The organism is Ideonella aquatica (assembly GCF_018069755.1).
Lineage (GTDB): Bacteria > Pseudomonadota > Gammaproteobacteria > Burkholderiales > Burkholderiaceae_C > Ideonella > Ideonella aquatica.
Genome location: NZ_JAGQDE010000003.1, coordinates 388605 through 439574 on the forward strand (window position 1 = coordinate 388605; position 50970 = coordinate 439574).

Annotated in this window: 49 protein-coding genes, 1 tRNA gene and 1 other annotated feature (1 of these 51 cut by a window edge); of the genes, 28 read left to right on the forward strand and 22 right to left on the reverse strand. The window is 69.2% G+C overall.

What is annotated here, in order from left to right:
• Both KAK06_RS06160 and KAK06_RS06165 read left to right on the forward strand, forming a co-directional pair.
• Positions 1 to 1714: the 3' portion of a PAS domain S-box protein gene (locus KAK06_RS06160; RefSeq protein WP_210801041.1), read on the forward strand. It extends 1211 nt beyond the left edge of the window; the window shows 1714 of its 2925 coding nt (coding positions 1212-2925); its start codon lies beyond the left edge, outside the window; it ends in the stop codon at positions 1712 to 1714.
• A 55-nt stretch (positions 1715 to 1769) separates the two neighbouring features.
• Complete coding sequence (locus KAK06_RS06165) at positions 1770 to 2405, forward strand: response regulator (protein WP_210801042.1); 636 nt, start codon at positions 1770 to 1772, stop codon at positions 2403 to 2405.
• Positions 2406 to 2425: 20 nt separating this feature from the next.
• Here the strand turns inward: KAK06_RS06165 and KAK06_RS06170 are convergent, their stop codons facing one another.
• Positions 2426 to 4006, reverse strand: a complete 1581-nt coding sequence (locus KAK06_RS06170; protein ID WP_210801043.1) for a sensor histidine kinase — start codon at positions 4004 to 4006, stop codon at positions 2426 to 2428.
• A gap of 200 nt (positions 4007 to 4206) precedes the next feature.
• On the opposite strand from KAK06_RS06170, the gene KAK06_RS06175 reads away from it, so the two are divergent.
• From KAK06_RS06175 to KAK06_RS06195, 5 genes are all read left to right on the forward strand, one after another.
• A complete protein-coding gene (locus tag KAK06_RS06175) occupies positions 4207 to 4566 on the forward strand; it encodes an Hpt domain-containing protein (protein WP_210801044.1) in 360 nt (119 codons plus the stop codon).
• Positions 4563 to 6782: a putative bifunctional diguanylate cyclase/phosphodiesterase gene (locus tag KAK06_RS06180; RefSeq protein ID WP_310741051.1), complete on the forward strand. Its 2220-nt coding sequence runs from the start codon at positions 4563 to 4565 to the stop codon at positions 6780 to 6782. Before KAK06_RS06175 ends, KAK06_RS06180 begins: the two co-directional genes overlap by 4 nt.
• Positions 6783 to 6811: 29 nt before the next feature.
• Complete coding sequence (locus KAK06_RS06185) at positions 6812 to 8605, forward strand: GGDEF domain-containing protein (RefSeq protein WP_210801045.1); 1794 nt, start codon at positions 6812 to 6814, stop codon at positions 8603 to 8605.
• 105 nt (positions 8606 to 8710) lie between these two features.
• On the forward strand, positions 8711 to 9436 hold the full coding sequence (locus KAK06_RS06190; RefSeq protein ID WP_210801046.1) for a M48 family metalloprotease: 726 nt from the start codon (positions 8711 to 8713) through the stop codon (positions 9434 to 9436).
• A 231-nt stretch (positions 9437 to 9667) separates the two neighbouring features.
• On the forward strand, positions 9668 to 11584 hold the full coding sequence (locus KAK06_RS06195) for a methyl-accepting chemotaxis protein (RefSeq protein ID WP_210801047.1): 1917 nt from the start codon (positions 9668 to 9670) through the stop codon (positions 11582 to 11584).
• Between the two features lie 10 nt (positions 11585 to 11594).
• Here KAK06_RS06195 and KAK06_RS06200 read toward each other — a convergent pair.
• The 4 genes from KAK06_RS06200 to KAK06_RS06215 all read right to left on the reverse strand — a co-directional run bounded on the left by KAK06_RS06200 (position 11595) and on the right by KAK06_RS06215 (position 14614).
• Positions 11595 to 11684 (reverse strand) — tRNA-Ser (locus tag KAK06_RS06200).
• A 244-nt stretch (positions 11685 to 11928) separates the two neighbouring features.
• Positions 11929 to 12507: a type II secretion system protein gene (locus KAK06_RS24510; RefSeq protein ID WP_210801048.1), complete on the reverse strand. Its 579-nt coding sequence runs from the start codon at positions 12505 to 12507 to the stop codon at positions 11929 to 11931.
• Positions 12482 to 13708 (reverse strand): GGDEF domain-containing protein, encoded by a 1227-nt coding sequence (locus KAK06_RS24515; protein ID WP_210801049.1) that lies wholly within the window; start codon positions 13706 to 13708, stop codon positions 12482 to 12484. The genes KAK06_RS24510 and KAK06_RS24515 overlap by 26 nt, the downstream gene beginning before the upstream one ends.
• Before the next feature lie 84 nt (positions 13709 to 13792).
• Positions 13793 to 14614 (reverse strand): symmetrical bis(5'-nucleosyl)-tetraphosphatase, encoded by an 822-nt coding sequence (locus tag KAK06_RS06215; RefSeq protein WP_210801050.1) that lies wholly within the window; start codon positions 14612 to 14614, stop codon positions 13793 to 13795.
• 72 nt (positions 14615 to 14686) lie between these two features.
• Between KAK06_RS06215 and KAK06_RS06220 the strand changes: the two genes are divergently transcribed.
• The gene (locus tag KAK06_RS06220) at positions 14687 to 15997 is read left to right on the forward strand and encodes a hemolysin family protein (RefSeq protein ID WP_210801051.1); all 1311 of its coding nucleotides are present in this window, start codon (positions 14687 to 14689) and stop codon (positions 15995 to 15997) included.
• On the forward strand, positions 15994 to 16752 hold the full coding sequence (locus KAK06_RS06225) for a SapC family protein (RefSeq protein WP_210801052.1): 759 nt from the start codon (positions 15994 to 15996) through the stop codon (positions 16750 to 16752). The genes KAK06_RS06220 and KAK06_RS06225 overlap by 4 nt, the downstream gene beginning before the upstream one ends.
• A 48-nt stretch (positions 16753 to 16800) precedes the next feature.
• Here KAK06_RS06225 and KAK06_RS06230 read toward each other — a convergent pair whose 3' ends face one another.
• Complete coding sequence (locus KAK06_RS06230; RefSeq protein WP_210801053.1) at positions 16801 to 18345, reverse strand: methyl-accepting chemotaxis protein; 1545 nt, start codon at positions 18343 to 18345, stop codon at positions 16801 to 16803.
• A gap of 103 nt (positions 18346 to 18448) precedes the next feature.
• On the reverse strand, positions 18449 to 19237 hold the full coding sequence (locus KAK06_RS06235) for an IclR family transcriptional regulator (RefSeq protein ID WP_210801054.1): 789 nt from the start codon (positions 19235 to 19237) through the stop codon (positions 18449 to 18451).
• 122 nt (positions 19238 to 19359) lie between these two features.
• On the opposite strand from KAK06_RS06235, the gene KAK06_RS06240 reads away from it, so the two are divergent.
• Together KAK06_RS06240 and fahA are read left to right on the forward strand one after the other, a co-directional pair.
• Entirely contained in the window at positions 19360 to 20325 is a 966-nt protein-coding gene (locus KAK06_RS06240) for an MBL fold metallo-hydrolase (RefSeq protein ID WP_210801055.1), read from the forward strand.
• Between the two features lie 5 nt (positions 20326 to 20330).
• A complete protein-coding gene (fahA, locus tag KAK06_RS06245; protein WP_210801056.1) occupies positions 20331 to 21638 on the forward strand; it encodes a fumarylacetoacetase in 1308 nt (435 codons plus the stop codon).
• 19 nt (positions 21639 to 21657) lie between these two features.
• On the opposite strand, the gene KAK06_RS06250 is transcribed toward fahA, so the two are convergent.
• Complete coding sequence (locus KAK06_RS06250) at positions 21658 to 22548, reverse strand: LysR family transcriptional regulator (protein WP_210801057.1); 891 nt, start codon at positions 22546 to 22548, stop codon at positions 21658 to 21660.
• A gap of 129 nt (positions 22549 to 22677) precedes the next feature.
• On the opposite strand from KAK06_RS06250, the gene KAK06_RS06255 reads away from it, so the two are divergent.
• From KAK06_RS06255 to KAK06_RS06270, 4 genes are all read left to right on the forward strand, one after another.
• The gene (locus KAK06_RS06255) at positions 22678 to 23646 is read left to right on the forward strand and encodes a Bug family tripartite tricarboxylate transporter substrate binding protein (protein ID WP_210801058.1); all 969 of its coding nucleotides are present in this window, start codon (positions 22678 to 22680) and stop codon (positions 23644 to 23646) included.
• Between the two features lie 59 nt (positions 23647 to 23705).
• On the forward strand, positions 23706 to 24404 hold the full coding sequence (locus KAK06_RS06260; protein ID WP_210801059.1) for an RraA family protein: 699 nt from the start codon (positions 23706 to 23708) through the stop codon (positions 24402 to 24404).
• Complete coding sequence (locus KAK06_RS06265; RefSeq protein ID WP_210801060.1) at positions 24401 to 25333, forward strand: NAD(P)-dependent oxidoreductase; 933 nt, start codon at positions 24401 to 24403, stop codon at positions 25331 to 25333. Before KAK06_RS06260 ends, KAK06_RS06265 begins: the two co-directional genes overlap by 4 nt.
• A gap of 79 nt (positions 25334 to 25412) precedes the next feature.
• Entirely contained in the window at positions 25413 to 25739 is a 327-nt protein-coding gene (locus tag KAK06_RS06270) for a hypothetical protein (RefSeq protein WP_210801061.1), read from the forward strand.
• On the opposite strand, the gene KAK06_RS06275 is transcribed toward KAK06_RS06270, so the two are convergent.
• Entirely contained in the window at positions 25740 to 26570 is an 831-nt protein-coding gene (locus tag KAK06_RS06275; protein WP_210801062.1) for a DUF429 domain-containing protein, read from the reverse strand.
• 52 nt (positions 26571 to 26622) lie between these two features.
• Here KAK06_RS06275 and KAK06_RS06280 point away from each other — a divergent pair, with 52 nt between their 5' ends.
• Both KAK06_RS06280 and KAK06_RS06285 read left to right on the forward strand, forming a co-directional pair.
• Positions 26623 to 27702: a DUF748 domain-containing protein gene (locus KAK06_RS06280; protein ID WP_210801063.1), complete on the forward strand. Its 1080-nt coding sequence runs from the start codon at positions 26623 to 26625 to the stop codon at positions 27700 to 27702.
• An 83-nt stretch (positions 27703 to 27785) separates the two neighbouring features.
• The gene (locus KAK06_RS06285; RefSeq protein WP_375140876.1) at positions 27786 to 30122 is read left to right on the forward strand and encodes a YgiQ family radical SAM protein; all 2337 of its coding nucleotides are present in this window, start codon (positions 27786 to 27788) and stop codon (positions 30120 to 30122) included.
• On the opposite strand, the gene KAK06_RS06290 is transcribed toward KAK06_RS06285, so the two are convergent.
• From KAK06_RS06290 to KAK06_RS06300, 3 genes are read right to left on the reverse strand one after another with little or no spacing between them, the layout of a single operon-like run.
• Entirely contained in the window at positions 30095 to 30601 is a 507-nt protein-coding gene (locus KAK06_RS06290) for a GNAT family N-acetyltransferase (RefSeq protein WP_210801064.1), read from the reverse strand. The genes KAK06_RS06285 and KAK06_RS06290 overlap by 28 nt on opposite strands.
• Positions 30598 to 31551: a S1/P1 nuclease gene (locus tag KAK06_RS06295; protein ID WP_210801065.1), complete on the reverse strand. Its 954-nt coding sequence runs from the start codon at positions 31549 to 31551 to the stop codon at positions 30598 to 30600. Before KAK06_RS06295 ends, KAK06_RS06290 begins: the two co-directional genes overlap by 4 nt.
• A 2-nt stretch (positions 31552 to 31553) precedes the next feature.
• Positions 31554 to 32435, reverse strand: a complete 882-nt coding sequence (locus KAK06_RS06300; protein WP_210801066.1) for an EamA family transporter — start codon at positions 32433 to 32435, stop codon at positions 31554 to 31556.
• A 67-nt stretch (positions 32436 to 32502) separates the two neighbouring features.
• Here KAK06_RS06300 and KAK06_RS06305 point away from each other — a divergent pair, with 67 nt between their 5' ends.
• Complete coding sequence (locus tag KAK06_RS06305; RefSeq protein WP_210801067.1) at positions 32503 to 32760, forward strand: VF530 family protein; 258 nt, start codon at positions 32503 to 32505, stop codon at positions 32758 to 32760.
• 2 nt (positions 32761 to 32762) lie between these two features.
• On the opposite strand, the gene KAK06_RS06310 is transcribed toward KAK06_RS06305, so the two are convergent.
• Positions 32763 to 33245 carry a hypothetical protein gene (locus tag KAK06_RS06310; RefSeq protein WP_210801068.1) on the reverse strand — a complete coding sequence of 161 codons (483 nt, stop codon included), beginning with the start codon at positions 33243 to 33245 and terminating at the stop codon, positions 32763 to 32765.
• Between the two features lie 38 nt (positions 33246 to 33283).
• Here KAK06_RS06310 and KAK06_RS06315 point away from each other — a divergent pair, with 38 nt between their 5' ends.
• Genes KAK06_RS06315 through KAK06_RS06325 form a run of 3 tightly spaced genes read left to right on the forward strand, consistent with a single transcriptional unit; the run spans position 33284 to position 35266 of the window.
• Positions 33284 to 34333, forward strand: a complete 1050-nt coding sequence (locus tag KAK06_RS06315; protein ID WP_210801069.1) for an asparaginase — start codon at positions 33284 to 33286, stop codon at positions 34331 to 34333.
• Positions 34334 to 34346: 13 nt separating this feature from the next.
• Positions 34347 to 34775, forward strand: coding sequence for a GNAT family N-acetyltransferase (locus KAK06_RS06320; RefSeq protein ID WP_210801070.1), 429 nt, complete (start codon positions 34347 to 34349; stop codon positions 34773 to 34775).
• A gap of 53 nt (positions 34776 to 34828) precedes the next feature.
• Entirely contained in the window at positions 34829 to 35266 is a 438-nt protein-coding gene (locus tag KAK06_RS06325; RefSeq protein WP_210801071.1) for a hypothetical protein, read from the forward strand.
• A 241-nt stretch (positions 35267 to 35507) separates the two neighbouring features.
• Here KAK06_RS06325 and KAK06_RS06330 read toward each other — a convergent pair whose 3' ends face one another.
• The 6 genes from KAK06_RS06330 to KAK06_RS06355 are packed head-to-tail and all read right to left on the reverse strand — an operon-like array spanning position 35508 to position 41625.
• Positions 35508 to 36170, reverse strand: coding sequence for a GntR family transcriptional regulator (locus KAK06_RS06330; RefSeq protein WP_210801072.1), 663 nt, complete (start codon positions 36168 to 36170; stop codon positions 35508 to 35510).
• Positions 36170 to 36949 (reverse strand): SDR family NAD(P)-dependent oxidoreductase, encoded by a 780-nt coding sequence (locus tag KAK06_RS06335; protein WP_210801073.1) that lies wholly within the window; start codon positions 36947 to 36949, stop codon positions 36170 to 36172. The genes KAK06_RS06330 and KAK06_RS06335 overlap by 1 nt, the downstream gene beginning before the upstream one ends.
• Positions 36946 to 37743, reverse strand: a complete 798-nt coding sequence (locus tag KAK06_RS06340) for an SDR family NAD(P)-dependent oxidoreductase (protein ID WP_210801074.1) — start codon at positions 37741 to 37743, stop codon at positions 36946 to 36948. The genes KAK06_RS06335 and KAK06_RS06340 overlap by 4 nt, the downstream gene beginning before the upstream one ends.
• Entirely contained in the window at positions 37736 to 39121 is a 1386-nt protein-coding gene (locus KAK06_RS06345) for an aspartate aminotransferase family protein (protein WP_210801075.1), read from the reverse strand. The genes KAK06_RS06340 and KAK06_RS06345 overlap by 8 nt, the downstream gene beginning before the upstream one ends.
• Positions 39122 to 39142: 21 nt before the next feature.
• On the reverse strand, positions 39143 to 40477 hold the full coding sequence (locus KAK06_RS06350; protein WP_210801076.1) for a glutamine synthetase family protein: 1335 nt from the start codon (positions 40475 to 40477) through the stop codon (positions 39143 to 39145).
• A gap of 47 nt (positions 40478 to 40524) precedes the next feature.
• Complete coding sequence (locus KAK06_RS06355; RefSeq protein WP_445663763.1) at positions 40525 to 41625, reverse strand: integron integrase; 1101 nt, start codon at positions 41623 to 41625, stop codon at positions 40525 to 40527.
• Positions 41626 to 42441: 816 nt separating this feature from the next.
• On the opposite strand from KAK06_RS06355, the gene KAK06_RS06360 reads away from it, so the two are divergent.
• A complete protein-coding gene (locus KAK06_RS06360) occupies positions 42442 to 42801 on the forward strand; it encodes a hypothetical protein (protein WP_210801077.1) in 360 nt (119 codons plus the stop codon).
• A gap of 110 nt (positions 42802 to 42911) precedes the next feature.
• Here the strand turns inward: KAK06_RS06360 and KAK06_RS06365 are convergent, their stop codons facing one another.
• On the reverse strand, positions 42912 to 44258 hold the full coding sequence (locus KAK06_RS06365; protein ID WP_210801109.1) for an IS110 family RNA-guided transposase: 1347 nt from the start codon (positions 44256 to 44258) through the stop codon (positions 42912 to 42914).
• Between the two features lie 420 nt (positions 44259 to 44678).
• Here KAK06_RS06365 and KAK06_RS06370 point away from each other — a divergent pair, with 420 nt between their 5' ends.
• Complete coding sequence (locus KAK06_RS06370; RefSeq protein WP_210801078.1) at positions 44679 to 44981, forward strand: hypothetical protein; 303 nt, start codon at positions 44679 to 44681, stop codon at positions 44979 to 44981.
• Positions 44982 to 45145: 164 nt separating this feature from the next.
• Positions 45146 to 45445 carry a hypothetical protein gene (locus KAK06_RS06375; RefSeq protein WP_210801079.1) on the forward strand — a complete coding sequence of 100 codons (300 nt, stop codon included), beginning with the start codon at positions 45146 to 45148 and terminating at the stop codon, positions 45443 to 45445.
• Between the two features lie 117 nt (positions 45446 to 45562).
• Here KAK06_RS06375 and KAK06_RS06380 read toward each other — a convergent pair whose 3' ends face one another.
• Positions 45563 to 46909, reverse strand: a complete 1347-nt coding sequence (locus KAK06_RS06380) for an IS110 family RNA-guided transposase (protein WP_210801109.1) — start codon at positions 46907 to 46909, stop codon at positions 45563 to 45565.
• A 424-nt stretch (positions 46910 to 47333) separates the two neighbouring features.
• Here KAK06_RS06380 and KAK06_RS06385 point away from each other — a divergent pair, with 424 nt between their 5' ends.
• Positions 47334 to 47774 (forward strand): GNAT family N-acetyltransferase, encoded by a 441-nt coding sequence (locus tag KAK06_RS06385; RefSeq protein ID WP_210801080.1) that lies wholly within the window; start codon positions 47334 to 47336, stop codon positions 47772 to 47774.
• A 1-nt stretch (position 47775) separates the two neighbouring features.
• On the opposite strand, the gene KAK06_RS06390 is transcribed toward KAK06_RS06385, so the two are convergent.
• Positions 47776 to 49001, reverse strand: a protein-coding gene (locus KAK06_RS06390) for an IS3 family transposase (protein ID WP_375140877.1) whose coding sequence is annotated in 2 segments (ribosomal slippage) — positions 47776 to 48713 and positions 48713 to 49001 — 1227 coding nt in all. Because the reading frame shifts where the segments join, the coding sequence is not laid out codon by codon here.
• Positions 48607 to 48723: a sequence feature (AL1L pseudoknot), on the reverse strand. Its footprint overlaps the gene before it by 117 nt.
• Before the next feature lie 325 nt (positions 49002 to 49326).
• Between KAK06_RS06390 and KAK06_RS06395 the strand changes: the two genes are divergently transcribed.
• The 3 genes from KAK06_RS06395 (at position 49327) to KAK06_RS06405 (ending at position 50720) form a co-directional block, all read left to right on the forward strand.
• A complete protein-coding gene (locus KAK06_RS06395) occupies positions 49327 to 49572 on the forward strand; it encodes a hypothetical protein (RefSeq protein ID WP_210801082.1) in 246 nt (81 codons plus the stop codon).
• 276 nt (positions 49573 to 49848) lie between these two features.
• Positions 49849 to 50127 (forward strand): hypothetical protein, encoded by a 279-nt coding sequence (locus tag KAK06_RS06400; protein ID WP_210801083.1) that lies wholly within the window; start codon positions 49849 to 49851, stop codon positions 50125 to 50127.
• A gap of 368 nt (positions 50128 to 50495) precedes the next feature.
• Complete coding sequence (locus tag KAK06_RS06405; RefSeq protein ID WP_210801084.1) at positions 50496 to 50720, forward strand: hypothetical protein; 225 nt, start codon at positions 50496 to 50498, stop codon at positions 50718 to 50720.
• The last annotated feature ends 250 nt before the right edge of the window (positions 50721 to 50970 follow it).

Consider the following 50970-nt stretch of genomic DNA (forward strand, 5'->3'; position numbering starts at 1 on the left):
CATCGTCTACCAGCGCGACGGCCGCATCGAGCGCGCCAACCAGGCCATGGAAGAGCTCAGCGGCCACGACCAGGCCAGCCTGCAGGGCCTGCCGCTGTCCGAGCTCTTCGCCGACGAGGCCAGCTACCTGGCGCACAGCGCCAGCGAGCGGCGCGACCTGGCGGCCTCGGGCCGCCACAGCGCCGAGCGCCAGCTGCGTCGGCGCGACGGCCGCAGCCTGTGGGTGCTGTCCAGCCAGCGCTTGGTGGACACCGCCAACCCGCGCGCCGGCAGCATCTGCTCCTTTGTCAGTGTGGATGAGCGCCGCCGCGCCCGCGAGCAGGTGCTGCAGCAGGCCGACCGCACGCGCGCCATCCTCGATTCCGTGCTGGTGGGCATCGTCAGCGTCGATGACCGCGGCATCGAGTGGATGAACCGTTCGGCCCGGCGCATGTTCGGCGGCGAGTTGGCCGATTTCGTGGGCCAGCAGATCGGCACCGTGGCCACGGCCGAGCCCGATCACCCGCTGCGCCGCACCGACTGGCTGACCACGCTGGAAGAAGGCCAGGCCGAGACCTTCGACTGCCGCCTGAAGGCGCGCGACGGCCGCGAGTTCTGGGTGGTGGGCAATGTGGTGGTGACCGGCCGCGAGTCGCAGCAGCGCCAGCTGACCTTTGCGCTGATGGACATCGACAGCCGGCGCGAGGCCGAGGTGCAGATCGCCCGCGCCCGCGCCAGCCTGCAGCGCATCATCGAGACCGCGCCGCTGGCGATTGCGCTGTTCGAGGCCGACAGCCACAAGGTGGTGCAGCTCAACCAGATGATGGCCGAGTTCGCCGGTCAGCCGCTGGCGCGCATGCAGGACCAGCCGCCGCTGCGCTGGCTGCCGGCCGATCTGGCCGAGCCGCTGGTGGCCGACCTGGACCGCGCCGCACGCACCCACGCCAGTGTGCACCGCGAGCTGCTGCTGCCCGCCGCCCCCGGCCAGGCGCCGCGGGTCTGGGATGTGCGTATCGTGGCGCTGGACGCCCGCGGCGAGGTGCCCGAGCAGTTGCTGCTGGTGGCCGGCGACGTCACCGAGCAGCGCGCCGCCGACCAGGCGCGGCTGGAGGCGGCCATTGCCCAGCGCGAGATGCTGGTCAAGGAAGTCCATCACCGCATCAAGAACAACCTGCAGGGCGTGGCCGGCCTGCTGCAGCAAAACGCGCAGCGCCATCCCGAGGCGGCCGCCGCGATCGCCGAGGCGGTCAGCCAGGTCCATGCGATCGCCCAGGTCCACGGCCTGCAGGTGGGCATCAGCGGGCCGCTGCGGGTGCGCAATGTGGTGGAGGCCATCTGCAGCTCGGTGCAGCGCATGTTTGGCCGGCCGATCAGCGTGGCCATCGACGGCGCCGCGCCGCACCGCTTTGCGCTCAGCGAGGCCGATTCCATCCCGATCGCCCTGACCGTCAATGAGCTGCTGACCAACGCCATCAAGCACAGCGGCGTGGGCGGCGCGCTGGGCTGCCAGGTGCGTTTCGGCGAGCAGGAGGTGTCGATCGCGGTGGTCAACGATGGCCGCCTGCCCGAGGGCTTCCAGCTCTCGGCGGTGCCCACCGGCATCTCCGGTCTGGGCCTGGTGCGTGCGCTGCTGCCGCGCAAGGGCGCCGCCATGGCGCTGGAGCAACAGGGCAGCTGCGTGGTGGCCACGCTGCGCCTGCAGCCGCCGGCGGTGTCGCTGCTGGCGCCGCTGTGAACGGACCCACGGGCGGCGCGGTTTGGGCGAGAATCCGCAGATGGCAGCAGAGGTGATGCAGGGTAGCAAAGGCAAGGTGCTGGTGGTCGACGACGACCGCCTGGTGCTGGCCACCGTGACCCACGGCCTGTCCCAGGCCGGCTTCGAGGTGATCGACGCCGACAACGGCGACGACGCCATCCTGCTGGCCCGCGAACACCGCCCCGACCTGGCCCTGCTCGACATCCGCATGGAGGGCAAGACCGGCTTCGATGTGGCCGACTACCTGCGCGAGTCGCTGGGCACGCCCTTCATGTTCCTGTCGGCCTTTGCCGACAGCGCCACCGTGCAGCGGGTGCGTGAACTGGGCGCGGTGGCCTACCTGGTCAAACCGCTGGACGTGGCGCAGATCGTGCCGACGGTCGAGGCGGCGGTGTCCAATGTGCGCAAGGGCACGGTCCCCCGGCCCTCACTGGTCACCAGCCCGGCCGCGCCGGTGTTGGCGCCCGCCGTGCCGCCGGCCGCGCCGCGCGAGCTGCTGTCCGATCCGCTGCCGCTGGCGGTGGGGGTGCTGATGCACCGTTACTCGATCACCCGCCATCAGGCCCTGGAGCGCCTGCAGCGCCTGGCCGATGCCGACGGCCGTCCGCTGGCCATGCACGCGGCCGCCCTGGTTGACGCGGCAGAACTGCTGGCCCGGCACGCCGACTGAGCGGCCGCCCGCGCCGCTGCTCAAGCCCCGAGGGTGAAGTAGAAGCGTGCGCCCCGGCCCACTTCCGACTCGGCCCAGATGTCCCCGCCATGGCGGCGCAGGATGCGCTTGACCGAGGCCAGACCCACGCCGGTGCCCTGAAAGTCCTTGGGGCTGTGCAGGCGCTGGAAGACGCCGAACAGGCGGTCGGCAAAGCGCATGTCGAAGCCGGCGCCGTGGTCGGCCACCACATAGACCGCCTGGCCATCGCGCGATTCGCGGCGGAACTCGATGTGGGTGGCCGGTGCCTGGCTGCTGTACTTCCAGGCATTGCCGATCAGGTTGTCCATCGCGATGCGCAGCAGGGTGGGGTCGCCGTCGACGACGATGCCCGACTCGATCTGTAGCTCGGTGACGCGCTCGGGATGCTCGCGCTTGAGGTCGTCGAGGATGTAGGTGACCAGCTGCGACAAATCGACCGGCCGACGCTGCAGCGGCTGCGACTGCAGGCGTGACAGCGCCAGCAGGGCGTCGATCATGGCGTTCATGCGGGCAGCGGCGGCCAGCACGCGGTCGAGGTGGTCGTTGCCGATGCGGTCGAGGAAGCGGCCGTAGTCCTCCTTCAGGATGCGCGCGAAGCCGTCCACCACGCGGATTGGTGCCCGCAGGTCGTGCGAGACCGAGTAGGTGAAGGACTCGTGTTCGGCGGCGCTGACCGTGGCTTCGCGGGGCCGCGCCGCGCCGCGCAGCAGCATCACCTGGCCGTGCTCGAAGCCGTGCACGTCCAGCGTCCAGTCGCCGGCGGCGCAGGACTCGCCGGCATCCAGCTGTGCAGCGGCATCGGCCAGCGGGGCGGGCAGCGCCTGGCGCACGCTGGGCCAATCGCGGCCGCGGGCGGCAGCCGGCTCCAGCTGCAGCAGCTTGGCAGCCTCGTCGCTGAGTGCCTCGACCGCCCAGCCCTGGGTGCCTTCGCGCAGCACCAGAGCGGCCACACCCAGGCCGGGCAGCAGGTGGGCCAGCGCGGCTTGGTCAAAGGCCCGCTGTTCCAGCTGCGACAGCGGCCGAGCGCAACCCAGGTAACCGGCAAAGCAGCCGTCGGCGCCATAGCGCGGCACGGCACGCAGTGACCAGGGCTCGGCATGCTCGCCATCCTGGCGCATGACGCGCACGTCCAGCAGGGCGGCGTGGCTGTCCAGACGCGCCTCCAGCGCGCCGGCATGCTCCAGCCGGAAGCGCTGGCCCAGCGTCTGGCCGGCCGGCAGGGTTTCAGCCCAGTCGGCCGAGGGCGCTTCGGGTGGCGGGCGCCACAGCGTCAGATGGTGGCTGGGGTCGGTTTCCCAGTACCAGGCGTCGATCAACTGTTCGGTGCGCTGCAGCGCCTGGCGTTGTTCGCTCAGTTGACGCTCGGCATGCTGGCGGCCCCACAGCAGGCCAGCCAGGCCGCAGGCGGCGCCAAAGGCCAGCATCGGCAGCCAGGCCCAGGGTCCGGCGGGGTCGCCCAGGTGCGCCTCCACGCCACCCCAGGGGGACCAGGGCCACAGCAGGCCCGCCAGCACCAGGGTCGCAGCCACCCAGGCCAGCGTCCTGCCGGGTGCTGGGGTGGGGCGCGGCGGCGGACTCATGCGACCGATTGTAAAGAGCCCGCGCGACACGCTGACAGTCACCCAGCAGGCCCGGTCCTGGGTAAAGCGAGCTTCCGGCCGCCCATTTCCAGGTTGACCCGGGGCCGGCCTGGACGCATGCTTGCCATGTATATTGCCCGCTGATGTCGACCTCCTTGCCACCCCTGTCTGCAGTCCTTGATGCCGGTGGAGCACCACCTTTGCGCACCGAGGCCTTGGCCGTGCTGCGGTCGCTTGACCCGGCGGGTGGCTCGATGTTCGTGCTGCGCGTGCTCAAGACCTACCTGGGCTCACTGGACCGCTACCTGCCCGAGATCCTCGCTGCCCGCGGCCGCGGAGACGCCGCCGCGCTGCGCATGGTGGTGCATTCGCTGAAGTCCTCGTCGCTGCAGATTGGCGCCGAGCCTTTCGGTCAGCTGTGCGCCGAGATCGAGCGCGAGCTGGTTGCCCTGGGCCTGGACAGCCCCGGCATGGACCAGCGCCTGGCCACCTTGGCGGTTGACGCCCAGGGCGTGCGACGCCGTGTCGAGTGGACGCTGGCCGAGGAGGCTGCGCGGTGAGCCAGCGCCACCAGATTCCCGGCATCCACCCGCCCGACCGGCCGCGGGTGCTGCTGGTCGACGACGACGAGGTCAACCTGATGCTGACGCGCGCCGCGCTGTCGACCGAGTTCGACATCGTCGAGGCCACCAACGGCAATGACGCGCTGCGCATGGTCAGCGGCTGGGTGCCCGATCTGGTCGTGCTCGACGCGATCATGCCGGGCCTGGACGGCTTTGACACCTGCCGCGAGATGCGCAGCTACTACGGCTTCGAGCATGTGCCGGTGCTGATGCTGACCGGCCTCGAGGACGACGCCTCGGTGCAGCGCGCCTTCCAGGCCGGCGCCACCGATTTCTTCGTCAAGTCCAACCAGTGGAGCCTGCTGACCCAGCGGCTGCACTACATGCTGCGCACCGCACGCACCAACCGCGAGCTGGAGCGCAGCAAGTCCAACCTGGCTCGCGCCCAGGATCTGGCGCGCATGGGCAGCTTCGATTGGTGGTACAGCCCCGACCTGCCGCTGGGCAGCGGGCTGGAGCTGTCCGAGCAGGCGCTGCGCGTGTTCGGCTACGGCCCCGAAGAGCATCTGTCGCTGCGCGAGATCCTGCACATGCTGGACACCGCCGACCGCGTGGCGCTGTTCCGCCAGCTGCGCCTGGTGCTGCGCAACGTGAATGTCATCGCCAACGACATCCCGATGCACCTGCCCGACGGGCGCGACCGGGTGATCCACGTCGAGGCCGAGCCCGAGTTCGGCGACCTGGGCCAGTGCATCGGCTACCGCGGCATCGTCCAGGACGTGACCGACCGGCGCCACGCCGAGGACAGCATCCGCCGCCTGGCCAGCACCGACGCACTGACCACGCTGCCCAACCGGCGCCAGCTGATGATCCGTGCCGAGCGCGCGCTGGAGGTGGCCCGCAAGAGTGGTCATCTGGTGGCGATGCTGATGATCGACCTGGACCGGTTCAAGAACATCAATGACACGCTGGGCCATTTCGCTGGCGATGAGCTGCTGATCGAGGTCTCGGCCCGGCTGCGCGCCTGCGTGCGCCACTGCGACCAGTTCAACGACCTGATGGTGGTCGAGACGGTGGGCAACCGCTCGCACCGCCAGCTTGAAGGCGTGGCCCGGCTGGGTGGCGACGAATTCGTCGCCCTGCTGCCCGAGGTGCACGACGTGTCCGACGCCGAGCGGGTGGGCCGACGCATTCTCGATGCGCTGCGCGAGCCGCTCTATGTCTCGGGCCAGGAGTGCTTCGCCACCGCCAGCATCGGCATTGCGGTCTACCCGCGCGACGGCGAGAACGTCACCGACCTGATGCGCAACGCCGACGTGGCGATGTACGCCGCCAAGACCGCTGGCCGCAACAACGCCGTCACCTACAGCTCCAGCCTGGCCGGCCGCGGCCCCGAGATGCTGGAGCTGGAAACCGCCCTGCACAAGGCGATCGAGCGCGACGAGCTGCGGCTGTTCTACCAGCCCAAGATCGACGTCGCCAAGGGCTGCGTGGTGGGCGTCGAGGCGCTGATGCGCTGGCAGCGGCCCGATCGCCTGGTCTCGCCGGCCGACTTCATCCCGCTGGCCGAGGAAACCGGCCTGATCGTGCCGATGACCGAATGGGCGCTGCGCGAAGCCACCCGCCAGGTGCGCGCCTGGCAGGACGAGTTCGGCTACCAGGGGGGCGTGGCGGTGAACATGCCCAGCCGCATGTTCCACCGCAGCGACCTGCTGGAACTCGTGACCAGCTCGGTCGGGGTGCATGGGCTGCGACCCGACCGCCTGCTCCTCGAGCTGACGGAAGGCACCCTGATGACCAACATTGACGCCATCCTGCCAACACTGCGGGAGCTCAACGAACTGGGTGTTCGGATCTCGGTCGATGACTTCGGCACCGGCTACTCGTCGCTGGCCTACCTGACCACACTGCCCATCTCCGAACTCAAGATCGACCGTTCCTTCGTGCAGAACCTGGGCGTCACGCACAAGGGCAAGGCGGTGATCACCACCATCGTGGCGCTGGCACGCGCCTTGGGCCTGAGCGTGATCGCCGAAGGCGTCGAAAGCCAGGCGCAGGCCAACATCCTGCACCGCCAGGGCTGCACGACGATGCAGGGCTACCTGTTCAGCCGACCGGTCGACGGCGCGGCCCTGGGCCCCTTGCGTGACTTCCAGCTCGCGCCGATGGCCGAGGTGCCCGAGGACGACGAAGGCCAGACGGTCTCGGCCTGAGCGGTCGCGTCCGTCCTGACGACCCACCGATGGCCGCTGCCGAGCCCCTGACCCCAGCCCAGATCGCCAAGGCTGCGCTGCGCCGCCTGGCCCTGGCCAAGCTGGAGCCCACACCCGAGAACTACGCCAAGGCCTGGGCCGAGGAGTCCGGCGAGGCCACCGGCACGCTGCCGCCGCGCGCCCGCAGCCTGATGGAACGCCTGGCCGCCCGCGCCTGTGACGATGCGGCGGCACGCAGCGAGCTGGGCCGCGCGCTGGGCCGCTCGCAGTGGGATGAGGCGGCGCGCCTGCTCGACCGCCAGGGCGACGGTGCCTTGGCCCAGGCGCGTGCCTGGGCGCAACTGGTCGAGCGACTGGCGCGCGGCCTGGAACGTGGCGGCCGCCACTGGACCCTCGCGCGCAAGAAGGACAGCCTGCAGCGCGTGCTGGACTCCTCCAGCAGCGACAGCGCCCGCCTGCTGCACCGCCTGAGCCAACTGGTGGGTGCCTGGGACGGCGACGAGCCCCTGCCCGCCGAGGCCGGCGACGAGAGCCCTGCCACCGAGCGGCCGCCGGCCGATGAGCCGCCTGCGGCCGACAGCGCTTCCGGCCCCGCAGGCCACCCCGGCCCCGCCCAGCTGACGCCCGAGCCTGACCACTGGCCGCGCCTGGTCGAGCCTTTGCATGGCGCGCTGCTGGTGGCCCTGCCCGACGATTCACCGCGGGCCCGCGCGCTGGCCGACGAACTGGCCGCCCTGGCCGACCGCATCGCCGCCGAAGGCGCCAGCCCGGCACTGGCTGCCGAGATCGGCGAGGCCTGCGCGCGCGCCCGCCGCCTGCTGGCCCACCGCCACCACCTGCTGGATCAGGTGCACCGGCTCAGCCGCGAGCTGGCCGGCGGCCTGGCCGAACTGGCCGAGGACGACAGCTGGGTCCAAGGCCAGTTGCAGCACCTGCAGCTGACCCTGGACGAGGCCCCCAGCGCCCGCGCGGTGCAGGCGGCCAGCGGCCTGCTGGCGCTCACCCGCGAGCGCCAGCGCAGCCTGCGTGGCGAGCGCGACCAGGCCCGCCAGGCGCTCAAGGACCTGATCCAGCGCATGCTGTCCGAGCTGGGTGAACTCGACGAGCACACCGGCCGTTTCCAGGACGGCATGCTGCGCTACGCCCAGACGATTGAGCAGGCCGATTCGCTGGAGAGCCTGGCTGGCGTGGTGCGCGAGATGGTCGACGAAAGCCGCAGCGTCCATGCGCTGGTCAGCAGCACGCGTGGCCGGCTGCACGATGAGCACGCGCGCGCCAGCCTGCTGGAGTCCAAGGTGCGCGAGCTGGAACAGGAGCTGCGCCGCCTGTCCGACGAGGTGGCCACCGACCAGCTCACCCAGGTGGCCAACCGCCGTGGTCTGGTGGCGCAGTTCGAGCAGGAGCAGTCGCGCCAGCAGCGCGACGGCGGCGAGCTGGCGGTCGGCCTGCTCGACATCGACAACTTCAAGCGCCTCAACGACAGCCTGGGGCACGCCGCCGGCGACCAGGCCCTGGTGGCGCTGGCGCAGCATGTGCGATCCTCTTTGCGTCCGGTGGACGGCGTGGCGCGCTTCGGTGGCGAGGAATTCGTCGTGCTGCTGCCCGGCACCGCGGTGGATGAGGCCTGCCGCGTGCTGACCCGCCTGCAGCGCGAGCTCAGCGCCAGCCTGTTCATGCATGACGGCCAGGAGGTGTTTGTCACCTTTTCGGCCGGCGTCACCGCCTACCGGCCCGGCGAGGCGCTGGAGGCCGCGCTGGAGCGCGCCGACGAGGCCCTCTACGAGGCCAAGCGCACCGGCAAGAACCGCACCTGCATCGCCTGAGGGCGGCGGGCCGCCCCAAGGGTTGGCACACTTGATGCGAACAGGGTCTTGGCCCAGCGGTCAAGATGCCGGGTCCGCTGCCGACTGCTTCCCAGGAGGTTCCCCATGCCCCGTCCGTTCCTGCCCGTCCTGCTGGCCGCGGTGCTTGGCCTGACCACAGCCTGGGCCCAGGCCGAGGAGACGATCGAGCAGGTGCTGTTGCGCTCGCAGGCCCAGCGCCTGGCTGACCGTGGCCCCGCGCTGAACCCATCCCCCGAGTCGGTGCAGAACCTGCGCACCAGTTTTGAGCGGCTGAAGGCCTTGGCCCCCGAACTGGCCGATGTGGAGCTGCAGTTGGTGGGGGGCGACCTGTACGCCGAGAGCCTGTTTGGCCGCCGCGTGGTGGCGGCCAGCACCGCCGTAGGCGAACTGCCTGAGCGCGAGCGCCTGCTGATGCTGGCCCACGAACTGGGCCACCAGGCGCTGGGTCACTGGGAAGCGTTGGCCGGCCTGTACCACCAGCATGTGCCGGCGGCCGTGCGGCGCGAGTTGACCGACCCGGTGGCCGGCGTGCTGGGACACGAGGGCAGCGCACTCAGCTGGCGCCATGAATTCGAGGCCGACGCCTGGGGCTACCGCCTGGCGCGGCCCCTGGAGCTGGGGGTCGAGGACGCCGTGGGCCTGCTGCTGCGCCAGGGTGTGCTGGGCGATTCACCTACGCATCCGGGCACGCGGCGGCGCCTGCTGCAGCTGCGCATGCTCGAGAACGAGATCGCCGGTCTGCCGGTGCCCGAGCAGTTCCGGCTGATGCAGGTCAGCTGGCGTGGGGACGGCGCCGCGTCGGGGCGCTGAGACCCACCCGGTCCGGCCCGGTTCAGCCGACCCTGAAGAACGGCACCGCCCACGCCAGGCGGCTTGGCCGTTACCGTTGACTGGCCGGAAATGCAGGCCTTTTGACCGTTCAGTCCCCCGACTCCGCCGGGAGCCTGCCCAGCAAGATGCGTCCCGGAGCTGTTCAAGCTCTCGCAATCACCACCCACGTGCCGCCGTCCGCATCGGCAGGCCGCCACCTCCGGTACGCCCATGAACTCTTCCGTTCAGTCCCCCACAGGCCTCGCCGATTTCTTCAAGTACCACGGTGTCTGGGCGCCGGGGGTGCGCCTGTTCCGCCGCCTGGGTTTTCGCGCCAAGGCGCTGGTGATCTCCAGCGCGTTTGTCGTGCCGATCATCGTGCTGGCTTACAACTACTTTGGCGACAAGGCAGCGAGCATCGCCTTCTCGGCCAAGGAGCAGATCGGTCTGGAGTACGCCCGCAGCACCCTGGCCTTGGTGGACGCCCTGCAGCAGCGCCAGACCGGCGAGGCACAGGCCACCGATGACAGCGACCGCGCGCTCTCGGCCCTGCAGGCGAAGGAGCGGGACCATTCGGCGGCACTGGGGACGGGTGCGGCGTTCGACAGCCTCGCCAGTGCGGTGCGCAGCATCCGCCCCGGGGATCCGACCGCTGTGGAGGGTGCCGTGTCGGCCGCCATCGCGCTGATCGGTCAGGCCACCGACGGGTCCAACCTGACCCTGGATCCTGACATCGACACCTACTACCTGATGAACGTGTCGATGTTCCGCGCCGCGCCGATGAGTGACAGCATCGTGCAACTGATGGCCGTGCTGGCCCGACCGATGCCGCCGGACGGCCGCAGCCCGGCTGAGCAACGCCTGCTGATCGAACGGCTGGCCGATCTGCGCAGCCAAGCGGCCGGTGTGCGCGCCGACCTGGCCAAGGCGCGCGCCTACAACCCGCAACTCAGCCTGGGCGACGACGGCGCCGGCCTGCTGGCCAGTGTTGAGCAGATCGCCCGCATCGTGGACGGGCAGATCGGGCCGCAGGCCAGCGCCAGTGGCGCCGGTGATTTCCGGGCGGCCGCAGGCGCCGCACTCAGTGCCAGCCGCGAACTGCGCCAGCGCGCGGTGGACGAGCTCGGGCGGCTGCTGGCGGTGCGCGTCCTTGCCAGCGAGCGGGCCCGCAATGCCACCGCCGCTCTGATGGGCGTGTCGCTGCTGATGGTGGTGTACCTGTTCACGGCGTTTCGCAAGGTGCTGGACGGCGGCTTGCGCGAGGTGGCCTTCCACATCAACGCGATGCGCGACGGCGACCTGACCACCCGCCCCAATCCCTGGGGCGCCGACGAGGCTGCCCAACTGATGAACACGCTGCTGCAGATGCAGTCCAGCCTGCGCGAGATCGTCTCGCAGGTGCGGTCGGCCGCGGACAGCATCGTCGAGGCCAGCGCCGAGATCTCCTCCGGCTCGCAGGACCTGTCGGCACGGACCGAGCGGTCGGCGGCCAGCCTGCAGGAGTCGGCCTCGGCCATGGAGCAGATCGCAGCCACCGTGCAACACACCGCGTTGACCGCGCGCGAGGCCTCGGCCCTGGCTGAGCGCAACGCCCATTCCGCCCAGAAGGGCTATCAGGTGGTGGGCTCGATGATCGACACCATGGACCAGATCCAGCAATCCTCGGCCCGCATCAGCGACATCATCGGATCGATCGATGGCATCGCCTTCCAGACCAGCATCCTAGCCCTCAATGCCGCCGTCGAGGCCAACCGGGCCGGCGAGGCCGGCCGCGGTTTCGCCGTGGTGGCCACCGAGGTGCGCCGCCTGGCCCAGCGCGCCGCTGAAGCAGCGCGCGAGGTCAAGCTGCTCGTCATCGACAGCAGCGAGCAGGTCAGCAAGGGCTCGGAGAAGGTCACACAGTCCGGCCAGGCCATCGAGCAGATCATGCAGGAGTCCCGGCGCATCAATGAGCTGCTGGGCCAGATCGCTCGCGGCGCTGGCGAGCAGGCCAGTGGCGTGCGCCAGACCACCACCGCGGTCCAGGACATGGACTCGGCCACCCAGCAAAACGCGGCGCTGGTGGAGCAGACCGCAGCGGCCGCCTCTTCGTTGGCCGATCAGGCGCGGCGCATGGCCCAGCGGGTGCAGCAGTTCAAGCTGGCCTGAACGGCCAGGCTGGCGGAGACGGTGAGATTCGAACTCACGGAGGGATTCCTCCCTCGGCGGTTTTCAAGACCGCTGCCTTAAGCCACTCGGCCACGTCTCCCAGGGCACCGCATTATCAGCGCGTCGGCGGTTTTGCCTGCGTTCACGTCGCTGGGCGACATGAACTTCGGCGCTGGGACCGCTGGCGCGGCCCCAGAGCAAGACCGCTGCCTTAAGCCACTCGGCCACGTCTCCCAGGGCACCGCATTATCAGCGCGTCGGCGGTTTTGCCTGCGTTCACGTCTACCAGACGACATCATTATCCATGCACAACGGTGGGCACTGTGGCGGACCGGCGCCTGCTGTCAGCAGCCCGAGTCATCGATCAAGATGGTCAGGCTGTCACTCGCGCTGTCGAGCTGGTAGGTGACTTTGCAATGAGCCGGCGTGGGTGCGGACGTCAGCTGATAAACACCGGCCCAGGTGCCGGGCTGGTGCGGCATGCGGTCGTAGTCCGCTGGGCGAGTGATCAGGTTGTCGACGGAGCCGTTCCAGTCGTCGACCCAGATCCTTCCCATCGGCGTCGGCCAGCCTCGGTGTGTCCAGATCGTCACCCCCTGCTCGGTGTAGTGCGGCAGGTTCCACGCCGGTTGGGCCAGGCTGCAGGTGGGCGACATGGCGCAACGGGCGCGGCCCTGCTGTGCGGCTGATTGAAGGGTCGCGACCAATCCCTCCAGGGATGCGCGCCGAGCGTCCCTGGCCAGGTTCAGGAAGCGGGGCAGGGCCGTGGCGGCCAACAGGCCCAGGATGACGACAACCGTGATCAGCTCGATCGCAGTGAACCCCCGACTGGCAGCCTGTGACAGAACACGCCGACGGGTCCAGCCAGCCGACAGCCGTGTGGTGGCTTGCCGTGCATCAGGCGGATGCGCTGTGAAGCCCATTGTTGTCCAGCGCACTGCTGACCCTGTCGCGGCCCTGCGCCTTGGCCACATACAGGGCGGCGTCGGCCAGAGCGATGGTCTGCTCCAGGTCCAGGCTGCCGGCCGCGCGCGCGGGCAGGCCTTCGGCCACGCCGGCGGAGACGGTGCAACTCAGTGACAGGCCATTGGGCAGGCGCACCGCGCTCTGGCGCACCGACTCCACCAGGCGCTGGCCGAAGCGGTGAGCGGCGCCCAGGTCAGCGCCGTCGAGCAGAACGATGAATTCCTCGCCGCCATAGCGGCCGACCAGGTCGCCCACGCGCGCGTTGGTGCTGACCTCACGGGCCAGGTGCACGATGGCCTGGTCGCCAGCGGCGTGGCCATGGCCGTCGTTGATGCGCTTGAAGTGGTCGACGTCGATCATCGCGACTGCATAGCGCAGGTCGGGCTGGGCGGCCAGGCGCTGGCGGGCCTCGTCGTAGAAGGCGGTGCGGGTGAGCACGCCGGTCAGGCCGTCGCGGCGGGCGCGCTCGGAGATCGCGCGGCGGCTGAGTTCGTGCACGGTGGACATGAAGCTCACCGACGCGGCCACCAGGAACAGGCCACCCAGCAGCAGCGAAATCGTGTGCGCGGGCGCAGTGGCGTGGATGTCGAAGCTCATGCCCTGCACGGCCCGCCAGGCGCTGCTGCCGGCCCGCCAGGCCACGGCCGCGGCCGCAAAGGCAGCGGCCAGCCCGACGAAGCGCGAGGAGGCCAGCGTGCGGGCCTGCGGGTCCGTCCACATCAGGTGGGCGATGGCGGCTGCAAGGGTGGCGATGGCGCTGGACACCACCACCGCGCCCAGCCAGCCCAGGTGCGGGTCGATCAGCGCAGGCAGCACGCTCAGCGCGGCCAGGCCCACGGCCCAGCGGCTCAGGCGCCGCCGTGGCGTCGCGCCCAGCAGGCGGGCCTGGGCATGCAGAAACAGCGCCGGGACGGCCGTGACGGCCACGTTGGCGCCGACAAAGGACAGGCCAAAAGGAATGTGGCCGCGCAGGAAGTACAGCAGAAAGGCCACACCGGCGGCACTGTTGGCCAGTGTCCACAGGCGCAGCCCTCTGGCCTGCTCGGGCATCGAGCGGGCCACGCTGGCGGTGAAGGCCGCCATCACGAAGCTCACCATCGCCGTGGCAAACAGCAGCGTGCGTGTGTCGAGCGGGGGGCCGGGCAGGTCAGGAAACACGGGCGAAGGCGTTGGCACCGCCGGAGGCAGTTCGATCGGATATCGGCCATTGCCGTACCAACTTGAGGTCGCGCCGGGCCGCCCTCAGCCGGGTGCCTGGGCCTGGTGGCAGCGCACCTGCACCACCTCGCGCCGGCCGCCATCTACCCGTGCCGCGCTCAGCGCGCCGCCCCAGATGCAGCCGGTGTCCAGCGCCAGCAGGTCGGGGCGGTTGATCAGGCCCAGCGTCGACCAGTGGCCGAAGGCGATCGGCTCGCCCGCGCTGGCGCGGTCAGCGTGGCTGAACCACGGGGCGAAGCCTGCTGGCGCTTGCTCGGCACTGTCCTTGGTGTCGAACTCCAGCAGGCCGTCAGCGCTGCAAAAGCGGATGCGCGTGAGCACGTTGACGATGAAGCGCCAGCGGTCGAAGCCGCCCAGCGTGTCGTCCCAGCGCGGTGGCTCGTTGCCGTACATCACCTGCAGGAAGTCAGGGAACTGCGGGCCACGGATCATGGCCTCCACTTCGCGCGCCAGGGCCAGTGTGCGGTCGCGGTTCCACTGCGGCAGCACGCCGGCATGCACGCACAGCCAGCCGCAGGCGCTGTCGGCCAGGCGGCACTGGCGCAGCCAGTCCAGCCAGGCGTCGCGCTCGTCATTGGCCAGCAGGGCGCCCAGCGTGTCCTTGCGGTGCGGCCGGCGCACACCTGCGGCCACCGCCAGCAGGTGCAGGTCGTGGTTGCCCAGCAGGCAGGTGGCGCTGGCGCCTAAGCCGCGCAGGCGGCGCAGCACGCCCAGCGAGTCGGGGCCGCGGTTGACCAGGTCACCCAGCACGTGCAGGTGGTCGCGCGAGGGGCTGAAGCCGATCTCGGCCAACAACTGCTCGAAGGCGTCGTGGCAGCCCTGCAGGTCGCCGATCAGGTAGTGCATGGCGCGGATTCTGCTACGCTCGCGGGTCCTTTTTCTTTCAGCGGCGGCGCCTCGGGCGGTACGCCGCGTTCCATGGACGTTGCACTTCTTGTCCTGCTGATCCTGATCAACGGCGTGTTCGCGATGTCGGAGATGGCCTTGTCGGCCAGCCGCAAGGCGCGCCTGCAGGTGATGCTGGAGTCGGGCGAGAGCGGCGCGCAGGCGGCGATCACGCTGCACGACAACCCCACGCGCTTCCTGTCCACGGTGCAGATCGGCATCACCTCGATCGGCGTGCTCAACGGCATCGTCGGCGAGGCGGCCTTCTCCGGACCGCTGGCCGAGTGGCTGCGTGCCACCTTCAGCCTGGGCGACAAGCCGTCGGCCGTCACTGCCACGGCGCTGGTGGTGGTGATCATCACCATCCTGAGCATCATCTTTGGCGAGCTGGTGCCCAAGCGCCTGGGTCAGATGTACCCCGAGACCGTGGCCCGCCTGGTGGCACCGGCCATGCAGTGGCTGTCCTCAGCCACCCGGCCGCTGGTGGCGCTGCTGTCAGTCACCACCGAGGCGGTGCTGCGCCTGATCGGCATCCGCGGCGGCCCCAGCCGCAGCGTCACCGAGGAAGAGATTGCGGCGCAGCTGGAAGAGGGCCTGGACGCCGGCGTGATCGAGGCCCAGGAGCACCAGATGGTGCGCAACGTGTTCCGCCTGGACGACCGGCAGATCGGCTCGATGATGATCCCGCGCGCCGAGATCGACTGGATCGACGCCGACGCCCCGGTGAGCGATGTGCTGCGCATCGTCACCGAGGCCGAGCACTCGCGCTACCCTGTGTGCCGCGGCGGCCTGGACGACGTGATCGGTGTGGTGGCCGCACACAGTCTGCTGCGTCCGCTGGCCGAGGGCCGCCTGGGTGCCTTGAGCGACCACCTGGCGCCGCCGGTCTTCGTGCCCGAAACCCTGTCGGGCATGGAGTTGCTTGAGCACTTCAAGACCAGTGGTGCCGAGCTGGTGTTCGTGGTGGACGAGTACGGTGCGGTGCAGGGTGTGATCACCGTGCGCGATGTGCTGGAGGCCATCACCGGCGAGTTCGGCACGTCCACAGATGAAGACGCCTGGGCGGTCCAGCGTGAGGACGGCAGCTGGCTGGTTGACGGCCTGATTCCGGTGCCCGAGCTGAAGGACCGCCTGGCCATCAAGGAATTGCCCGAGGAAGACCGCGGGCGCTACAACACCCTGGCTGGCATGGTCATGCTGCTGCTCGGGCGCCTGCCCCGCACCGCCGACGTCGTCGAGTGGAGCGGCTGGCGCTTCGAGGTGGTCGACCTCGACGGCAAGCGGGTGGACAAGGTGCTGGCCAGCCGCCTGCACGACCCTGAGGACGAGAGACAAGAGCCATGATCAATTCCGACCTGCACAAGCAACCCCAGTTGCTGGACCGCAACCTGCATCGCCAGCTGCGCCTGCGCAACGACCTCAACAACCTGGTGGTCGCCAAGCAGCTGAACTCGATGTTTCTGACCGTGGCCGAGTTCGGCGATGCCTGCAAGGAGTACCCGATCCTGTTCCTGCGCGCGGGCGAACTGGACGGCAAGCAGCAGGTCGCCGCGGTGGCGGTGATGGGCCTGAGCCCGGGCGAGAACCTGATGATGGAAACCACCCACGACGGCAGCGAACGCTGGACCGCGCGCTACGTGCCGGCGGTGCTGCGCGCCTACCCGTTCACGATGGCCCGCACCCAGCCTGACCAGTGGGCGGTGGCCATGGACCGCAGCTGGAAGGGCTTTTCCGAGACCGAGGGCGAGCGCCTGTTCGACGACCAGGGCGAGCCCACGCCCTACATGAACACCGTGCGCGAATTCGTCGAGCGCGTCGAGGGCGAGATCGAGCGCACCCGCCAGGCCGGCGAGCGCCTGCTGGAGCTGGGCCTGCTGCAGGAAAAGCGCTTTGACGCCACGCTGCCCAACGGCCAGCCGCTGGTGGTGGATGGCTTCCTCGCTGTTGACGAGGAGAAGATGGCCGCGCTGGGCGACGCCGAGGTGCTGGAGCTGCACCGAGGTGGCCTGGCGGCCGTGCTGATGACGCACCAGGTCTCGCTGGGCAACATGCGCGCGCTGATCGAGCGCCGGCTGGCCAAGGGCACGCAGAGCGCCTGAGCCCGCCGCGACTGAGGGGCACGCTGGCCGGCGCGGGCCCCGGCGTCATCAGAGCTTGAAGACCGAGACCGCCTGCACCAGCTGACCGGCCTGGGTTCTCAGGCTCTCGGCTGCGGCGGCACTTTCTTCGACCAGGGCAGCGTTTTGCTGGGTGGCCTGGTCCATCTGGCCGACGGCATCACTGACCTGCTGAATGCCGGTGCTCTGTTCCACCGAGGCCGAGCTGATCTCGCTGACGATGTCGCTGACCCGCTGGATGGAGCCGACGATCTGCTCCATCGTCTCGCCCGCCTGGCCGACCAGCGTCGTGCCCTGTTCCACCTGCTCGACGTTGCGCGTGATCAGGGCCTTGATTTCCTTGGCGGCCTCGGCGCTGCGCTGAGCCAGGTTGCGCACCTCGCCGGCCACCACCGCGAAGCCGCGGCCCTGCTCGCCCGCGCGCGCCGCCTCGACGGCGGCGTTCAGCGCCAGGATGTTGGTCTGGAAAGCAATGCCGTCAATGACACCGATGATGTCGCCGATCTTGCGGCTGGAGTCGCTGATGTTCTGCATCGTCGTGACCACCTCGCCAACGACGGTGCCACCCTGTTGCGCAACGCCTGCGGCGGCGCGCGCCAGCTGATTGGCCTGCTGGGCGCTGTCGGCGTTCTGCCGGACCGTGCTGCCCAGTTCTTCCATCGACGAAGCGGTCTGTTGCAGCGCGCTGGCCTGTTGTTCGGTGCGGCCGGAGAGGTCCTGGTTGCCCTGGGCGATCTGGCTGCTGGCGGTGGCCACGCTGTCGCTGCCGGCACGCACCTGGGAGACGATCGTCGCCAGGCTGTCGCGCATCGCCGCCATCGAGGCCAGCACGCTGTTGGCCGGCGCCTGCGCCGCACCGGCGATCGGGCCCAGGTCACCCTGGGCGATCTTGCGCGCAGCGTTGCCCAGCTCGTCGGGTTCGGCGCCCAGTGCGCGCATCAGCTTGCGCGGGATGTACAGACCCAGGCCAATGGCCGTGGCCACGGCGAGCAGGAGGGCGGCCAGCAGGATGGCGCGGGCGGTGGCGTAGCTGTCCCGGGCCTGTTCGGTGTCCTGATCACCGCGCTGTGCGCCATAGGCCAGGTAGTCGTCACCCGCGGCGATCAGGGCCGCCAGCAGGGGTTGGCATTCCGCGTTCATCTTGGCGATGGCGGCATCGCGCTCGCCATTTGTGGCCTTGGCCACGATGTCCAGCGCCACCGGGCCGTACTTGGCTTCGATGGTCACGATGGCGTCGACCAGTTGCTTGACCTTCGGGTCAGCGGCCTGGGCGGCGCGCTTGTGCAGCTCGGCCAATTGGGTCTGGACCTCGCTGTGCGCCTTGGCCACAGCGGCTTTTTCGGCCGCCAGGCGCTGCGGGTCCGTGGTGATCAACAGGTTCCGGGCCGCCAGCGCGCGAGCGTTGGTGGCCTCCAGCACCTTGTTGGCCATGGCCATGCGTTGGGCCGGCCCGTGGACATAGCGGTCGAAGGCGTCGTTCGAGCTGGCGGCGGTGTTCAACCCCAGCAGGGCCGTGATCAGCACCAGGACTGCGAGCGCACCGAACGAGAGAAGCAGCAGCGTGCGGGTTTTCATGCGCGGTTGTCCTTCGAGAGTCGGGATGGGGTCAAGACCTCCTCAGTGTCCTGGCAGGGACCCTCACACGATCCAGGGAAGAACGCGCGCAATCGGGTCCATCTCAGGCGCTGCCGCGCCAGCCCAGTTGCTGGGACAGGGCTTGGGCCGCTTGCTGCATGCGGCGGGCCACGGCGCCCTGGGGTCCCAGGTCGATCGCGGCGCCCGGGCCGACCACGGTCAGGCCCAGCACCAGCCGCCCCAGGCTGTCAAAGACCGGCACTGCCAGCGCGTGGATGCCGGGCACCGCGTCGCCCTCGGCGCGCGCCGGCTGGCCGGCGCGGATCTCTGACAGCGCTTGCTGGAAGGGCGCATCGGTCGCCAGCTCGTCCAGGCCCGCGCCCAGCGCCTCGCGCAGCCGCTCGGGCGGCAGCAGGGCCGCGAACAGCCGGCCGGATGCGGTGTCGCGCAGGCTCATCACGGTGCCATGGCGCATCGTCACATGCACCGGCGTGGCGGCCTCGGCCACGCGCACGATGGTCGGTCCGCGGTTGCCCCACATCGCCAGCGCCACCGTCAGGCCCAGCGCCTCGGCCAGTTCCTCGATCAGCGGCGTGGCCAGGCGCAGCGGGTCGTACTGCTGCAGACCGATCAGGCCCATCTGCAGCGCCAGCGGGCCCAGGCCGTAGTGGCCGCTGCCGGCGTCCTGCGCCACCAGGCCCACCTTCTGGAAGCTCACCAGGTAGGGGTGGGCCTTGGCCGGCACCATGCCGGCCTCGCGGGCCAGGTCCTTCAGCGGCAGCGGGCGGCCGTGGTGGGCCAGGGCCAACAGCAGCTGGCCGCCCACCTCGATGCTCTGGATGCCACGCGGTCCGCGGGGTTCGGCGTCGTCAGCGGTGTCGTGCAGGCTCATCGGCTCGGGTTTATACTGAAACAAATCGATTAGACATTATCGAACAACCAAACTAAGATCAAGGGGTGGAACCCGCAGGCCGGGCTCCGCCGTTTTCGCGCCGCCGCCACAGGAACACCGCCATGAGCACCAAGACCTTCGCCTCGCACGCCGACCTGGAAGAAAAGCAGGTCAGCTTCGTCCAGCTGTCCGAGCACGCCTGGGCCTACACCGCCGAGGGCGACCCCAACACCGGCATCATCATCGGCGACGACGCGGTGATGGTCATCGACACCCAGGCCACGCCGGTGATGGCGCAGGACGTGATCCGCCGCATCCGCACGGTCACCGACAAGCCCATCAAGTACGTGCTGATGAGCCACTACCACGCGGTGCGCGTGCTGGGCGCCAGCGCCTACATGGCCGAAGGCGGCGAGCAGATCATCGCCAGCCAGGACACCTACGACCTGATCGTGCAGCGCGGCGAGCAGGACAAGGCCAGCGAGATCGGCCGCTTCCCGCGCCTGTTCCAGAACGTCGAGAGCGTGCCCCCGGGTCTGACCTGGCCCACCATGACCTTCACCGGCAAGATGACCGTCTGGCTGGGCAAGCTGGAAGTGCAACTGCTGCAGCTGGGCCGCGGCCACACCAAGGGCGACACCGTGGCCTGGCTGCCGCAGGAGAAGGTGCTGTTCTCGGGCGACCTGGTCGAGTTCGACGCCACCCCCTACGCCGGCGACGCCTACTTCCAGGACTGGCCGCAGACCCTGCGCAACATCGCCGCACTCCAGCCCGAGAAGCTGGTGCCCGGCCGCGGCGCTGCGCTGGCCACGCCGGAGCAGGTGCAGGCCGGCCTGCAAGGCACCGAGGCCTTCGTCACCGAACTCTTCGCCAGCGTCAAGGCGGGTGCTGCCGCCGGCAAGCCGCTGCGCGACGTCTATGAAGAGACCTTCAAGGCGCTGCAGCCCAAGTACGGCCACTGGGTGATCTTCAACCACTGCATGCCCTTCGACGTGACCCGTGCCTATGACGAGGCCACGCAGTACCCCGACCCGCGCATCTGGACCGCCGAGCGCGACATCGAGATGTGGAAGGCGCTGGAAGGTTGAACGCCATGCTGGACGCCACCCACGCCCCCACGCTGAAGAGCTGGGTGCCCTCGGCCAAGCAGCCGGGCACCGACTTCCCGATCCAGAACCTGCCCTTCGGGCGTTTCCGACGTGCCGGCAGCAGCGAACCGCTGCGCGTGGGCGTGGCGATCGGCGACGAGATCCTGGACCTGCAGCAGGCACTGGCCGCGGGCGGCTGGAGCGCCGAGGCCCAGGCCTGGCTGGCGCCCCTGGCGGCGGGCGACCTGAACGCCTTCATGGCGCAAGGCCCAGCGGCCCGCAAGGGCCTGCGTGCCGCGCTGAGCGCCGCGCTGCGCGAGGGCAGTGCGCAGCAGGCCGCGCTGGCGCCGTGCCTGGTGGCGCAATCCGCCGCCGAGATGGCGCTGCCCTGCCAGATCGGCGACTACACCGACTTCTACACCAGCGTCCACCATGCCACCACGGTGGGCAGGCTGTTCCGCCCCGACAACCCGCTGCTGCCCAACTACAAGTGGGTGCCGATCGGCTACCACGGCCGCGTGTCCTCGATCCGCCCCAGCGGCCAGCAGTTTCCGCGGCCCAAGGGCCAGTTCAAGGCGCCCGATGCGGCCGTGCCCGAGTACGGCCCCTGCAAGCGCCTGGACTACGAGCTGGAGATGGCCGTCTTCGTCGGCGCCGGCAACCCGCTGGGTCAGCCGATGACCATGGACCAGGCCGAGGCCGACTGGTTCGGCATGGGCCTGCTCAACGACTGGTCGGCGCGCGACGTGCAGGCCTGGGAGTACCAGCCGCTGGGCCCCTTCCTGTCGAAGAACTTCGCCAGCACCATCTCGCCGTGGATCGTCACCCAGGAGGCGCTGGCGCCGTTCCGGGCCCCGTTCACCCGCCCGGCCGACGACCCGCAGCCGCTGCCCTACCTGGACTCGGACTTCAACCGCCGCTGCGGCAGCGTGCAGGTGGTGCTGGACGTGCTGCTGCAGACGGCGCAGATGCGCGCCGCTGGCCAGGGCTTCGAGCGGGTGTCGCGCGGCAACTTCAGCCACGCCTACTGGACGGTGGCGCAGATGCTGGCGCACCACAGCGCCGGCGGCTGCAACCTGCAGCCCGGCGACATGCTGGGCACCGGCACCCAGAGCGGTCCCGAGGCGGGGCAGGGCGGCTCGCTGCTGGAGCTGAGCCTGGGCGGCAAGCAGCCGCTGACGCTGGCCAACGGCGAGCAGCGCGTCTTCCTGCAGGATGGCGATGCGGTGCAGATCAGCGGCCGCTGTGAAGCGCCCGGCGCGGTGGCCATCGGCTTCGGCCCCTGCATCGGCACGGTGCTGCCGGCGGTCTGACGCGCCAGAGACGCGGCCCTCACCCCGCCGCGTCGACCTCCTCGAACAGCTGCAGCAGCCGCTGCGTGGCCGGCGACAGGTAGGCCTTGTCGCGGTGGATGACCACCATGCGGCGGGTCATCGCGGCGCCGGGGACGGGCACCTCCTTCAGGCCCGGGATGCGGCCACGGCCCTGCAGGTGGTCGCGCGAGATGAAGCTCAGCAGCCCGGTCTGCACGATCAGCGTGGGCAGCATCAGCAGCATCGTCGTCTCCACCTGCACCCGCGGGCGTGGCAGGCGCTGGCGGTCGAAGGTGTGGTCCAGCCAGTCGCGGGTGGGGGCGCCCGGCGGCTGCAGGGCCCAGGCGTAGCGGCACAGGTCCTTCAGCGTCGGGCGGGTGCGGAAGATCTCGTGCCGGTTGCTGGCCGCCACCACGATCACGTCCTCGGCCACCGGCCGCGAGACCCAGCCCGGCTCGGCCCCGGTCTCGGAGCCGACGATCAGGTCAAGCTCGCCGGCGCGCAGCTGCGGCTTGAGGGTGTCGACCAGGCCCACCACGGTGCGCAGCGTCACGCCGGGGGCCTCCTGCAGCAGTCGCCGCGCCACCGCCGGCAGCACGAACTGGGCCGCTGTCGGCACGATGCCGATGCGCACCTGGCCCGTCAGGCCGGCACCGATGGCGCGCAGCTCGCGCTGGGCGTCCTCCACGTCGAAGCGCATGCGCTGCGCCCATTTCAGCAGCACGCGCCCGGCATCGGTGAGGCGGATGCCGCGTCCGGCGCGCTCGAACAGCGCGGCACCGCAGTCGGCCTCGAGGCGGCGGATGCTGCTGGTCAGGGCCGGCTGAGTGCGGTGCAGCACCGCGCTGGCGCGGCCCAGGTGCTGCAGCTCGGCGATGGTCTCGAAGTAGCGCAGGTCTCGCAGGTCCATTCCAAAAGCCCGGTTGATGGGTTTGAAGAAAGTATTGATTGGACTGTACTGCGCCGGCGCCCAATACTGCGCACCAGACCTGCAGACCCCGACTCCCCGGTGGTTGTGCCAGGCAGACACGGAGACAGCATGAACACCCCCCGACGCCTCGTTCTCGCCTGCGCCGCACTGGCCCTGGGCAGCACCGCCTTCGCCCAGGCCTGGCCCGCCAAGCCGATCCGCATCGTCGTGCCCTTCCCGCCGGGTGGCGGCACCGACATCATTGCCCGCGAAACCAGCCAGCGCGTGGCCAAGTCCACCGGCTGGACCTTCGTCATCGACAACAAGCCCGGCGCCGGCGGCAACCTCGGTGTCGATGCGGTGGCCAAGTCGCCGGCCGATGGCTACACCCTGGTCTTGGGCCAGACCAGCAACCTGGCGATCAACCCCACGCTCTACAGCAAGCTGCCCTACGACCCGCAGAAGGACCTGACGCCGATCGTGCTGCTGGCCAATGCGCCGCTGGTCATGGTGACCGGCCTGAACACGCCCCACAAGTCCCTGGCCGACGCGGTCAAGGCGGCCAAGGCCAGGCCGGGCGAAATCAACTTCGCCTCACCGGGCAACGGCACCGTGGCCCACCTGACCAGCGAGCTGTTCCAGAAGGCGGCGGGCATCAAGACCCAGCACGTGCCCTACAAGGGCGCCGCCCAGGCGATGACCGATGTCATCAGCGGCACGGTGGATCTGTACCTGTCGTCGGTGCCCACGCTGCTGGGCCAGATCCGGCAGGGCAAGGTCCGGGCGCTGGCGGTGACCTCGGCCAAGCGCGTCGACGATCTGCCGCAGGTGCCCACCATCAACGAGTCGGGCTACCAGGGCTTCAACTCGGTGACCTGGTTCGGCCTGCTGGCCCCGGCTGGCACCCCGAAGGAGGTCATCGCACGGATCAATGCCGAGTTCAACAAGGCGCTGAAGGACCCTGAACTCAACAAGCGCCTGAACGACGAAGGGGCCGATCCCGCGGGCAGCACGCCGGAGCAGTTCGCCGCCCTGCTCAAGGACGAGATTCCGCAGTGGGGCAAGGTCGTCAGGGAGTCCGGCGCCAAGGTGGACTGAGCCGCCCCCGCTTGCCGCCCCGCCCGCCCACCCCGTCCCTGTTCCCGAAGGAGCCCCCCATGAATCGAGGCACCGCCCTGCCCGATGTGATCCGCGAGATCGAGCGCGTCGACCCTGCCGTGGTCGCGCAAGCCGCCCAGTACCCGTCATCGATCCTGGCCGACGTGGCCGGTCGGCGTGGTGCGCTGCATGGCCGCATCGCGCCGCTGGCGCCCGGCATGCGCTTTGCCGGCCCGGCGGTCACCGTGGAACTGCGCCCCGGCGACAACCTGATGATCCACGCCGCACTGGCCGTGGTGAAGCCGGGCGATGTGATCGTCGTCGACGGCAAGGGAGACCTCAGCAGCGCGCTGATGGGCGAGATCATGAGCCAGCAGGCCATGGCCCTGGGCGTGGCGGCGGTGGTCATCGACGGCGCGGTGCGCGACAGCGAGGCCATCCGCGCGCTGGGCTTCCCGATGTTCGCCGCGGGTCTGAACCCAAACGGGCCGACCAAGGCCATCGCCGGCCGCCTGAATCACCCGGTGTCGGTCGGTGGTGTCACCGTGCACCCGGGCGACCTGGTGGTGGGCGATGCCGACGGCGTCACCGTTATCGAGCGCGCCAAGGCGGCCGCGCTGCTGCCGCTGGCCGGCGAGAAGGTGGCCGCCGAGACCCGGCGCATCGCCGACATCCGCAGCCGCAAGGCCCTGCGCCCGGGCTGGCTGGACGGCGCATTGCGTGCTGCCGGCGTCATCGGCGAGGGAGAGACGCTGTGAGCGCCTCCCGCCCCGTGTTCCTGGTCACCGGCGCCGACCTGGCCGCCCCGGCCCTGGCGCTGCTGGAGGACTTCGAGGTGGTCTACGCCGGCAAGGCGCCCAGCGACGACGACATCGTCGCGCTGTGCCGACGCCACGACCCGGTGGCCATCATCGTGCGCTACGGGCGGGTGGGCGCTGCGGCCATGGACGCCGCGCCCAGCCTGCGCGTGATCTCCAAGCATGGCAGTGGCACCGACACCATCGACAAGACCGCCGCGCAGGCGCGCGGCATCCAGGTGGTGGCAGCGGTCGGCGCCAACGCGGCGGCCGTGGCCGAACACGCGCTGGCGCTGCTGCTGGCCTGTGCCAAGTCGGTGGTGGCTCTCAACGAACGCATGCATGCCGGCCACTGGGACAAGGCCACGCACAAGAGCCTGGAGCTGGAGGGCCGCACCATCGGGCTGGTGGGCCTGGGCGCGATCGGCCTGCGCCTGGCCCGCATCGCCGATGCGATGGGCATGCAGGTGCTGGGCTTCGATCCCTATGCCGGCGAGCTGCCCGGCGCCATCGAGCGCGTCGACCTGCCCACGCTGTGGCGCCGTGCCGACGTGGTGTCGCTGCATTGCCCGCTCACCGCCGACAACGCCGGGCTGATCAACGCCGAGGTCCTGGCGCAGTGCAAGCCGGGGGTCATCATCGTCAACACCGCGCGTGGCGGCCTGATCGACGAAGCGGCCCTGCTGGCCGCGGTGCGCTCGGGCCAGGTGGCGGCCGCTGGCCTGGACAGCTTCGTGGTCGAGCCGATGGTGGCGCCGCACCCCTTCCATGGTGAGCCGCGGATCACGCTCAGCCCGCACATCGGCGGTGTCACGGCCGAGGCCTACGTCAAGATGGGGGTCTGGGCGGCGCGCAACGCCTTGGCGGTGCTGCAGGCTTCGGTGGCCTGAAGGTCCCCCCAGGCGCACAGGCGGCGCCTGGGGTCGGGCGAACTATCATCGCGGCACCGATCCTCCGGGGAGACGCCGCATGTTGATCCGCCAAGACACGCCAGTCGCCTGGCCCACCGGCCTGGACCTGCGCCGCCGCATCGCGGTGCATGCGCGCAGCGAGCGTGCGCTGAGCTTTCGGGTGGGGCTGACCAGCGATGTGGACGCCCGGGCCGACCTGTACCACCGGCAGGCGCCCGACTTTGCGGAGCTGGTGGTGTTGGGCCAGACCACGTCCGAGACCCAGATGCGCGAGACCGAGCGCGACCTGCAACAGTGGTACCGCGAGGATTTCGACAGCCCGCACTTTGGTGTGGTGGGCGCCGACGGGCCGCCGCCGTACTTCCTGTACGTGGCGCTGCGCTGATCAGGCGCTGAGGATCCAGCCCTCCAGCGGATCCATCACTGCCGGCAGGCCCCAGCCCGGCTGGCCCACGGCCCAGGCCGCCTGCAGCAGGCACAGCACCGCGTCCAGCCGGTCGCCACTGGCGTCCTCGGCCAGGGCTTCGTGCTGGGCCGGGCTCAGTTTCAGGCGCAGGCCCAGGCGGCTGCGGCCCTGCTCCAGCGCGGCCAGCAGGTCCTTGCGGGCGATCAGGCGCTCGGGCGTTTGCTTGGCGTGCTCGTCGCTCTTGTACGAGCGGGTGCCGATCAGCTCGCGCGCCAGCAGGCCGGGGTAGGCCTCCAGCGCCACGCGCGCCGGGTCGCCCGCGTGCAGGCCGGGCAGGTCCACACCGGCCTCGATCAGCCGCGGCACGCCGGCATGCAGCATGTAGGCCACCGGCGGGTTGACCCATTTCATGCTGGGGGAGGATCCAGCCGGTCCGTCGCAGGCGCGGTGGGCGAACTTGCCGCCCGCCGGCCGGGCATCGCAAAAGGCCTGAAAGGTGCTGCGGATCTCCTCGCGCGAGAGCGCCGCGTAGTGGCGCATCAGCGCCGCCCAGTCGGTGGGCCAACCCAGCGCCAGCACCAGCTCGCGCGGCAGGCCAAAGGGCAGGTCGAAGGCGCCCACCCAGGGACCGGGGCGCCGCAGCAGGGCGCTGAAATCGTCCAGGCGCGGCAGGGTCTCGATCGTGTCGAGCCGGACCACCGCGCCCACCCGCCGGCCCCAGGCCGCGACGATGGGCTTGGCGGCGCGGGGTGCGCTGGAGAAGTCGACGCCCAGCAGCAGCCGGTCGGTGGGCGGGGCAGGGTGGGGCATGGTGGCGCGCATTCTCGCTGCCAGGGCACTGCAGCGTGGCGACAATGCCGGGATGACCCGTTCCCGCGTGTTGATCGTCCTGGCCCTGATCGGCGCCCTGCTGCTGGGCCTGTTCGCCGCCTACCGCGTGGCGCTGCAGCGCCTGGAGGCCGGCCTGCGCGAGGCCCTGGGCCCACGCGCCACGGTGGGGGCCATCGAAGTGGGCTGGACCGGTCTGCGGGTGCGCGAGCTGCACGTGGCCGCCGCGCCCGGCTGGCCAGCCGATGAGGAACTGCACGCCGGCCTGGTGACCGTGCGCCCCGACCTGGCCAGTGCCTTCAGCGGCGCCTGGCGCGTGCAGCGCATCGTCGTCGAGGACGCCCGCATCGTGCTGCTGCGCACCCGCGATGGGCGGCTGCGCGTGCTGCCCTCGATGCTGGAGACGCCGGCCCGCGCGGCGGCGCCGACTGCCAGCGCCGCCCCGCCTGCGCCGGCGGTGCTGATCGACCACATCGTGCTGCGCGGCGTGCAGGTCGATCTGTTCGATGCCAGCCTCGGACTGCCGCGGCCGCACCGCATCCGCCTGGCCGACCTGAACGCCACACTGGACACGCTGGCTCTGCCCGGGCTGGACCAGGCGATCGACATCGACCTGTCGGCCACGCTGAAGGGTCCGGCGCACGACGGCCAGGTGGCGCTGCGCGGCCAGCTCACCCCGGCCACGCGCGAGGCTGAACTGGCGGCCGACTTCACCGCCATCGACATGCGGGCGCTGCAGCCCTACCTGCTGAAGGTGAACGATGGCGGCATTCGCCAGGGCCGGCTGGACCTGCGCCTGACCGCCAGCGTCCACGGCCAGCGCCTGAAGGCGCCCGGCCGCATGGTGCTGACCGGGCTGGAACTGGCCGACGGCTCCGGCCTGCTGGGCCGGCTGGGCAGCCTGTCGCGCCAGGCGGCGGTGGCGGCGCTGCGCAACCAGGGCCGCATCACGCTGGACTTCACGCTGCAGGGCCGGCTGGACGACCCCGCCTTCTCGATCAACGACAGCCTGGCCCAGCGCTTTGCCACCGGCGTGGCCGAGGCGGTGGGCGTGAGCCTGGGCGGCGTGGTGGAGGGCGTGGGCAACGTGATCAAGGGCCTGTTCGGCCGCTGAGCGCGCGGGGATAGACCCCGTCGGCGCGGGGCGAAGCAGGGGCTTTGCCGGCCCGCCCAGGCCCAAACACCGACAATACGGGGTTGCTCTTGCCCACCGCCGTGACTGTCGCCACCACCTCCGCCGCCCCTGCCCGCCCGAAGGCGCTGACCGCCTACCGCCCGTTCTGGGCCAAGCGCTTCGGGCCCGCGCCCTTCCTGCCGATGAGCCGGCAGGAGATGACCGCGCTCGGCTGGGACAGCTGCGACATCATCATCGTCAGCGGCGACGCCTATGTCGACCACCCCAGCTTCGGCATGGCGGTGATCGGCCGCACGCTGGAGGCGCAGGGCTTTCGCGTGGGCATCATCGCCCAGCCCGACTGGCACTCGGCCGAGCCCTTCGCGGCGCTGGGCCGCCCGAACCTGTTCTTCGGCGTGGCCGCCGGGAACATGGATTCGATGATCAACCACTACACGGCCGACCGAAAGATCCGCAGCGACGACGCCTACACGCCCGGTGGCGTGGCCGGCAAGCGGCCCGACCGCGCCACGCTGGTCTACACCCAGCGCTGCCGCGAGGCCTTCAAGGATGTGCCGGTGGTGATCGGCGGCATCGAGGCCAGCCTGCGCCGCATCGCCCACTACGACTACTGGAGCGACAAGGTGCGCCGCTCCATCCTGGTCGACAGCAAGGCCGACCTGCTGGTGTATGGCAACGCCGAGCGCGCCATCGTCGAGATCGCCCACCGTCTGGCGCAGAAGAAGCCGATCGACAGCATCACCGACGTGCGCGGCACCGCCTTCCTGCGCAAGCCGGATGATCCGGCGCTGGCCGGCTGGTTCGAGATCGACTCGACCGAGGTCGACACGCCGGGGCACGTCGATGCCCTGCTGAGCCCCTACGCCGAGGTGGACACCACGCCCGGCGCCGCCTGCGCCGAGGGCGCTGCCGAGCCGGCCGCCGAGCAGCCGGTGCGCCTGGTGCGCCGCGCGCTGGAACACCAGGGCGCGCGCGCCATCACCACGCCGCGCGATCACACCGTGATCCGCATCCCGGCCTATGAGCAGGTCAAGTCCGACCCGGTGCTCTACGCCCACGCCAGCCGCGTGCTGCACCTGGAGACCAATCCCGGCAACGCCCGCGCGCTGGTGCAGCGCCATGGCGACGGTCATATCGCGCGCGACCTGTGGGTCAACCCGCCGCCGATCCCGTTGTCCACGCCCGAGATGGACCATGTGTTCGACCTGCCCTACGCGCGGGCGCCGCACCCCTCGTATGCCGACGCGCAGGGCAGCCATGACGTCGCCACCAAGATCCCGGCCTGGGAGATGATCCGCTTCAGCGTGAACATCATGCGCGGCTGCTTCGGCGGCTGCAGCTTCTGCTCGATCACCGAGCACGAGGGCCGGATCATCCAGAGCCGCAGTGAAGATTCGGTGATCCGCGAGATCGAGGACATGCGCGACAAGGTGAAGGGCTTCACCGGCGTGGTCAGCGACCTGGGCGGCCCCACCGCCAACATGTACCGGCTGGGTTGCAAGAGCCCGGAGATCGAGGCCGCCTGCCGCAAACCCAGCTGCGTCTACCCCGGCATCTGCCCCAACCTGAAGACCGACCACGGCCCGCTGATCAAGATGTACCGGCGCGCCCGCTCGCTCAAGGGCGTGAAGAAGATCCTGATCGGCTCGGGCCTGCGCTACGACCTGGCGGTGCAGTCGCCCGAGTACGTCAAGGAACTGGTCACCCACCACGTGGGCGGCTACCTGAAGATCGCGCCCGAGCACACCGAGAACGGCCCGCTGTCCAAGATGATGAAGCCCGGCATAGGCACCTACGACCGCTTCAAGGCGATGTTCGAGCAGGCCAATGCCGAGGCCGGCAAACAGCAGTTCCTGATCCCGTACTTCATCGCCGCCCACCCGGGCACGCGCGACGAGGACATGATGAACCTGGCGCTCTGGCTCAAGCGCAATGGCTTTCGCGCCGACCAGGTGCAGACCTTCTATCCCAGCCCGATGGCCACCGCCACCGCGATGTACCACACCGGGCTGAACACGCTGCGCGGCATCCACCGCGACAGCCGCGCCGAGAAGGTGGACATCGTCAAGGGCGACCGCCGCCGCCGCCTGCACAAGGCCTTCCTGCGCTACCACGACCCGGCCAACTGGCCGCTGTTGCGCGAGGCGCTGAAGGACATGGGCCGGGCCGACCTGATCGGCAACGGCAAGCACCAACTGGTGCCGACCTGGCAGCCGCGCGAGGACAGCGGCTACCAGAGCCCGCGGCGCAGCAACTCGACGCCGACCAAGGCCGCAGCACCCGCCGCGGCGCCGAAGAAGGGCCGGATGCTGACCCAGCACACCGGCCTGCCGCCGCGCGAGACCGGTGCGCGGCCGGCGCCGCGCAAGCCTCAGCGCCCGGGCGGGCCGAAGCGGTAGAGCGCGTCCTCGCTGGGCGCGCCGTGCACTGTGCTGGGTGCGGTGTGGTCGAGCACGAAGCCGCATTTGTCGAGCACCCGGCGTGACGCAGCGTGGCGCAGGTCCACGCTGGCCCACACGGTGCTGGCCGGCCAACGATCCTGCAATTGCTGCAGCCAGGCCTGCAGCGCCGCGGTGGCCACGCCGCGGCCGGCGTGGGTGCTGCCAATGCGGTAGCCCACCCAGATCCGGCCATCGGCCTCGCGCGTGGCCTGCACCAGGCCCAGCGGCGCCCCGCTGGCGCGGTCGCGGATGACGGCGTTGAGCCAGGTCTCGCCGCTGTCGGCGGGCGCGCCGGCCACCCAGCGCGCCACGCGCGACTGCCAGGCCGCCTGGCCGTGCGGGCGGTGGTCGTCGGTGTAGGTGTATAGGGCGGGGTCCTGGATCAGCGGCCACAGCGGCGCGGCGTCTTCGAGGGTGATGGGTGTCAGCGTGATCATGGCCAGATCGCCTGCAGCAGTTGGGCCAGCCGGGCGCCGGCGCGCAGCAGTTGGCGGCGCTGCAGCGCTTCGCGTGTGGCGGCGTCGTCGGGGCTGCGCTGGGTCCATTGCGGTGGGTCGCCGCGGGCGGGGCTGAAACGCAGCGGTGACAGCGCCTGGCGCGCCACGCCCAGGGTTTCGCTGGCCCATTGCGCAGGCCACCCCGCCGCGGCACCGCTGGGGCGGGGCAGGGCACGGGCTTCGGCCAGTAGCGCGGCGTTCACGCTGATCGGCGGCGCAGCGTCCCACAGACTGTGCAGGTTGCGCTCGCCCAGCTGCAGCCGGTTGCCCCCCGCGGTGTCGTGGGTGGGGCCATGCGGGGTGTGGTCGGGGTCGATCGGCTGGCCGCCTGCGTCCAGGTACAGCGCGCCCACATGCAGCGGCTGGTGCAGGTCGCCCACCAGGTGGGCCAGCCAGGCCAGGGCTTCGCGCTTGCTGGCAAAGCGCGGCGGGCCGGGTGGCGGCTGGTCCTGCAGCACGGCGATGGCGGCGCCCAGTGCGCCGACGATGTCGGCCTCGCGCGTGCCGGCCAGGCCGGGGCGCCAGGCCTCGCGCTGGATCGCGACGTCGGTGTAGTGCAGGCGGCGGTGGCAGGCCTCGGGCGGGATGCGCGGACCGCAGGCGCCCTCGAAGCCGGCCACGGCGGCGGCCAGGTCGTCGGCGCTGAAGACGCGGCACTCGGGCGGGCCCGAGGAGGGCCTGCCCACGCCGCGCAGGCAGTCGGGGCGCTGGGCGGCATCGGCCAGCGTCCAGCCGGCGGGCTGCAGCAGCGCGCGCAGCTCGCGCTCGGCGCGGCTGCCGGCGATCAGCGCCTCGGCAATCGCCACGCTGGTCTGGTGGCCGCGCGGGCCCCAGGCGGCGGCCTGCAGAGCGGCCAGCATCAGTGCGAGGAACAGGGCCGCGCAGCGCATGTTCACCCCATCGCCAGCGCGGCCACGCCGCCGGCCATGCAGGCCGCACCCGCCAGGCGCCAGCCGCGGTCGGCCTCGCCCAGCCAGCGACCGCCGATCAGCGCCGCGAACAGCATCGACACCTCGCGCGCCGGTGCCACGTGCGACAGCGGCGCCATCGTCGCCGCGTACAGCACCAGCACGTAGGCCAGCGGGCTGAAGACTGCCATCACCAGCGCGTGCCTCCATTGCGTGCGCAGCGCCTGCGCAAAGCCGGCGCGGTCGCGCCAGCAGGCCGGCAGCATGAAGGGCACGCGCAGCAGATTGCCGAAATAGTCGACCAGGATGGGCGAGACCAGCAGCACCTTCACCGCATAGCCGTCGATCACCGTGTAGCCGGCGATCAGCACGCCGGTGGCCGCACCCCAGGCCAGGCCGGCGCGCACGCGCAGGCGTTGCGCGGGGTCATGGGCGCGCGCCCACAGCGCCGGCCCGCCGGCGATCAGCCAGATGCCGGCACACACCGCCAGCACGCCGGCCACGCCCAGCGGACCGGGGGTCTCGGCCAGCAGCCACCAGGCCAGCGCGGCGCTGAGCAGCGGGCCGGTGCCGCGCGCCACCGGGTAGACCACGGTCAGGTCCGACAGCCGGTAGCCGGTGAGCAGCACATTGAAGTAGACCAGGTGGGTGATCGCGCTGGCCAGCACCAGGCCCCATTCCAGCGCGCCCCAGCGCGGCAGTTCGGTCCACGCGGCCCACACACCCACCGGCGCCCAGAAGACGACGATGCCGATGGCCGACAGCAGCACGAAGTGGTGGTTGCCACCGGCCTTCTTGGCCGCCACGTTCCACAGCGCGTGCAGCAGCGCCGCCACGATCACCAGGGCCAAGGCGCTGATCGGCATGCTGTCAGTGGCGCGCGTGGCATTCGGGCATGGCGGGATTGTCGGTGATGGCGGCGAGAATGCCGCCATGACTGCCTCGCCGCCGCCCGCCCAGCCCCGCAATCCGCTGCATGGCGTGACGCTGGAAGCGATGGTGGTGGCCCTGGCGGCGCACTACGGCTGGGCCGGCCTGGCCCAGCGGCTGCCGGTGCGCTGCTTCCAGAGCGACCCGAGCGTGGCCTCCAGCCTGAAGTTCCTGCGCAAGACGCCGTGGGCGCGCGCCAAGCTGGAGAGCCTGTACCTGTTCATGCTGCGCGAGCTGAAGCGCGCCCCGCAGCGGCCCTGAGCCTACCGGGGGCGTGCAAACTCGCTGGCGATCCAGGCCTCGGCGCTGGCACGGTTGAGCTTGAAGCCGGGCGACACGGCCACGGCCGCCAGCACGTCGCCGCCATCGTCCACTGCGCTCAGGCGGGCGCTGGGCTGGTCCTCGTCGGGTGTGATGTCCAGGCGCACGGTGATGCGCCGCTCGCTGGCCGACACCGTGATCGCCTGGTGCAGCGTGGCGTGCAGGTGCTGCTCGTGGCGGCGCAGCACCTCGCTGGCGGTCTTGACCAGGGTGTTGAAGGCGCCCACGTCCAGCGGCTTGGGGTTCTTCTTGTCGCGGCCCATGGTCCAGGGGCCGACCAGCGCGGGCTCGTCCTCGCCCTGCTTGAACATCGCCACAGCCCAGCCGTCGTCGTCCTCGTTCTTGATCACGCGGGCGGTCCAGCCCTTGTCGATCCAGAGCCGGTCCTCGTGGACCGCCGGGACCTCGTCGATGGGGGAAGTCATGGCTCCAGTGTAGGGCGCGCGCGCGGCATACTGCGGCGATGAGCAATCCGGTTCTGGTCGAGGCGCTGCGCGGTGACACCGTGGAATCGGCGCACCGCGGCGCGCTGGTGGTGGTGGATGCTGATGGCGCCACGGTGCTGGCGCTGGGCGATGTGCAGCGCCCGGTGTTCCCGCGCTCGGCGGTGAAGCTGCTGCAGGCCTTGCCGCTGGTGGCCAGCGGTGCGGCCGAGCGCTGGCAGTTGACGGACGCCGAACTGGCGCTGGCCTGCGCCTCGCACGGTGGCGAGCCCGCGCATGTGGCCACCGCCGCCGGCCTGCTGGCGCGCCTGGGGCTGGACGCCAGCGTGCTGGAGTGCGGCGCGCACTGGCCGGGCCACGAGCCGGCCACCCGTGCGCTGGCGCGCAGCGGCGCCGAGCCATCGGCACTGCACAACAACTGCTCGGGCAAGCACAGCGGCTTGGCCTGCCTGGGTTGCCTGTTGGCCGGTGGCGCCGATGCGCGCGGCTTCCTGTCGGGCTACACGCAGCCACAGCATCCGGTGATGCGCGAGGTCAGCGCCGCGCTGCAGGCCGCGACCGGTCACGATCTGGCTCATGCGCCGATGGGCATCGATGGCTGCTCGATCCCCACCTTCGCCATCCCGCTGCAGGCGCTGGCACGGGGCTTTGCGCGGGTGGCCACTGGCCAGGGCCTGTCGGCCGGGCACGCCGTGGCAGCGCGGCGCCTGCGCCGGGCCATCGCCGCGCAGCCCTTCATGGTGGCCGGCAGCGGCCGACTGGACACTGACCTGATGGCGCACTTCGGCGAGCGCCTGTGCTGCAAGGTGGGTGCCGAGGGTGTCTACTGCGCTGCGCTGCCGGAGCTGGGTTGGGGGCTGGCGATCAAGGTGGACGATGGCAACAATGCCCGCGCTGCCGAGGTGGTGCTGGCCAGTGTGGCGCAGGCCCTGCTGGTGCGCGACGAGGCCGATGCCGCGGTGCTGGCCCCGCGCGTGGCGGTGACGCTGCGCAACTGGCGCGGCACTGCAGTGGGCGCACTCCGACCCGCCAGCAGCCTGCAGCAGGCGCTGGCCACGCTGGCCCGCTGAACCGGAGGGACGGATGAGCACGGGCTGGTGGCAACTGTCGGAGCACGAGGACTGGCCAGCCGATGCGGGCGTCGTGGACGACGGACTGGACGCGCACAACGCACCCTCGGTGGTCGGCGTGCGTCCGCTGGCCTGCCTGGCCCGTGATGCACAAAGGCGGGTGCTGGGCGGCGCGCTGGGCCGCACCTGGGGCGAATGCGCCGAGTTGCAGCAACTGTGGGTGCTGCCCGAGCAGCGCCAGCAGGGCCTGGGCCGTGCGCTGATGCAGCGCTTCGAGGCGGCCGCGGTGCAGCGAGGCGTGCGGCGCGTCTACCTGACCACCTTCAGCTTCCAGGCGCCGCGCTTCTACGCCGCGCTGGGCTACGCTGAACAAGCCCGCATCGAGGGTTTCGGCGGCGGCCATGTGAAGTACCTGTTCCTGCGCGAACTGCCCCATTCCTGACGCAGGAGTTCCCCTGTGCCTGGCGGCCCTGGCGCCGCACTACCATGCAGCGCATGAACTCCCGCATCGTCCCCACCCTGGCAGCACTGCTGGCCGTGCTGGCCCTCAGCGATCAGGCACTGGCGCAGCAGTCCGCCGCGCCCGGTATCAACTACCCCAGCGTGGCTGCCGCACTGAAGGACCTGGAGTCCCGCGACGGCAAGGACACCGTGGTCACCCACGGCGACGGCTGGACCACGGTGAACGAGCCGGCCGCCGCCGCCCAGTGGTCCTTCCCGCCGGCGGGCCATGCCGCCTACCCGGCGGTGCTGCGCCGCACGATGGTGCGCGGTGCCGATGGCCAGGTCCAGGTGCGCACCGACCACCTCTGCGAATCCCCCGCCGCCGCCTGCCAGGCGCTGCTGGCCGAGTTCGCGCAACTCAACGAACGCATCGAGCAGGCCAAGCGAAGCCGCGGACGGCCCCCGGCACAGCCCGCGACCGGCGGCTGACTGCCCACAGCGGCCATAGGCCGCTGTGGGCAGAGCCCTTTTCCGTTGAGCTCCCCCCAGCCCCCCTCCAAGAAGGGGGCTCCAGCATGAGCTTCGGGCCGGCCTGCCGGCCGGCGTAGCGCTGGCACGCTGGGCGCACCACCCTTTGTAGTTGTGACTGGAGCCACCCTCTTGGAGGGGGGCTGGGGGGAGCTCCATGTGCGGGCCTCGGCCCGGAGCAGCCTACGGCTGCTCCGGGCAGTTAGCTGCCGTCTCGCAATCGCTGGCGAAGAAACTGCCCTGCGACAAAGATGTCCTGCTCCACCGCGCGGCGCACACCGGCGCTGTCGTTGCGCGCCAATGCCTTGATGAGTGCCTCGTGGGCGTCGTTCAGCACGCGGGCGGCGTCGGGGGTGTCGAAGAGCTGGTTGCTGATCGGGCCGGCCTGCAGCCACAGGGTGTCGATCAGGCGCCACAGCGTGGGCGAGCCCGCGGCCTGGTAGAGGATGACGTGGAAGTCCTCGTTGGCGGCCAGGTAGTCGGCGGCGTCGCCACGGGCCAGGGCCTGGGCCATGCGGGTGCACAGTGCCTTCAGGGCCTTGCGCTGTGCGGCGTCCAGACGCGCGGCGCCGCGTTCGGCGGCTTCGCCTTCCAGCAGCATGCGGGTCTGCAGCAGGTCGTCGAACTCGGCCACGCCCAGGCGCGGCACGGCCACACCGGCGTTGGGGATGTTGACCAGTGCGCCCTCGGCGGCCAGGCGTTGCAGTGCGGCGCGCACCGGCATCTGGCCCACGCCCAGGTCGGCCGCGACATTGCGGATCTTCAGCCGTTCGCCGGGCAGGAAGCGGCCCACGGTGATCCACTGGCGCAGGCGGGCGTAGACCTCGTCCTGCTGGGTGGTGCTGGCGTCGTCAGTGGCGCTCATCAGTAGCCGGCGGTCAGGCCGAAGTCGAGCATCACCGCGGCGCCGGTGACACCTGCGCAGGCGGGCGACAGCAGCCAGACCGCGTGCTGCGCCACTTCCTGCGGGCTGAGGAAACGCGCGGCCTCTGCCTGAGGGTAGTGGGCCAGCAGGCGGCGGTGGTAGGCGTCGGGGTCGCCTTCGCCATAGCGCTGGGCCTGGAAATCAAGCATGGGCGAGGCGATGTCTGACGGGCACAGCGCATTGACGCGCACGCCCTGCGGCGCCAGTTCGCGCGCCAGTGCCTTGCTCATCAGCACCACGCCGCCCTTGCTGGCGCAGTAGATGGCAGCGCCGGCGTTGCCCACCACGCCAGCATCGGAAGCGATGTTGACAATGGCGCCGCGGCTGGCGGTGAGCGCCGGGATGGCGCGGCTGCACAGGAAGAACACGGCCTTCAGGTTGACGTCGATGCAGCGCTGCCAGTCGGCCTCGGTGGCCTGTTCGCTGGGCCCTTCCACCCACAGGCCGGCGCAGTTGGCCAGGCCGTCCAGGCGGCCGTGGTGGTCCAGCGCCTGCTGCACCAGTTGGTCGGCCTGGGCGCTGTCGCGCAGGTCGGCCACCACCGCGGGGGCGCCCAGCGCCTGGGCGCGGGCCTGCAGTGGTTCGGCCTGCACGTCGGTCAGCAGCAGGCGGGCACCCAGGCTGGCCAGCAGGTCGGCCAGCGCGCCGCCCACGCCGCCGGCGGCACCGGTGACCAGGATCACGCGGCCCTGCATCAGGTCGGGCGCGAAGACACTCATCCCTTGCGCTCCTGCAGGCAGTTGGCGCCATCGACCACCAGCAGCTCGCCCTGGATGTAGGCGGCGCCCGGCATGGCCAGGAAGGCGATGGCGGCGGCCATTTCGTCCGGCGTGCCGGCGCGGCCCATGGGCGTGTGGCGCGCGGCCTGGGCTTCCTCGGGTGTGGTGGAGCCGGTGGCCACCCAGCCGGGTGCCACGCAGTTGACGGTAACGCCCTGGCCGGCCACTTCCAGCGCCAGCGCCCGGCTCAGACCCACCATGCCGGCCTTGGCGGCGCTGTAGGCGGCTTCGCCGGGGTTGCTGACCAGCGGGCCAGTGACCGAGGACACGTTGACGATGCGGCCATGCCCGCGCGCCAGCATGCCGGGCAGCACGCGCCGCGTGACCAGGTAGCAGGTGTCCAGGTTGCGGGCGATGCTGGCGTGCCACTGGGCGTCGTCCAGTTCGGCCAGGGGCGTGAAGTCTTCGGCCTGGCCCTGCTGGGCCATACCGGCGTTGTTGACCAGGATGTCGATCCGGCCCGTGTCGGCCAGCACCTGCGCCACCAGGTTGGTGGCGGCGGCGGCCTCAGTGAGGTCGGCAACGTAGCCGCGCGCCACATGCCCGCGCTCGCGCAGCGCGTTGGCGCGGTCGTGCACACGCATGGTGGTGGCGGCCAAGGCCACCTCGCAGCCTAGTTCGGCCAGCAGCCGGGCGGTGGCAAAGCCGATGCCGTGTTCGCTGCCCGCGCCGGTGACCAGCGCCACCTGGCCGCTGAGGCGAAACAGCGGGTGTTGGACGACGGACTCAGCCACGGCGCAGTTCCTGCAGAGCACCATCCATGGCCTGGAGCAGGCGGGTGAGGTCGGCGTCGGTGGTGTCGGGGCAGACCAGCATCATGTTGTGGAAGGGCGTGATCAGCACGCCGCGGTTGAGCAGGTACAGGTGCAGCGCGTGTTCCAGTTCGGCATCCATCGCCGCGCCGGCGGCCGTGCCATTGTGAGGCGGCTGAGCGCAGAACTGGAACTCGGTGCGCGCGCCCACCTGGGTGACGCACCAGGGCAGTCCATGGCGCTGGAACAGCGCACGCAGGCCGTCGGCCAGGGCGGCGGCGCGGGCGTGCATGGGCGCAAAGACCTCGGGCCGCAGCAGCTGCTCCAGCGTGGCGCGCATGGCGGCCATGGCCAGCAAGTTGGCGGTGAGCGTGGTGCCGATGCCCGAGTGCCCCGGCGGCGCGGCGCGCTTGGCGGCCTGCGCGCGCGCGGCCAGATCGGCCGTGAAACCATAGGCGGCGCAGGGCATGCCGCCGCCCAGCGCCTTGCCCACCACCACCGCATCGGCGGCGATGCCGTGGGCCCGCGCGTAGCCGCCCGGGCCGCTGCTGAGGGTGTGGGTCTCGTCCATCACCAGCAGCGTGCCGTGGCGGCGGATGATGGCCTGCGCGGCTTCCCAGAAGCCCGGCTGCGGCAGCACCATGCCGATGTTGGTCATCACCGGCTCGGCCAGCACGCAGGCCACGTCGCCGGGGGCCAGTGCGGCTTCCAGCGCGGTCAGGTCATTGAACTCGACCACGCGGGTGGTGGGCAGCAGGTCGTGCACCTGGCCCAGCAGGCTGGGGCGCTGCACTGGCTGGCCGGCTATCAGGTCGACAAAGACATCATCCACCGTGCCGTGGTAGCAGCCGTTGAAGACCAGCAGCACCGGCCGGCCGGTGGCCGCGCGCAGCCAGCGCAGCACGAAGCGGTTGGCATCGGTGGCGGTCATCGCGAACTGCCACTGCGGCAGTCCTAAACGCTCGGCCAGCAGGCGGGCCACGACCGCGCCGTCTTCATTGGCCAGCATGGTGGTCAGGCCGGCGGCAGCCTGGTGCTGCAGCGCGGCCGCCACTGGCGCGGGCGAGTGGCCGAACATGGCGCCGGTGTCGCCCAGGCAGAAGTCCACCAGCGTGTGGCCGTCCACGTCGGTCAGCTGCGCGCCCTGGGCATGCGCCACCTGCAGCGGGAAGGGCGTGCCCCAGTCGTTCATCCAGTGCAGCGGCACGCCGAACATGAGGTGCTCGGCGGCGCGGCCGGCCAGCGCGCGCGAATGCGGGTGGGTGTCTTCGTAGCGCTGGCGCTCGCGCTGCAGCAGCGCATGCACCTGGGCGGGATCGACGCCAGTGTCGGGGCGGGCGTGGGGGGCGTGGGCGCTCATCGAGGCGGGTCTCCAGTGCGTTCAGACCAGCAGCAGCAGGTGCTCGCGCTCCCAGCTGCTGATGACGCGGTTGTAGGTGGCGTATTCCAGTTCCTTGACGGCGCAGAAGGCATCGACAAAAGTCTCGCCCAGGATCTCCTTCATGGGCTCGCAGGCGCGCATGGCCTCGATCGCGTCTTCCAGGTGACGCGGCAACTCGTGGCTGACGTTCCAGGCGCTGCCCTGCGTGGGCTCGCTGGGCTGCAAGCCGCCCTGCAGGCCCAGCCAGCCGCAGGCCAGCGTGGCGGCCATGGCCAGGTAGGGGTTGGCGTCCACGCCGGGCACGCGGTTCTCCACTCGACGCGCGGCCGGGCCCGACTTGGGGATGCGGATGCCGCAGGTGCGGTTGTCATCGCCCCAGCGCACGTTGATCGGCGCCGACATGTAGGGCGCCAGCCGGCGGTACGAGTTGACGTAGGGCGCGAACATCGGCATGACCTGCGGGATGTAGGTCTGCAGCCCGCCGATGAAGTGGTGGAACAGCTCCGACGGGCCGCCATCGGCCCGGCTGAAGATGTTGGCCCCGTCCGCATCCACGATGCTCTGGTGGATGTGCATGGCACTGCCGGGCTCGCCTTCCATCGGCTTGGCCATGAAGGTGGCGAACACGCCGTGGCGCAGCGCGGTCTCGCGCACCGCGCGCTTGAACAGGAACACCCGGTCGGCCAGCTCCAGCGGTTCGCCGTGGCTGAAGTTGATCTCCATCTGGCCGGGGCCGGCTTCGTGGATCAGTGTCTCGACGCCCAGCTGGTGCTGGTCGCAGAAGTTGGACAGCTCCATGAAGAAGGGGTCGAAGTCATTGACCGCGTCAATCGAGTAGCTCTGTCGACCCACCTCGGGCTTGCCGGTGCGACCCAGCGGCGGCTGCAGCGGCTCGTGCGGGTTCTGCTGGCGGGCCACCAGGTAGAACTCCATCTCGGGGGCGACCACCGGCTTCCAGCCCTGGCGTTCATACAGCGCCAGCACGCGGCGCAGCACCGCACGCGGCGACAACTGCACCGGGCGGCCGTCCCATTCCTCGCAGTCGTGGATCACCACCGCCACCGGCTCGGCGGCCCAGGGCACGATGCGCACGGTGGCAGCATCGGGCTTGCAGACCATGTCGGGGTCGGTGTCGCCCACGAAGGGGCCGTTGTCTGGCTGCTGGCCGTTGACGGTGTTCAGCAGCACGCTCTTGGGAATGCGCATCTCGCCGCTGGCCAGGAACAGATCGCGCGGCAGGATCTTGCCGCGGGCAATGCCGGTCATGTCCGGGATCACGCACTCGACCTCGTGGATGCGGTGGCGTGAGAGGAAGTCGTGCAGGGGGGTGTCCATGCACGGCAGTGTAGCCGAATGGCATGGATGTGATCACAAAAGTTCAGTCAGGCTCTGGGTAATTCGGGGAAGACGAGGGCATTGTCGGGTTGTTTGCGATCTGACCTTGGGGGTTGCATCATCGGGGTCGGCGGCAGCTGAAGCGCGTCCAACGGGCTGCGCGAACCCAGGCCGCCCACCTTCAGCACATGCGTGTAGATCATCGTGGTGGACACATCCGCATGGCCCAGCAACTCTTGCACCGTGCGGATGTCGGCGCCCGCCTGCAGCAGGTGCGTGGCAAAACAGTGGCGCAGCGTGTGGGGGGTGGCGGGGCGGGCGATGCCGGCGGACTGGACGGCGCGTTTGAAGGCGCGCTGGAAAGTGTCAGCGTACAGGTGATGGCGGCGCACTTCGCCGCTACGAGGATCGATCGAATGCGTGCCCTGAGGAAAGACCCAGAACCACGCCCATGTTGCGCCAGCACGAGGGTATTTTCTGGCCAGCGCATGAGGCAACTCGACGCCAGACCGTCCTTCCATCTGATCAGCGGACCATTGCACCCTGGCATGGCCCAATTGCTCGCGCAGGTCCGTTGCCAGCGACCGGGGCAGCATGACCACCCTGTCCTTGCCGCCCTTGCCAGCCCGGACATAGATCGCCTGCTGGGCAAAGTCGACATCCTTGATCCGCAGGCCAACGCCCTCGGAGATACGCATCCCTGTCCCATACAGCAGTTTCGCCAACAGACGATAGGGGCCTTCGGGGATTCGGCGCAGCACCTCCTGCACCTCTGAGGGCGTCAGCACCACGGGCAGGCGCGGCGTGACGATCGGTCGGCCGATGTCGTCCATCCACGGCAGCTGAATGTCCAGCACTCGCGTGTACATGAACAGCAGAGCCGACAGGGCCTGCCGATGACTGGATGGCGACAACTCGCGATCGGCCGCCAGGTGCGTCAAGAATGCCTCGACCTCGGCCTTCCCCATGCCCCTCGGGTGCTGCAGGCGATGGAATCGTATGAACTGTCGGCACCAGTGCACATAGGCCGCTTCCGTCCGTCGGCTGTAGTGCATCAATCGAATGCGCTCCCGCAATTGATCGAGCAAACGATGGGATTGCAGCGGCGGCTGCGGCCCGAAGTGTGGCATGGCTGCACTTCGAGCCATGTCTGCTGGCCCGGCACCACCGTGTCGTGGTGCGGTTGTGTCGGTCATGGCTTGCCTCCCTTGGCAAGGACCGTTGAGCACCGTCACAATCAGTTGTGACTTGGCTCCGGTCTTGTCCGGAATTTAATACTGTATAAAAATACAGTCAACAGGAGGAAAGTCATGGCCAACAACGACGTCCCGGTCGCCCAGGTCTACCTGATAAAACGGCGCTGTTCGGAGTTCTCAGGATGTTGCGCCCTATGACAACACGTTAGGCGTCATGTGCACAGTCCCTGAGGCCCTTTCCATTGGTCTCGCAATATCAGGCGTTGTCACACTGGCTCTCGCTGTCAAGCTGCAGAGTCGCTTCTTTCGCCACCTAGCCGCCCGCCACCAGAAGATCTGGGCAGCTTTCGGTAGGCGCGGCCTTTGGCGCTCGCATGAGAGCCCGGAGGCAGCCGCACAGCACTGGTATCTCATTGCAGGGGAGTACCGCTCAATCAATGACCCTGAGCTTCAACGCTCAGGTGACTGGGCGAGAAGAGTTTCCTTTTTGGCTCTAGCAATGCTGGTCATCGCCGTCGCAGCCACTTGGCTTCCCACCTACGATTCCATCTTTGCCTGCTTTCCGCGCTAGCCTTGCATTGCAGGCCTTAAGTACAGCGCTCTCGCAACTCCTATCCCCGGCTGAAGAATGACGCCTAACCCTTCGCTCAAGCGGAGCGCCAACGGCAAGCCACCTGGCCCGCGTGGCGCCTTGGTTTATCCTGCACCACGCGGGCCAGGTGTCTCGCCGTCGTCGCCCGCTTAGCTCAAACGTTAGGCGTCAAAGTCATGCACTACGGCATCACTCGCGAAGCCACGAACTTCACCCACGCTGGTATGAACGACTGGCGTGTGAAGGCGATCAAAACCTTGCTCTTCTTTGTGCCACGCGCCAATCCCGACAACGAGGTCAAGTATCCCGAGGTCCGAGCCTGGGCGCTTGAATTGTCCGATGAGGGGATTCCTCAGCGAGAGGTTGGACTGTCAGTAAGTGGAGAAGCACTCTTTCGGTCACCGAACGCTAGGAACACAGGGTTCTGGACGGACATGGCAAGCCAGAAGTTCGAGCCGGAACAGCTCGATCCGCTGAGTTCGGAAGAGTTCTCGTCGCTCTGGCAAGCCGCAGAACAACGGGAGCCTGCCCAGTGAGCAGCTCACTTCGTCGTCTTCCAGACTTGAACCGAGTTCCCACGCAGGGCGCCTCCGCGTTGACGCCTCTCAAGAAACTCCTCCCAAGTGACTGATCTGCAATGACTTTTTCAGGTCGCCTGGGCCGTGGGGACGACGGACAGTCCGAGCTTGGCGGCGCGTTGGGTGATCTGGCGGATGACGCGTTCGCGGTAGCGTTCCTCGAAGTAGTCCTGGCCCTGGTCGGTGTATTCCTCGCCCTTGGTCAGCAGGGTGTAGATCAGCCGGGCGAGCTTGTGAGCGGCGGCGGTGACGGCTTTGGGCTTGTCCATGTGTGAGCACATCCTGCGGAAGTACGCGCCCAGCGCCGACTTGCTCGAGCGCAGCGCGGCGGCGGCCAGGCGCAGGGCCTGTGCAGCGCGGTTGGCACACCGCTTGGTCTTGCCGCTGAGCAGCTTGCCGCCGGTGATCTTGGTACCGGGGCACAGCCCGAGCCAGGAGGTGAAGTGCTTGACGGAGGGGAAGCGCGACATGTCCACGCCGATCTCCGAGACCACGACCAGCGCGGTGGTCACGTCGATGCCATCGATGCGCGTCAGGTCGACCCCGCACATGCGAAACAGCTGGGCCCGCAGGTCGAACTTGGGCGCATTGCGGGCGCGGCTGCGCTTCTTGCCGGGCTGAGGATCGCCCGTGTGAGCGGCCAGGACCTGCAGTTGCGCCTCGATGGCGGCGTCGCACTCGGCGAGCTGGGTGGCGTAGAAGTCGAACAGGGCCAGGGCCTGCTTCAGGGCGAACAGATGCTCGGCGCGCCAGGAGCCTTGCAGGCTCTGGGCGATCTCGTTGGTGCTGGCCTTGATGCGGGCGTCCTTGAGGGCCGCCAGCGTCAGTCCGTCGCGTTCGCCCGCGACGATGGCGCGCAGGATCTTCTGGCCGGTGGCGCCAACGATGTCGGAGATCACGTTGGCCAGTTGCAGGTTCATCTGGGTGAGCGCCTTTTGCATATGCTGCACGTGGCGCGACTGGCTGCGCAGCAGCATCTCGCGCTGGCGGGACAGGGCACGCAGCGCGCAGACCTCATCGGCCGGGCGGAAGGCCCCGCGCAGCAGGCCATAGCTCATCAGCTGCTGCAGCCACTGGCAGTCCAGCACATCGCTCTTGCGGCCCGAGACGTTCTTGACGTGCCGGGCATTGACCAGCAGCACGGTGAAGCCGCGCGCGTCGAGCAGCTCGAACAGGGGGATCCAGTACACGCCGGTGGACTCCATGGCCACGGTGTCCACGCCGCAGGCGGCCAGCCAGTCGGCCAGGCGGTGCAGATCGGCGGTGAAGCTCGCAAACTCGCGCACCGGCTCGTCATCGCGATCGGGTGGCACGGCCACATAGTGCGAGGCCGAGCCGATGTCGATGCCGGCGGCGTTGGGGTGGGTCAGGCTCAGCGCGGCGCGCGCCTTGCCAGAGCGAGGTGGTGGGGAAATTCGGTTGCGTTGAGCCAAGGCGTCCTCCATCATCCGTTGCGGAATGTGGCGCCGCATCGGGTACGTCGTCTTGCTCACTCTCTCAAACGGGATATCGTCGGGGCAGCTGCGAACTGCCGCGCCGATTCACCAATGTCGATGACGTCACCCAGGACCACGCTAACCCGCGGGCAGTGCGCACCATTGCCAAATCGGTCTTCCGCGGCGCCGCATTCCACCTTGCCACATCGCGCCAGCACAGAGTTTCTTCGGGACGATTTGCGGCGGGGTCGGGCCGATTACTTCGCTAACCCCTCGCTCGAGCCGACCCGCTCCGGCAGGCACTGTAAGCCCGGCCTGAGCCAGTTGAACTATCGTCTCAGTCCGGGCTTACAGTGCCTGCCTACGCGGGCTGCTCAGCTCGAACGTTAGGCAGCACGAATGCCATCGTTCGTCGCGACGGTCATCGAAACCTGGGCGCAGCTCGCTACGCCTCTTCTGGAGCGTGGATTCAAGTCGAGCACAAAGCAAAGTGCTCTTGGCAAGGCTGTCATCGAGCTGGAAGGCCCAGGTGTTGTGGCAAGCATCGAGCTCTGGGAAGATGGCCAATGCTTGGATACCACTCTTCATCGTCTCTCGGCAGATCGCGGTTCTATCTTGGCTTGCGGCTCATGCCAGTCGCACGCCGAAACGGTCACTCGACTGTCAGAGCTTCGAGCCGCGCTGCTCAACGCTACCGGATGAGTACCGTGCTGCCTAACCCTTCGCTGGAACCGACGCCCGCCGTCATGACACTTGGCCCGCTTCCCGGCTTAGTTCATCATCCGTCCAGCGGGCCAAGCGCCATGCCGGCGTGCGCGGCTCAGCTCGAACGTTAGGCTTCACAACCGAACCATCGCGCAGCGGACATGTATCGGCGCATCCGTTCAACTCTAGTCGGCCTCCTACTCGGCCTTACCGCGTACGTCACCTGGCTAACGCGCGATCCGCGGCACTTCGCCAACCCTGATTCGTGGGACTTGTCAGGATTGATCCTTTGGTATCTCGCCATAGGCGCAGCCATTGGCTTTGTTGGCGGCTTGTCGTTCGTCGAGCGCTGGCTTGAAGACAAGCAAGGTGAACTCTTTGAGAACACGCTGTTGAACGCCTTGTCTGTCCTCGCACTTGTCGCAGTGATTGCGATCGCCATCTATTCCGCCCGCAGCTAACAGACCAGCCATGAGCCCAATGTTCACAACTTTCCTCCCAAGGTTCGTACTCGACTCCTCTCTGCAGTGAAGCCTCTCAAGAAACTCCTCCCAAGTGACTGATCTGCAATGACTTTTTCAGGTCGCCTGGGCCGTGGGGACGACGGACAGTCCGAGCTTGGCGGCGCGTTGGGTGATCTGGCGGATGACGCGTTCGCGGTAGCGTTCCTCGAAGTAGTCCTGGCCCTGGTCGGTGTATTCCTCGCCCTTGGTCAGCAGGGTGTAGATCAGCCGGGCGAGCTTGTGAGCGGCGGCGGTGACGGCTTTGGGCTTGTCCATGTGTGAGCACATCCTGCGGAAGTACGCGCCCAGCGCCGACTTGCTCGAGCGCAGCGCGGCGGCGGCCAGGCGCAGGGCCTGTGCAGCGCGGTTGGCACACCGCTTGGTCTTGCCGCTGAGCAGCTTGCCGCCGGTGATCTTGGTACCGGGGCACAGCCCGAGCCAGGAGGTGAAGTGCTTGACGGAGGGGAAGCGCGACATGTCCACGCCGATCTCCGAGACCACGACCAGCGCGGTGGTCACGTCGATGCCATCGATGCGCGTCAGGTCGACCCCGCACATGCGAAACAGCTGGGCCCGCAGGTCGAACTTGGGCGCATTGCGGGCGCGGCTGCGCTTCTTGCCGGGCTGAGGATCGCCCGTGTGAGCGGCCAGGACCTGCAGTTGCGCCTCGATGGCGGCGTCGCACTCGGCGAGCTGGGTGGCGTAGAAGTCGAACAGGGCCAGGGCCTGCTTCAGGGCGAACAGATGCTCGGCGCGCCAGGAGCCTTGCAGGCTCTGGGCGATCTCGTTGGTGCTGGCCTTGATGCGGGCGTCCTTGAGGGCCGCCAGCGTCAGTCCGTCGCGTTCGCCCGCGACGATGGCGCGCAGGATCTTCTGGCCGGTGGCGCCAACGATGTCGGAGATCACGTTGGCCAGTTGCAGGTTCATCTGGGTGAGCGCCTTTTGCATATGCTGCACGTGGCGCGACTGGCTGCGCAGCAGCATCTCGCGCTGGCGGGACAGGGCACGCAGCGCGCAGACCTCATCGGCCGGGCGGAAGGCCCCGCGCAGCAGGCCATAGCTCATCAGCTGCTGCAGCCACTGGCAGTCCAGCACATCGCTCTTGCGGCCCGAGACGTTCTTGACGTGCCGGGCATTGACCAGCAGCACGGTGAAGCCGCGCGCGTCGAGCAGCTCGAACAGGGGGATCCAGTACACGCCGGTGGACTCCATGGCCACGGTGTCCACGCCGCAGGCGGCCAGCCAGTCGGCCAGGCGGTGCAGATCGGCGGTGAAGCTCGCAAACTCGCGCACCGGCTCGTCATCGCGATCGGGTGGCACGGCCACATAGTGCGAGGCCGAGCCGATGTCGATGCCGGCGGCGTTGGGGTGGGTCAGGCTCAGCGCGGCGCGCGCCTTGCCAGAGCGAGGTGGTGGGGAAATTCGGTTGCGTTGAGCCAAGGCGTCCTCCATCATCCGTTGCGGAATGTGGCGCCGCATCGGGTACGTCGTCTTGCTCACTCTCTCAAACGGGATATCGTCGGGGCAGCTGCGAACTGCCGCGCCGATTCACCAATGTCGATGACGTCACCCAGGACCACGCTAACCCGCGGGCAGTGCGCACCATTGCCAAATCGGTCTTCCGCGGCGCCGCATTCCACCTTGCCACATCGCGCCAGCACAGAGTTTCTTCGGGACGATTTGCGGCGGGGTCGGGCCGATTACTTCGCTAACCCCTCGCTGGAACCGACGCCCACCGTCATGCCACTTGGCCCGCTTCCCGGCTTAGGCCATCATCCGTCCAGCGGGCCAAGCGCCATGTCGGCGTGCGCGGCTCAGCTCGAACGTTAGGCAGCACGACAAGCCCATGATCGTCATCCGCCGGATCGAACCCCAAGAGTGGTCGAAGTACCGTGAACTTCGCCTGCGCTCCCTCCAGGATTCACCAAATGCCTTCGGGAGCACGTACAGCCTCGAAGTAGCCAGACCGGACGAAGTCTGGACCACCCGAGTTCGAGATGCCGCAGCCTCAGGACAAGATATCGCGCTCTTCGCACAGATCGGCAGTGACCTATGCGGCCTGACTTGGTGCAAGGTGTTCCCTGAGAGCCCGAGTGTTGCCAACCTCTTCCAGATGTGGGTCGCACCTGAGTACCGGCAGATTGGTATCGGTGCCCGGCTTCTCACCGAGGCTATTGCATGGGCGGCCTCCTCTGGGGCTAAGCTACTTCGCCTTGGTGTTACTGAAGGCGACACCCCTGCAGTACGTTTGAATCGCCCCGGGCTTGACGGAGGCCAGTTGGCTTAAGTCAGACGGTCGCGGCCTGACCAGCGCGTTGCCGATGGTAATTGGCTTCGAACTCTGCCGGCGGCAAGTGACCCAGCGGACCCATCAGGCGGTGATGGTTGAACCAGGACACCCATTCCAGGGTAGCCAGCTCGACCGCCTGTTTGGTCTTCCACGGCCCGCGCCGATGGATCACTTCAGCCTTGTAGAGCCCGTTGATCGTCTCGGCCAGCGCGTTGTCGTAGCTGTCGCCCTTGGAGCCCACGGAGGGCTCAATGCCGGCTTCGGCCAGGCGCTCGCTGTAGCGAATCGACAGGTATTGCGAGCCCCTGTCGGAGTGGTGCGTCAGGCTGCCGTCGTCATCTGGCTTGCGGTCGTACAGCGCCTGTTCCAATGCATCCAGGACGAACTCCGTGTGCATCGAACTGCTCTGGCGCCAGCCGACGATGCGCCGGCTGAAGACGTCCACCACAAAGGCCACGTAGACCCAGCCCTGCCAGGTCGAAACGTAGGTGAAGTCCGACACCCACAGCTGATTCGGCCTCTCGGCTCTGAACTGCCGATTGACCCGGTCCAGAGGGCACGGCGACGTCGGGTCAGGGATGGTGGTGCGCAGCGCCTTGCCTCGGCGAACGCCCTGCAAGCCCTGCAGCCGCATCAGACGCTCGACCGTACAGCGCGCCACCTCGATGCCCTCGCGGTTGAGCTGACGCCAGACCTTCTCGGCACCATAGACCTGAAAGTTGGCCCGCCAGACCCGCTCGACTTCAGGCATGAGGACAGCGTCGCGCTGGGCTCGATGGGACCGCAGTTCGGGCCTGCGCTGGCACGCGGCGTGGTGCCGGTAGGCGGATGGGGCGATCTGCAGCACGCGGCAGATCGACTCGACCCCAAACTGCCCACGGTGTTCGTCGACAAATTCCTTCAGGACTTGATGCGGCGGTCGAGCTCCGCCTGGGCGAAAAACGCGCTGGCCAGCTTCAGGATCTCGTTGGCCTTGCGCAACTCGCGCACCTCGCGCTCCAGATCCTTGATGCGCTGGGCTTCGGCCGTCGACACCCCATCGCGCACACCAGCATCCACTTCATGCTGCTTGACCCAGGTATGCAGCGTCTGCGGGACGCAGCCGATCATGCCGGCGATGGCCTCGATGGCAGCCCACTGCGACGGGTGCTCGCCTCGGTGCTCAAGCACCATGCGCACGGCGCGCTCGCGCACCTCAGGTGAAAACTTCGGGGACTTCTTCATGGCTCCATTCTCCAGAGTTGGAGCCTCCGTCAAACCCGGGGCGATTCAGTTTGTACTCGGCACATGGCTTTGTACAGGTCGGGCAACTGGAGCCTCTGCGGGTGGGCTCGGAGCTGAAGGCAATGACTATGGAGCTTTCGCTCAGTGCTGCCTAACACCTCGCTGGAACCGACGCCCACCGGCATGGCACTTGGCCCGCTTCCCGGCTTAGGTCATCATCCGTCCAGCGGGCCAAGCGCCATGCCGGCGTGCGCGGCTCAGCTCGAACGTTAGGCCTCAGATTCAGACCGTCGCTACTCCAGCACAGAAGTCAAACGAGTCCTCAATGCGCAAGAGCACAAAGACAGATGACAGTTCGCTGCGACGCCTCTCCTTGCATCTCAGCGTGATCTTCGTCTGTTTGTGGGTTGCAGCAATCAGCCTCGCTCTCTTCGGTGGTCCTTTCTGGTTGCAGGTAGTGCTTGGTCTGCTCGGGCTTGGCGTTGCATTGGCAGACCGCAAGTACATTCGCCAAAGAGCAAGAGCGACGTTCTACAACGAGGCGCCCGATCAGGAGCAACGCCAGCACTAGGCCACCGGTTGCCATTGAACCGCCACATGAACACACGTCTGCGTGTCACGGTGAGGTCTAGAGTCCACGCCTTGCGACCGTCCCCTGTCTTCAGCGACCCTCAGCTGAGGCCTAACCCCTCGCTGGAACCGACGCCCACCGCCATGGCACTTGGCCCGCTTCCCGGCTTAGGTCATCATCCGTCCAGCGGGCCAAGCGCCATGTCGGCGTGCGCGGCTCAGCTCGAACGTTAGGCATCCAGGTCATGGTTGCGGTTGTTTTCGAGGAATGATCCAAGTGCAAAGCGACGACTCGTTGGTCAGCGTCGCTGTGCTGGCTCTGGTGATCTTCTTTCTAGTCCCATCGCGCTACCTGCGTTTGGGACACTACGTGGTGGCAAGCTTCGTCGCGGCCTTCGTTTTTGGCTCCCATGCGGATGACACCTACTTCCGTGTCAGTCTTGTGGCAGGCGTTGCGCTTGGTGGCGTCTGGCTGTTTCGCAAGCTGAGTCATGGTCCTGCTAGGGAAGCGAACAACGATTCGGTGGCCGATACTGGCGAGAGACCGAAGGAGTAGGCCAAGATGCCTAACAAGTCGCTCGAGCGGACCTCCGCCAACTGGCCGCGCTACGCTCACCAGTTCATCATCGCTGCGCGCGGCCAGCTGTCTTCGGCCCCTCAGCTCCAACGTTAGGCCGCACAATTCCCATTGCACAGGGGGCGAGCATGAAACTCAGACTACGCGTACCGACATTCGCAGCGCTGTCGCTTTCGCTGCTTCTCGTCAGTTCGATTCCTGCGCTTCAAGGGTGCGGCGGTGGAGACTCCTGCTGCAAGGTGTGCACCGATGGCAAGGCGTGCGGAGACACCTGCATCGCAACTAACCAAACGTGTACACAGCCGTCAGGCTGTGCATGCAACAAGTGAGCCGACCAGGGAGTTCCAATGGAAGACGAAGACACGGAAGAACGCTACAGGCAGCATCTTGCCGCGCTGATCAGTCGGACCAAGTCACGTGGAGGAACGAGGTACTTCAATCAGTACGTAAACCGCTGTCGCGATGAAGCGGCCATCGCCTATCCGAAGGGGGCCGCAGCGGCGCGAAAGAAGGACACCGCCGCCGGTGGCATCTTGGGCGCTCTTGCGGCGCTTTTCTCCATCTTTGGTTAACGCGCACCGTGCGGCCTAACAGGTCGTTCAACCGGACGCGCCGCGGCATGGCGCCCTGGCCGTGCACCCGTCTTTGTCTATCATCGGCCGCACGGCCAGGGCGCCATGCCGCGCCGTGCCGGTTATTGATCCGGCATTGAAATGTTGAACTTTTCCGGACGCGTAGAGTCTGACCCTGCATGGACAAGATCGACTCTCGAACGCTGCCGCTGGAGGCCCTCAACGAGCGCAGGCGCCGGGCGGTGAAGAT

Excerpts from the sequence above, each read along its gene's own strand:
- KAK06_RS06165 (WP_210801042.1), top strand. The coding sequence starts at position 1,770 with ATGCAGGGTAGCAAAGGCAAGGTGCTGGTGGTCGACGACGACCGCCTG.
- KAK06_RS06230 (WP_210801053.1), bottom strand. The coding sequence starts at position 18,345 with ATGAAAACCCGCACGCTGCTGCTTCTCTCGTTCGGTGCGCTCGCAGTC.
- KAK06_RS06195 (WP_210801047.1), top strand. The coding sequence starts at position 9,668 with ATGAACTCTTCCGTTCAGTCCCCCACAGGCCTCGCCGATTTCTTCAAG.
- KAK06_RS06325 (WP_210801071.1), top strand. The coding sequence starts at position 34,829 with ATGAACTCCCGCATCGTCCCCACCCTGGCAGCACTGCTGGCCGTGCTG.
- KAK06_RS06280 (WP_210801063.1), top strand. The coding sequence starts at position 26,623 with ATGACCCGTTCCCGCGTGTTGATCGTCCTGGCCCTGATCGGCGCCCTG.
- KAK06_RS06290 (WP_210801064.1), bottom strand. The coding sequence starts at position 30,601 with ATGATCACGCTGACACCCATCACCCTCGAAGACGCCGCGCCGCTGTGG.
- KAK06_RS06370 (WP_210801078.1), top strand. The coding sequence starts at position 44,679 with ATGCCATCGTTCGTCGCGACGGTCATCGAAACCTGGGCGCAGCTCGCT.
- fahA (WP_210801056.1), top strand. The coding sequence starts at position 20,331 with ATGCTGGACGCCACCCACGCCCCCACGCTGAAGAGCTGGGTGCCCTCG.
- KAK06_RS06355 (WP_445663763.1), bottom strand. The coding sequence starts at position 41,625 with ATGGCTCGAAGTGCAGCCATGCCACACTTCGGGCCGCAGCCGCCGCTG.
- KAK06_RS06295 (WP_210801065.1), bottom strand. The coding sequence starts at position 31,551 with ATGCGCTGCGCGGCCCTGTTCCTCGCACTGATGCTGGCCGCTCTGCAG.
- KAK06_RS06185 (WP_210801045.1), top strand. The coding sequence starts at position 6,812 with ATGGCCGCTGCCGAGCCCCTGACCCCAGCCCAGATCGCCAAGGCTGCG.
- KAK06_RS06190 (WP_210801046.1), top strand. The coding sequence starts at position 8,711 with ATGCCCCGTCCGTTCCTGCCCGTCCTGCTGGCCGCGGTGCTTGGCCTG.
- KAK06_RS06315 (WP_210801069.1), top strand. The coding sequence starts at position 33,284 with ATGAGCAATCCGGTTCTGGTCGAGGCGCTGCGCGGTGACACCGTGGAA.
- KAK06_RS06345 (WP_210801075.1), bottom strand. The coding sequence starts at position 39,121 with ATGAGCGCCCACGCCCCCCACGCCCGCCCCGACACTGGCGTCGATCCC.
- KAK06_RS06260 (WP_210801059.1), top strand. The coding sequence starts at position 23,706 with ATGAATCGAGGCACCGCCCTGCCCGATGTGATCCGCGAGATCGAGCGC.
- KAK06_RS06385 (WP_210801080.1), top strand. The coding sequence starts at position 47,334 with ATGATCGTCATCCGCCGGATCGAACCCCAAGAGTGGTCGAAGTACCGT.
- KAK06_RS06300 (WP_210801066.1), bottom strand. The coding sequence starts at position 32,435 with ATGCCGATCAGCGCCTTGGCCCTGGTGATCGTGGCGGCGCTGCTGCAC.
- KAK06_RS06225 (WP_210801052.1), top strand. The coding sequence starts at position 15,994 with ATGATCAATTCCGACCTGCACAAGCAACCCCAGTTGCTGGACCGCAAC.
- KAK06_RS06255 (WP_210801058.1), top strand. The coding sequence starts at position 22,678 with ATGAACACCCCCCGACGCCTCGTTCTCGCCTGCGCCGCACTGGCCCTG.
- KAK06_RS06335 (WP_210801073.1), bottom strand. The coding sequence starts at position 36,949 with ATGAGTGTCTTCGCGCCCGACCTGATGCAGGGCCGCGTGATCCTGGTC.
- KAK06_RS06270 (WP_210801061.1), top strand. The coding sequence starts at position 25,413 with ATGTTGATCCGCCAAGACACGCCAGTCGCCTGGCCCACCGGCCTGGAC.
- KAK06_RS06405 (WP_210801084.1), top strand. The coding sequence starts at position 50,496 with ATGGAAGACGAAGACACGGAAGAACGCTACAGGCAGCATCTTGCCGCG.
- KAK06_RS24510 (WP_210801048.1), bottom strand. The coding sequence starts at position 12,507 with ATGGGCTTCACAGCGCATCCGCCTGATGCACGGCAAGCCACCACACGG.
- KAK06_RS06215 (WP_210801050.1), bottom strand. The coding sequence starts at position 14,614 with ATGCACTACCTGATCGGCGACCTGCAGGGCTGCCACGACGCCTTCGAG.
- KAK06_RS06350 (WP_210801076.1), bottom strand. The coding sequence starts at position 40,477 with ATGGACACCCCCCTGCACGACTTCCTCTCACGCCACCGCATCCACGAG.
- KAK06_RS06320 (WP_210801070.1), top strand. The coding sequence starts at position 34,347 with ATGAGCACGGGCTGGTGGCAACTGTCGGAGCACGAGGACTGGCCAGCC.
- KAK06_RS06330 (WP_210801072.1), bottom strand. The coding sequence starts at position 36,170 with ATGAGCGCCACTGACGACGCCAGCACCACCCAGCAGGACGAGGTCTAC.
- KAK06_RS06360 (WP_210801077.1), top strand. The coding sequence starts at position 42,442 with ATGCACTACGGCATCACTCGCGAAGCCACGAACTTCACCCACGCTGGT.
- KAK06_RS06305 (WP_210801067.1), top strand. The coding sequence starts at position 32,503 with ATGACTGCCTCGCCGCCGCCCGCCCAGCCCCGCAATCCGCTGCATGGC.
- KAK06_RS06275 (WP_210801062.1), bottom strand. The coding sequence starts at position 26,570 with ATGCCCCACCCTGCCCCGCCCACCGACCGGCTGCTGCTGGGCGTCGAC.
- KAK06_RS06395 (WP_210801082.1), top strand. The coding sequence starts at position 49,327 with ATGCGCAAGAGCACAAAGACAGATGACAGTTCGCTGCGACGCCTCTCC.
- KAK06_RS06310 (WP_210801068.1), bottom strand. The coding sequence starts at position 33,245 with ATGACTTCCCCCATCGACGAGGTCCCGGCGGTCCACGAGGACCGGCTC.
- KAK06_RS06170 (WP_210801043.1), bottom strand. The coding sequence starts at position 4,006 with ATGAGTCCGCCGCCGCGCCCCACCCCAGCACCCGGCAGGACGCTGGCC.
- KAK06_RS06220 (WP_210801051.1), top strand. The coding sequence starts at position 14,687 with ATGGACGTTGCACTTCTTGTCCTGCTGATCCTGATCAACGGCGTGTTC.
- KAK06_RS06235 (WP_210801054.1), bottom strand. The coding sequence starts at position 19,237 with ATGAGCCTGCACGACACCGCTGACGACGCCGAACCCCGCGGACCGCGT.
- KAK06_RS06375 (WP_210801079.1), top strand. The coding sequence starts at position 45,146 with ATGTATCGGCGCATCCGTTCAACTCTAGTCGGCCTCCTACTCGGCCTT.
- KAK06_RS06240 (WP_210801055.1), top strand. The coding sequence starts at position 19,360 with ATGAGCACCAAGACCTTCGCCTCGCACGCCGACCTGGAAGAAAAGCAG.
- KAK06_RS06250 (WP_210801057.1), bottom strand. The coding sequence starts at position 22,548 with ATGGACCTGCGAGACCTGCGCTACTTCGAGACCATCGCCGAGCTGCAG.